This window comes from Streptomyces sp. NPDC047974, from assembly GCF_040653375.1.
GTDB lineage: Bacteria > Actinomycetota > Actinomycetes > Streptomycetales > Streptomycetaceae > Streptomyces.
Map to the genome: position 1 here is coordinate 297,228 of NZ_JBEZNU010000005.1, position 42,274 is coordinate 339,501.

The window sequence follows — 42,274 nt, forward strand, 5'->3', positions numbered from 1 at the left end:
GCGGGACGAGAGCCGGCCGGGGCGGGGGACGAGGGCGAGGGCGAGGTCGGGGCGGGGGCGGGAGGGGTGGGGGCGGGAGGGGTGGGGCAGGTCCACGGGGTTCGTCTCCGGTGTTCTGCGGGGGCGGGCGGCCCGCGCGGCGCGGAAGCGGCGGGGTGGTCGTGTCGTGTCGGTCAGCCCTTGACGCCGCCCGCGGTGAGGCCCGAGGTCACGTGGCGCTGGAGGGCGAGGAAGACGATCAGGGCGGGCAGGGCGAAGAGGGTGGAGGCGGCCATGGTCGCGCCCCAGTCGGTGCCGAAGGTGGTCTGGAAGGAGGAGAGCCAGACGGGCAGGGTGCGGCTGTCCTGCTGTTTGATGATGAGGAAGTTGGCGTAGGTGAACTCGTTCCAGGCGGTGATGAAGCCGAAGAGCGAGGTGGCCATCAGGCCCGGTGCGAGCAGCGGGAAGGCGATCCGGCGGAAGGCGCCGACGCGGGTGCAGCCGTCGACCTGGGCCGCCTCCTCCAGTTCGGGCGGGATGCCGGCGATGAAGCCGCGGAGCACGACCACGGTGAACGGCAGGGTGATCATGAAGTAGACGAGGGTGAGGGTGGGCAGCCGGTCGAGCATGTTCGTGTCGCGGGAGATGATGTAGACGGGGATGACGAGGGACTCCCACGGCGCCATCTGGGCGATGAACACGGCCAGCATGAACGGGCGGCGGCCCCGCCAGCGCAGCCGGGCGACGGCGTACGCGGCGCCGAGCGCGACGACCAGGGCGAGGAGCACGGCGCCGAGGGTCACCAGGGCGCTGTTGCGCCAGAAGAGGGCGAAGCCGTCGGCCCGCACCGCGGTGCGGAAGTGGTCGAGGGTCCATTCGGCGGGGATCAGGCGGGGTTCGTACGACTGGAGGTCGCGGGACGGCTTGAAGGCGGTCGCGACCATCCAGTAGACGGGGAAGAGGCAGGCCGTCACGGTCAGCGTGGCCGCCGCGTACAGCGGGGTCCTGCGGAGGAGGACGCGCCCGGCGGCGGTCCTGCGGGTCGTGGTCACAGGTGCTCCCCCTCCTGGCGGAACAGTCGGCGGAAGGAGAGGACGAGGACGCCGCTCATGAGCAGGAGCGTGACCATGGAGGCGGCGGAGCCGAGGTCGTAGCGCTGGTTGGCGAGCGCGGTCTGCACGGCGTAGACGGGCAGGATCGTCGTGGCGTCGCCCGGGCCGCCGCGGGTCGTCACCCAGATCTGGACGAAGGCCTTGAAGGTCCAGATCACTTCGAGGGAGACCACGAGCACGAGGATCGGCCGGACGAGGGGGAAGGTGACGGAGCGGAAGATCCGCAGGCCGCCGGCGCCGTCGAGCCGGGCCGACTCGTAGAGCTCCCCGGGGACGGTGGTGAGGGCCGAGTAGAGGGTGATGGCGGCGAACGGGACGGACTGCCAGACCACGAGGACGACGAGGATGGTGAAGGCGGCGCGGCCGTCGGCGAACCAGGTGTACCCCTCGAAGGAGCGGAGGCCGAGGTCGGTGAGGGTCTCGTTGACGATGCCGAACTCGGAGTGGAACAGCCACTGGAAGACGGTGGTGGCGGCCACGACGGGCACCGCCCACACCAGCACCAGCGAGCTGAGGACGACGGTCCTGCCGATCCGGCCGAGGCGCTCGGTCATGAGGGCGACCAGGGTCGACACGATCATGATGGCGACGACGTTGACGGCCATGAAGAGGAAGGTGCGGCGGACGACGTCCCAGAAGACCGGGTCGGCCAGCAGGGTCCGGTAGTTGCGCAGTCCGACGAACTCGGCGTCGCCGCGGATCAGTTCGCGCAGTCCGAAGTCCTGGAAGGAGATGAGCAGGGCCCGGCCGAAGGGGTAGAGCAGGAGGTAGAGCATCCCCAAGACGGCGGGGGCGATCAGGAGGTACGGGCCGGGGGCGAGGGGGCGGCGGGTGCGCCCCGCTCGCCGGATGGCGGGAGTGGTCATCCGTCAGGAGCCGCTGCTCAGGGTGGTGGTGATGGACTGGGAGGCCTGGGCGGCCGCGGCGGCGGCGTCGCGTCCGGTGAGAACGGCCGTCATGTAGTCCTTGACGGGGTTCTTGGCCTCGACGGCTGCCCACTGGGGCGTGTTGGGGGTGGCGTGTCCGTTGGCGGCGCCGACGGCCATGGCCGCCGCGCCGGGGTCGGAGGCCACGGCGGTGGCGAGCGTGGTCTTGTTGGGGACGTAGCTCATGGCGAGGGCGAGCTTGGTCTGCCAGGTGTCGCCGGTGAGCTCCTTGATGAAGGTGTACGCCTCGTCCTGGTGTCTGGCGACGGCGGGCACGACCAGGTCGGAGCCGCCGGTGAAGACCGCGCCGGGGCGGTCGGCCGTCTTTCCGGGTATGGGGAAGAACCCGAGCTTGCCCTGGAGCTCGGGGTTCTTCTGGGCGATGACGTTCGCGCCGCCGGGGGTGGCGATGACCTGGGCCGTCTGCCCCTGGGCGAAGACGTCGGCCTGGAGGGGGCGGGACTCGTCGGAGTCCTTGGGCCCCTTGCCGAGTGCCTGGAGCCGCTTGTAGAACTCCATGGCCCGGATGGCCTCGGGGCTGTCCAGGCCGCCCTTCCATCTGCCGTCCTCGTGGACGGCGAGGTCGCCGCCCTCGTCCCAGACGAAGCCGGCGAGGGCGAACCAGTTCTGGCCGGGGAGGTAGATGCCCTGGACGCCGTCCTCGTCGAGCTTCTCGGTGGCGGCGAGCCACTGGTCCCGTGTCTTGATCCGGGTGGCGTCGACGCCGGCCTTCCGGAAGAGGTCGGTGCGGTAAATGACGACGCGGTTGGCGGCGTAGTAGGGGATGCCGTACTGCTTGCCCTCCCAGGCGCCGGGCTCGGCGAGGCCGTCGAGCCAGAACTCGCCGCCGAGGTCGTCGACCTTGCCGGTGAAGTCGGTGAGTCCGCCGCTCTGGGCGTACCGGGCGACCTGGGTGTTGCCGACCTCGATGACGTCCGGGGCGTCGTTGCCGGCCAGGGCGGCGGTGACCTTCTCGCCGATGCCCTCCCACTCCTGGATCTGGACGCGGACGTCGATCTCCGGGTGCGCCTTCTCGAAGGCGGTCTCGAACTCCTTCCGGAAGGCCTCCGAGACGCTGTCGCGCATCAGCCAGACGTCGAGGACGGTGGATCCGCCGGCGTTCGCGTCGTCTCCGGACGAGGAGCAGGCGACGAGTCCGGTGCTCAGCAACAGGGCGCCGAGCAGGGCGAGGGGGCGGTGCTTCACGGTTCACCTCGGGGCGTGAGAACGGGGAGGAACAGGGCAGACCCCGAGTTGACCACTTGACCTGTCAGGGGTTTACCAGTTGACGCGAGATGAAGGTGGCATGGACCAATGTCGCCGTCAACCCCCGTAACACAGCCCGCATTTCGCCCGGCTTCCGGGAAAGAGCGAGCAGAGCGCCGGACCCGTGGGCATCGTTGAAAGCTGACCAGTAGACCAGTTATGGTTGACCAGCGAACACAACGTCCCGACGACGAACGAGAGCCCCATGGAGATCGACGCGGCAGCCTCCGGCGCGATGCTCAAGCGCGAGCGGGTCCGCGACGCGATCCGCGAGCTCATCGAGGCGAGGCGCCCCGGCGACGCCATCCCGTCCGAGCGCGCCCTCTGCGCCGAGCTGGGCGTGTCACGCCCCACCCTGCGCGCGGCCGTGGACGAACTGGTCGTCGCGGGTCTGCTGGTCCGCGAGCACGGCCGGGGCATGTTCGTCGCGGCGGAGAAGATCACCCAGGAGCTGGTCTCCGACCGCAACGCCTTCAGCCTCCCGCAGGCCGGCGGCGTGTGGACCAGTCGACTCCTCGAATTCCGCACCCTCCCGGCGGGCGCGCGCGTCAGCCGCAAGCTGCGGATCTCCCCCGCAGCCGAGATCCTCTACGTCGCCCGCCTCCGGCTCGTGGACGGCTCCCCCATGGCCATCGAGCACCTCCACGTCCGGGCCGACCTCGCTCCCGGCCTGACCAGCGAGGAGCTCGAACAGGGCGACCTGTACGAGCACCTCCGCGACCGCCACGGCGTCCGGGTCAGCGAGGCCGTCCAGTCCATCGAGCCCACCGTCGTCACCCGCGCCGAGGCCGACCTCCTCGACGTCCCGGAGCTCTCCCCCGCCCTGCTCTTCGAGCGCCTCACCACCGACAGCCGGGGCCGCGCGGTGGAGTACGTCCACTCCCTCTACCGGGGCGACCGCTACCGCATCGTCTCCCGCCTCACCCTCAACACCGCCGACGACCACCCCGAGGCGGAGCAGGGCCACCACCCGGGCATCCCGCCCGGCGACTTCACCACCGGCGACCCGGTCCCCTTCTCCACCCGGGGCGTCGTCCAGCACCACGCCTGAACCGCCGGCGACGGGAGACGTCAAGGACGGACTCCTGCCGGCGGGTTCCGCTCATCCAGGAGAGTGAAACCACCCGGCTGAAGTGGATCTTGGCCGGGGCGGCCCGGTAGCTGTGGTGCGAGCCCGCGCCGATGCGGGATCTTCTGTGCCGAGGATGTCCCATGCGTACACGAGCAGTTCTGATCTCCCTGGTCGCCGCGAGCGCGGTGCTCGGCCCGGCCGGCTCCGCCCAGGCCGCCACCGGCGACGTCGTCGTCTTCTCCACCGAGGTCCAGCCGCTGGACGTCTACCGGGACCCGTCCGGCTGCCAGCGGCTGCCCACGGTCGCGCACGTGCTGAACAACCAGACGGACGGCCCGGTACGGATCTACGGCAACCCGTTCTGCGTCGGCCCGTCGGTGGTCGTCCAGCCCGGTCACGGCACCCATGTGCCCGGCGGCGCCGGATCGTTCTCCGCCTGACCGCGCCCCTGCGTCAGCGAGCCCGCCCGCCGTCACTCGATCCGGTCATGAAGGCACGGAATCGGGCTTCCCGGGGGCGGGCGCCCACTACGGTGGGAACCACGGAGGGAGGGGCCGACTGGTCGTTGGACTCCCGATCCTCCGGTGCCCCACACCCTTCGGGGTGTGGGGCACAACGCTTTCCGAGGCCAGGGACGCCTTCCGAGGCCAGGGACGCCTTCCGAGGTCAGTAGGCGAAGGTCGTCACCACCGCCGCGTGGTCGGACGGCCACTCGTTCGCCGCGACGTCCGGCCAGGGAGCCGGAGTGCCCGTCACCAGCGTGCGGGAGTCGAGGACGCGCAGGCCCCGGGCGTTGTGCAGGACGTAGTCGATGCGGTCCTGCGGCTCCGGGCGGCCGGAGTGGGGGCCCTGTTCCGGGTGGACGGGGTGGATCGGCGACCAGGTGTGGCCCGGTGCGCGTACGGGATCGGGGTGGGCCGCCCGGTAGCTGTCGTGGAATCCGGCGTCCTCCGCCGCCCGCGTCACCGGCCAGGCCACGTCGGGCCGGTCCAGGTGCGAGGGCGCGTTGAAGTCGCCGACGAGCACGACCGGGCGCTCCTCCCCCGCCGCCCCGGCGATCCGGTCGAGCGCGTCCCGCATCTGGGCCACGCGGACGGACTCGTGGGCGATCAGCTCCTCGGCCGGCAGGCCGTCGAGGTCCGCCTCGTACGGGCCGTACGGGGTGGAGTGCAGGTGGGCGGTCCAGACGTCCACCTCGTGGCCGTCGGCGATCCGGAGGCGGACGCCGGACGCGCCGTAGAAGCCGACGTCCGGGTCGCCGAGGCGGGCGGTGATCGGGTGACGGCTGAGCACGCCCAGGTTCTCGCCGGCCCGGTGGTGGTGCCAGCCGAGCGCCTCGGCGAGCTCCTGGGCCGCGGTGCCCGCGGTCTCCTGGAGGCCCACGACGTCCGCGCCGGAGTCGCGGATCACCGCGAGCTGCTTCGCCCGGGCGTCCTCGACCCGGGCGCCGCCGAGCCACAGGTTCCAGGTCATGACGGCGAGGCGGCGGGCCGCCATCTCCCGCAGTCGCTCCGGGGTGACCTCCGTGAGTCCGTCCAGGACGGTACGGCCCGGTGCCGCCGCGATCGGGGTGACCGAAGGGACCGCGAGGACCGCGCAGCCCGCCGCCTCCGCCGAGGCGACGCCGGTGGGGGTGTCCTCGACGGCGACGCAGCGCGCGGGGGCGACGCCGAGGGCGGCGCAGGCGGCGAGGTACGGAGCCGGCTCGGGCTTGGTGCGGGGGGTGTCGTCCGCGGTGACCGAGACCGTGAACCCCGGTGCGCCGAGCGCCCCGAGGGCGTCGACCACGAGGTCGGCGACCGCCCGTGGCGAGGCCGTGACGAGGGCGGTCGGCACCCCGTCGCGGGCGAGCGCGGCGAGCAGGGCGAGCGCGCCGGGGCGTGGCACGACCTCGGCCCGGACCCGGTCGGCGAACTCGCGGTGCAGCGCCGCCGCGAGCGCGTCGGCGGAGGCCGCCCGGTCCGCCGCCGTGGCCAGCCAGGCCGCCGTGTGCTCGACCGGACGGCCGAGGACGTGGGGACGGTCGGCCTCGGTCAGCGGGCGGCCCGCCACCTGTTCCACCGCCTCCCACCACAGGCCCTCGGTGTCGACGAGCGTGCCGTCCATGTCGAAGAGGACGGCTTGCAGGGGGAGTTCGGTGGTCACGCTGTTCGCTTTCTGTGGCTGGTGGTACGGGTCGGGCGGGCCGCGGTGGTCAGGGTCAGGCGCCGGCGCGGGCCGCGACGAGGACCGGGCGTTCGCGCGGGGTCACCGTCACGGCGTCGCCGGCCGAGAGCGCGGCGGCCTCGTGCGTGGGCAGGTCCGCCTTGACCTCGGTGGCGTCGGCGAGCCGCACGGTGAGCCGGGTGGTGGCCCCGAGGAAGGCCGTCGCGACGACCCGCGCCGAGCACGCGCCGTCCGTGGTGACCCGCAGGTCCTCGGGGCGGACGAGCACGTCGACCTCGCGGGCCGCGGGGGCCTCGCCGTCGACGGGCAGCCGGCTGCCGAGCACCTCGACGGTGCTGCCGTCGAGGTGCCCGGGGATCCGGCTCATGGTGCCGACGAACTCGGCGACGAAGGCGGTCGCCGGGCGGCCGTACAGCTCGGCGGGCGGGGCGCACTGTTCGAGGCGGCCGGCGCGCATCACCGCGACCCGGTCGGCCATGGACAGCGCCTCCTCCTGATCGTGTGTCACGAAGATTGTGGTGATGCCGAGTTCGCGCTGGATGCGGCGGATCTCGTCGCGCAGGGTGAGGCGGACCTTGGCGTCGAGCGCCGACAGCGGTTCGTCGAGGAGGAGGACGCGGGGGCGGAGCGCGAGGGCGCGGGCGAGGGCGACGCGCTGCTGCTGGCCGCCGGACAGCTGGTGGGGGTAGCTGCCGCCCTTGTCGCCGAGGCCGACGAGTTCGAGGAGTTCCCGCGCCTGCCTGCGGCGGTCCGCCTTGCCGGTCTTGCGCATGCGGGGGCCGAAGGCGACGTTGTCGACGCAGTCGAGGTGGGGGAAGAGGCTGTACGACTGGAAGACCATGCCCGCGTCGCGGCGGTGGGCCGGTACGCGGGTGATGTCGCGGCCGTCGACGAGCACCGCGCCGGAGTCGGGGGTCTCGAAGCCGGCGAGCATGCGCAGGGCGGTCGTCTTGCCGCAGCCTGAGGGGCCGAGGAGCGCCAGGAGTTCGCCGGGGGCGACGGTCAGGTCGAGCCCGTCGAGGGCGGTGGTGCTCCCGAACCGCCTGCGCAGGGAGCGGAATTCGACGGTCGCGGCCTCGGTGGCGGCGGCGCGGTCGGTGGCGGCGGTGAGGGTCGCGGTCATGGTGTTCCCTTGGCGGTGCGGGTCCGGGTGCGGCGGGTGCCGGGTGGACGGCCGCCCGCCCCGGCGAGGGCGAGGAGCAGCACCCAGGTGACGAGGAGGCTGAGGACGGAGACGGCCACGGACATCTGGGCCTGGGAGCCGGAGATGTTGACGATCCAGACGGCGAAGGGCCGGAAGCCGAGCAGCTGGGCGACGGTGTACTCGCCGAGGACCAGGGCCAGGGTGAGGAAGGCCGCGTTCATCAGCGCGCCGCGCAGGTTCGGCAGCACGGCCGTGACCAGGGCGCGCGCGGGTCCGGCGCCGCAGCTGCGGGCGGCCTCGACGAGGGTGCGGACGTCGACGGCCCGCAGGCCCGCGTCGAGGGCCCGGTAGGTGAAGGGCAGTGCCATCACGACGTACGCGAGGACCAGGACGAGGGGGAAGTCCGGGTTCTGCAGGGCCACGAAGGTCTGGAACAGGGGGGTGCGGGACAGGTGCTCGGGGCCCCACTTCAGGACGGTCCCGATGCCGGCGACGAAGGCGATGGGCGGGACGACCAGGGGCAGGGAGCAGACCGCCTCGACGAGCGGGCGCAGCCGGGGCGCGCCGAGCCGCAGGGCCACCATGGCGGGGACGACGAGCAGGAGGACGACGGCGATGGTGACGGCGGCGAGCCCGAGCGAGAGGAGCAGGCTGGTGAGGAAGCCCTCGGTGCCGATGATCTTCGTGTAGGCGTCGAGGGTGAGGCCGTGTTCCGGCACGTCGACGGTGAAGATCACGGAGGCGGCGAGCGGCACCAGGAAGTAGAGCCCGGCGAGGCCGAGGACCAGGGGGCGCCAGGCGGCGGTGGGGCGGTTCAGGTGAGCCATCGCGAGCTCCGGCGTTGCAGGGGCAGGTAGACGGCCATGACGAGTCCGGCGACGACGACCATGTCGAGGCTGAGGGCGAGGGCGACGTTCTCCTGGCCGACGAGGACGTTTCCGGAGAGGGCGTCGGAGATCTGGAGGGTGACGAGCGGGACGGCGCTGCCGACCATCGCGGCGGCGGTGGCGTACGCGGCGAAGGCGCTGCCGAAGAGCAGCACGAACCCGCCGAGGAGGCTCGGGGTCAGGACGGGCAGGGCGACGTGCCGCCAGTACTGGAGGGTGGTGGCGCCGTTGTTGCGGGCCGCCTCGCGCCACTGGGTGCGCAGGCCGTCGAGGGCCGGGGTGATGGTGAGGACCATGAGCGGGACGAGGAAGTACAGGTAGACGAGGACCAGGCCCCAGAAGCTGTACAGGCTCCAGCCCTTCTCGGTGAGCCCCCACTGCCGGGTGAGGACGCCGGAGTTGCCGAGGGTGGCGACGAAGGCGAAGGCGAGCGGGACGCCGCCGAAGTTGGCGAGGACGCCGGAGGCGGTCAGCACGGCCTCGCGCAGCGCGCGGGACCGGGAGGTGACGACGGCCTGCGCGAGCGGCAGTCCGAGGACGGCGGCGAGGACGGCGGCGGTCGCGGAGAGCTCGACGCTGCCGAGGAGGGCGGTGAGGTAGGCGCCCTGGAGGGAGGCGGTCAGGTTCCCGGTGCCGTACGCGCTCGCGCCGGTGGCCGGGTCGTCGACGGTGAGGGCACCGCCGAGCATGGCGACGGCGGGGACGCCGAAGGCGATCGCGGTGAAGGCGAGCAGGGGGACGGCGGCGAGCCAGGCGGGGGCGCGGCGGCCGCGCCGCCGGGCAGGGGTCTGCCCGGCGGCGACGGCGACGGTGGCGGTGGCCGTCATCCGGCGACGGCCTTGCCCCAGCCCTCGGCGAGGACCGTCTTGGCCTTGGCCTGCTGGGCCTCGGCCGGGAAGGCCGGGACGCCGGAGACGGCGGGCAGCTTCAGGGCGGCGGCCTGGTCGAGGGTGCCGGCCTTGTCCATGGCGGGCATCAGGACGGGGCGGGCGAAGCCCTTGAGCCAGAGGTTCTGGGCCTCGGCGCTGTAGAGGTACTCCTGCCACAGGCGGGCGGCCGCGGGGTGCGGGGCGTCCTTGTTGATCGCCTGCGAGTAGTACTGGGCGTAGCGGCCGTCGGTGGGGACGGCGACCTTCCAGTCGAGGCCCTTGGAGGTGAACTCCTGGGCGTAGCCGGCGTTCAGGTAGTCCCAGTCGATGCTGATGGGCGTCTCGCCCTTCTCGACGGTGGCCGGGGTGGACTCGACGGGCGTGAAGTTGCCGTTCTTCTTCAGCTGGGCGAAGAAGTCGATGCCCGGCTGGATGTCGTCGAAGGAGCCGCCCTGGGCGAGGGAGGCGGCGAAGACGCCGGCGAAGGCGGAGCCGGACTTGGTGGGGTTGCCGTTGAGGGCGACCTGGCCCTTGTACTCGGGCTTGAGGAGGTCCTTGAAGGTGGTGGGGCAGTTCTTGACGCGCTTGGCGTCGCAGCCGATGGAGACGTAGCCGCCGTAGTCGTTGTACCAGCGGCCCTCCGGGTCCTTCTGGCCCTCGGGGATGTCGCTCCAGGCGGTCACCTTGTACGGGGCGAGCAGGCCCTGCTGGGCGGCGCTGAGGGCGAAGGAGCTGCCCAGGTCGAGGACGTCGGGGGCGCGGTCCTGGCCCTTGCGGGAGGTGACGGCGTTGATCTCGTCCTGGCTGGAGGCGTCCGGGTTCTCCACCTCGACCTTGATGCCGTACTTCTGCTGGAAGCCGTCGATGAGGGCGCCGTAGTTGGCCCAGTCGCGGGGCAGCGCGATGGCGTGGAGCGTGCCTTCCTTCTTGGCCGCGGCGACGAGCGCGTCCATGCCGCCGAAGTCGGCGGCGGAGGTGGCGGAGGCGGCGTTCTTGCCGTCGGCGGTGGTGCCGGCGGGCTCGGGGGCGGCGCCGCAGGCGGTGAGCGCGAGGGCGGCGACGAGGGCGAGGGAACCGCCGAGGACGGCGTTTCTCGGAAGGTGCGCGGGGACGGGCACGGCATCTCCATGGAGGGTCGAGGGTTCAACTTGTCTGAACAAGTCGGCCTCAGTACGCCCGGTGTCGGTGACGCGAAGGTGAACGACACGGGAATGGATTCCCGCGATTCCCTGCACATTGGCGTCGCTTTCCAGCCACTGACACGTTCAACTAGGCTGATGCTCCTGTGCACACGGGCTTCCCTGCCCACACGGCACACGGCACACGGAGAAGGGGGAGCAGCGATGAGCGCGCGCCACGAGCAGATCGCCGCGGAGCTGCGGCAGGCGATCCGGCGCGAGGAGTACCCGGTCGGGTCCCGGCTCCCCGCCGAGACCGACCTCGCCGCCCAGTACGGCGTCTCGCGCGGAACCGTCCGCCAGGCCGTCGCCGCGCTGACCTCCGAGGGGCTGATCGGCTCCCGGCAGGGCGCCCGGCGGGTGGTCCTGGCCGGCCGCCGCAGCCAGAGCTTCGCCGAGCTGCGCAGCTTCGCCCAGTGGGCGCAGTCGATGGGCCGCGAGGCCACCGGACGGGTCGTCGCGCAGGAGTACCGCCCGGCCACCCCGGAGGACGCCGCCCGGCTCCACCTCGCCGAGGGCGTCCCGCTGCTCAACGTGCTGCGCCTGCGCGGCCTCGACGGCGAGCCGGTCCTCGTGGAACGCACCGTCTACGCCGACTGGATCTCCCCCGCGGTCGAACTCCTCGACCCCGACTGCGCGTCGGTCACCCAGCGCCTCTACGACGAGACGGGCCTGGTCTTCGCCCACGGCGAGCACGTCATCGACGCGGTCTCCGCCGGCGCCCGGGACGCCGCGCTCCTCACCGTCCGCCGCACCAGCCCGCTGCTGCGCGTCCGCCGCGTCACGACCACCCACGACGGCCGGCCGGTGGAGTGGTCCGACGACCGCTACCGCCCGGACGCCGTCAGCTTCTCCGTCCACAACGCGATCGGCCACAACCCGCTGGTCCGCACGACGGCCGGGTGACGGCCCCGCGGGCGCACCCCACCCGGGCGATGTCCGCGGACGCGTCGGGGCACTGCGCGAAGGGGCAGCGGTTCGTGCCCCCGGCGGCCGGGGACCGGCCTGGACGGGGCACGGGAGGGTGGGGAGGCTGGGGGTCCGGGGCCGGGCCGCGGCCCCGGGAGGGACGTCTTCGGGGACCGTTCGGGGAGCTGCCGATGAGTGCGTACGAGCACGAGCACGACCAGGAGCACGGACACGACCACCGCCAGGAGCACGGCCCCGGGCACGCCGGGGACGAGCGGCTCCGGGACGACCGGGCGCAGGACGGCGGCCCCGGTGCGGCGCGGCTCTTCGAGGCCGCCGCGGCGGGGCGCACCGACGTCGTGGGGGCGTCCGGGCTCGGCGCGCTCCAGCGGGCCGTGGGCAACGGGGCCGTCGGGGCGATGGTCCAGCGCCGCCGGGGCGCGGAGCCGGAGGGCGGGGCCGCGGCGGAGGAGGGCGCGCGCTCGCCCGTGCACGACGTGCTGGCCTCGGGCGGCGGGCAGCCGCTCGACGCCGCGACCCGCGGCGACATGGAGGCCCGGATGGGCGCCGACTTCTCCGACGTACGCATCCACACCGACGCCGCCGCGGACGCCTCCGCGAAGGGCATCGGCGCGCACGCGTACACGGTCGGGAACGACGTCGTGTTCCAGCGCGAGGCGTACGACCCGGCCTCGCCGCAGGGGCGGACGACACTGGCGCACGAGCTGACCCATGTGATCCAGCAGCGCAGCGGGCCGGTGGAGGGCACCGAGGCGCCGGGCGGGATCCGGGTGAGCGACCCCTCCGACCGCTTCGAGCGGGAGGCCGTGGCGAACGCGGAGCGGGTGCTGGCGGAACCGGCCGCCGCCCCCGCCCCCGCGGCTCCCGCCGCAGCCGCCCCCGTCTCCGCCGCGCCCGCCGTGCAGCGGGCCGCGACGGAGGACGAGGACGAGCAACCGGCCGACGTGCAGGGCTCGTTCGTGCAGCGGGCGGCGGAGGCGGGCGCCGAGGAGGAAGAGGCCCCGCCGGCGGCGTGAGCGGGGTCAGGGCGTGGCCTACTGCAGGGTGCCGCCGAGGAAGAGGGACTCGGCGCACCGGCTGGGCGCGGGGGCGTTGACCGGTCGGCCGACCTTGCGGCAGTCGACGGTCATCGTCACCTCGCCGCCGGCGGGCACCATGATCGGGGTGACGAAGTGGTAGTCGGAGTCGCGGAAGTTCTCCAGGGCCAGGGTCAGGACGCGGGCCCCCCGGTCGACCGTGACGACGACGGTGCCGGCGTCGCCCTGCGGGTTCTGGACCACGATGTCGGTGAGCCGGAAGGTCTTCCCGGTCGGCACGGTCAGCGCCGTACCGCTCCTGGATCCGCCGCCCACACCGTCTCTGACCTGTACCTGGGCGCTGGTCGGCACGGGCGCGGGCAGCGGCTTGGCGGTGGCCTTCGCGCTCGGCTTGGCGCTCGGCTTGGCGCTCGCCGTCGGGGTGGGGGTGGGTGTCGGGGTCGGGGCGAGGGGCGGCGCGGTCGTGGCGCCGCCTCCGGAGCCGCCGCCCGTCTGGCCGTCCGTCTGCCCGCCGCCCTGGTCGGGTCCGGAGGTCGCGGAGGCGATGACCTCGGGCGTGATCGCCTCGCGGGCCGCCGACTTCACGGCGGGCCGGAGCATCCCGTACCAGAATCCGGTGAGGATCAGGGCGAGGACGCAGGCGAGGACGAGGGCGCGCGGCAGCCAGCGCGGCAGGATCGCTTCCTGCTGGTAGGAGCCGTCGAGCACGACCGGAGCGGCCGGTTCCTCGCCGTCGGGCGCGGGCGGCGCGACGACGGCCTGGAAGGTGTGGACGACCGGGGTGCCGCGCCACAGGCGCTTGGCGGGCTTGACGCGCAGTTCGGCGAAGGCGGCGCGGCCCGGTTCGACGGTCAGCTCGGGCCGGGTGAAGGTGATCCCGGCGCGTTCGGTGCCGGAGCGGGCGGAGAGCGCGACGGCGAGCGGGGCGTTGCCCCGGTTGTCGACCGCGATCTTGTGGCGGCCGCGCAGCACGCCGTGCGAGCCCCTGGGCACCAGTTCGGCGGTGACCTCGGTGAACGGCGCAACCGCCACCCGGCCTTCCGGGACGACGGGTTCGGTGTGGTCGCTGGTGGGGACCACGCGGATCCCGAAGGGCGTCTCGCCCGCCGGGACGGAGGGGTCCCGGGGCGGCCGGAAGGTGACGGAGACGGTCTCCGTGCTGCCGGGATAGAGCGAGAGGGTCGCCGGTTCCACCGTCGTCCAGGCGGCACAGGCTCCGGCCACCTCGAAGCGGTACTCCTCCACGGTGGTCCCGGAGTTGCGCACCTGAAGAGGGAGGCTCGTCTCTTCGCCCGGTACGGCGGTGACGTGCGATGCGTCGAGGCTTGCCGTAAGACTCATGGGCGCACCGTAGGTTCCGGTCTTCTCCACAGCATCGTCAGAGGAGGAACACTTTCGGGCAGATTCCGTGCCCGAATCAACGATTCAGTTTTCTTGACGGACTGTCAGGGCATCTCCCGTGCGCCGAACTACCAGTGGGACAAGGGTTGTTGATGTCTCATGACGGTATCCAGGGGGCCCGTGCGACACCGCGTGGGCCGCCGCTCGCCCGGGGGGAGCTTGACCATGGAACGGACGGCTGTGGCACTGCGCGCACAGGACCCGATCTCGCAGGCCGGGGTGACGAGTCAGTTACGCGCACGGCCCGAGATCAGCGTGACGGAATGGAGCGAGACCGCCGACCCGGCACCCGAGGTCGTGGTCCTGGTGGTGGACACGGTCGACGAGGACGTGCTGCGGCTGCTGCGGCACATCCGGCGCACCAGTACCTCGCGCCCGGTCCTGGTGACGACCGACATCGACGAACAGAAGCTGGTGAGCGCGGCGGAGTGCGGGGTCGCCGGGGTGATCCGCCGGGCGGAGGCGACCCCGGAGCACCTGGTGCACGTCATCGGCACGGTCGCGAAGGGCGCGGGCCATCTGCCGTCCGACCTGGTGGGACGGCTCCTGGAGGAGGTGGGCCGGCTCCAGGGCCAGGTCCTCGGCCCGCGCGGCCTGCACTTCACGGGCCTCGCGGCGCGCGAGGTGGACGTGCTGCGGCTGGTGGCGGAGGGGTACGACACCGCGGACATCGCGGCGAAGCTCTCGTACTCGGAGCGGACCATCAAGAACGTGCTGCACGCGGTCATCACCCGGCTGCAGCTGCGCAACCGCTCGCACGCGGTGGCGTACGCGATGCGGCAGGGGCTGATCTGAGGGGTTCTTCGGTGGGCGTCTGCCCCTAGGGGCAGAACTCCCTTCCCCTGGACGTGACTTACGGAGCCAGGACAGCGGCGGACCGGTGCGGCATCCTCGGGCCGTCGAGCGACGCGAGGCCGAGGGGGTTGTGCCGTGCGCTGGTTCCAGTCGTCCGGGCGTACGGAGCCGTCGGCGCCGCGCGGGCCCGCCCGCCGCCGGCCCGCCCGGGCCGCGCTCGCCCTGCTCCTGCTCGCGGCCGGAGCCGTACCCGCGTCGACCACGGCCTCCGCGGTGCCCGTCCCGGAGGAGCCGGTCACGCCGGCGAGCGTGACGCAGGCGCTGGACCCGGGTGCTTCGCTCCAGGTCGACAAGCGGGTCCGGACGCCCGCGGTGCCGCCGAGGCCGGAGGTGGTACTCCTCGTGGACGGGACGTACAGCATGTACGACGTCATCGGCGACGTCCGCGCGGGCCTCTCCAGCATCATCGACAAGGTGCGCTCCGGCCAGCCCGACGCCCGCTTCGCGGTGGCGACCTTCGGCGACCAGCAGGTCGACCCGGGCGCGGGCTTCAACGTCACCGCCGGACTCACCCAGGACGACGCCGCGCTGGAAAGGGGTGTCGGCGAGCTCGGCACCGACCTGGGCCGAGGCAGCATGGGACCGTCCGAGGACTGGATCAACGGCCTGTGGCAGATCGCGGACGGGGCCGGCGGCCGGACCGTCTTCCGGGAGAACTCCAGCCCCGTCATCGTCCTCGTCAGTGACGCCTCCAGCCACAACCCGAGCAACGGCCACACCATCGAGGAGACGATCTACGCCCTCCAGGACAAGAACGCCCGGGTCCTCGGCATCGACGTCGCCACGAATGTGGGCGACGGCCTGGACGGCACCGGCGACGCCGGGCAGCCGGGCCAGGTCGAGAACCCGCGCACCACCCCCGGCCAGGCCACCCGCATCATCGAGGCCACCGGCGGCCGGAAGCTCAGCGGCATCGACCCGGACCGGGTCGCCGAGGCGATCGTCGAGGGCCTCACCAATCTGCCCACCCGCGTCGGCCACCGCCTGAACGCCTGCGACCCCGGCCTCACCGTCGCCCTCGACCCGCCGACACGCGACGTCGTCAGCGGCGAGACCGCCGCCTTCGCCGAGACGATCACCGTCTCGCCCGACGCGCCCCAGGGCACGACCCTCACCTGCACGGTCGAGTTCCTCCTCGGAACGCAGGCACCGGACACCTCGGCGATCGAGGCGGCCGCCGCCGACCCGCAGTACGAACAACGCATCGCGATCACCGTCAACGACGTGACGGCACCCGTCATCACCGTGGACGACCGGATCGCCCGCGCGGGCGGCGACGAGGGCACCACCATCGACTACACGGCGACCGCCGTCGACGCCAACGACGGTCCTCTGACACCGAGTTGCACCCCTGCCTCGGGCTCCGTCTTCCCCGTGGGCACCACGACCGTGACCTGCACGGCCACCGACACCGCCGGCAACACCGGGACGGACACGGCCGCCTTCCGCGTCCTGCCGCCGCTCGCGCCGCCGCCGGACACGGACCCGCCGCGCCCCGTCCCACCGTCGGCGGACGTGGCCGTCTCCGCGTCCCTCTCCCCCACGCGCACGTACACGGGCCGGGAGGTCGTCGCCCGCTACACGCTCACCAACGCCGGCCCCGACGCCGCGGCGGGCGTCACCGTCGACGCGGCCTGGCCGTCCGGCGCGGGCCGCACCCTCTCCCGTACCGACCGCTGCACCACCGCCGCGCCCTGCTCCATCCCGCCCGGCGGCCGGGTCGTGGTCACCCAGACGGCCACCTACCAGGAGGCGCTGACGGGCACAGTACGGGCGACGGTCCGCGCCGTCTTCCCCGACCCCGAACCCCGGGACAACACGGCGACGGCGCCGCTGCGGGTGGTCCAGCCGCGCCTGGAGGTCACTCCGCGGGTGGTCAGGCCGGGCGAGCCGGTCACCGTCCGGGGCACGGACTTCCCGCCCGGCGAGCTGATCCGGCTCGTCTGGTCGGCGGGCCTGACCGCCGACACCGCCCCGCTGGTGACGGACCGCGACGGCCGCTTCGAGACCCAGGTCCTCGTGCTGCGCAAGGACCGCATCGGCCCGCGCCTCCTGCGCGCGGAGGCCGCACGCCTGGAACGCCTGGAGGAACCGGTCCTGGTCGTTCAACACGCGCTCCAGCCGCCGGACTTCGCGGGCCGGGGGTGAGATCGCCTTGATCCACGAGGTCGACGACATCCTGCGCGCCCTGATCCGGGCGGAGGTCCTGGAGGGCGGACAGGTGGCGGTGGTCTTCGACGCGCCCACGCGCGAGTGGGCGGCGAAGGTCAACGCACCGATGGTGAACCTCTACCTGTACGACATCCGCGAGGACATGCGCCGCCGCGAGCGCGGCCTGCACAACGAGTACGACGAGCGCGGCGTGGTCGTGGCCCGCCGCCGCCCGCCGCGCCACTTCAAGCTGTCGTACCTGATCACGGCCTGGACGAAACGGCCCGAGGACGAACACCGCCTCCTCTCCTCGCTCCTGTCCTGCCTGCTGAGGTACGAGGCCCTGCCGCCGGCGCGCCTCACGGGCACGCTCGCGGAGCTCGGCGCGGCCGTGCCGATGACGATCGCGCTGCCACCCCCGGAGGACCGGTCGTTCGCCGACGTCTGGAGCGCCCTCGGGGGCGAGCTGAAGCCCTCGCTCGACCTGGTGGTGAGCGTCCCGGTGACGGCTTCGCCGAGGTACGCGGCGGGTCCGCCGGTCGGCGACGCGGCCCTCGACGTCCGCCTCGGCGAAGGACCCACGACGTGACGGCCGAACTGCTGGCACGGGCCCGGGACATGGAGCTGCGGGTCCGGCGCGCGGTGGAGGCGCGGCGGGAGCTGGACCCTGATCCGGACGACGCGTTCCGGGGCCTGTACCTGACGGAGGAGGCGGTGGAGCGCCTCCTGCACGCGCCGCGGGCGTTCCCGCCCACGCCACGTCCGCTGCCACCGGCCCCTCCTTCCTCCCGACTGGGCTCCCTGGCAAGGGACTTCGGCCTGTCCGCCCTGGACGTGGACATCCTGCTGATCGCACTGCTCCCGGACCTGGACGACCGCTTCGAGTCCTTCTACGGCTACCTCAACGACGACGTGACGCGGCGCAGGCCCTCGGTTGGCCTGGCCCTCGGCCTGTGCGGCATGCCGCACGCGGCCCGGGAGGCGAGGGCGCGCCTGGCCGAACGGGCGCCGCTGCGCGACGGCGGCCTTCTGCTGGTCGAGGACCGGGACCGCCCCTTCCTGGGCCGGTCGCTGCGCGTCCCGGACCGGGTGACGGCCTACCTCCTGGGCGACGACACCCCGGACCCGCGCCTCGCGGACGTCCGGGCACCCTGGCAGGCCGTACGGGGCGTGGGCGACCCGGCACCGCTGGCCCGCTTCCTCGGGGAGCCGGCGGCGCTGGTGTACCTCCAGGAGGACCAGGGCGGCGCGGGTACGGCCCTGGCGGCCTCGGCGCTGGAGGCGGCGGGCCGGGGAGTCCTGGGCGTCGACCTCGCCCGCCTGGCGGAGGACCCGGCGCCGGCGGAGGCCGTCCGCTGCCTGCTCCGCGAGGCCCGCCTGACGAACGCGGGCCTGGTGTGCGCGCCGGTCGACGCGGTGGCCCGCGAGCGCCCCGGTCTCCTGCGCGCCCTGACGGACCTCCCGCTCCCGGTGACCCTGGTGGGCCGCCTGCCGTGGGACGCGGCCTGGTCGGCGTCCCCGCCGCTGCTGCTGAGGGCACCGCGGCCGAGCGCGGAGGCAAGGGCCGCCCTCTGGCGCGCGAGCGCGTCCGAGGACACCCCCCTCCCGGTGGAGGACCTCCTGGCCCCCTTCCTCCTCACCCCGGAGCAGACCGTGCGCGCGGCGAGGGCGGCCTCCCAGAAGGCCCGTCTGGAGGCGACCCCGGTCACCGCCGACCACGTCCGCCAGGGTGCCCGGGCCCAGAACGCGGCCGGCCTGGACCGCCTGGCCCGCCGCATCGAACCCACGGTCACCTGGCGGGACCTGGTCCTCCCCCCGGACACGGAGACCCAGCTGCGCGAACTCACCTCCCGGGCCCGCCACCGCGACCACGTCCTCGGCACCTGGTCGATGCGCCCGGGCGGCGGCCGGGGCAGGGGCGTGGCGGCCCTGTTCGCCGGCGACTCGGGAACGGGCAAGACGATGTCGGCGGAGGTGATCGCCGCGGATCTCGGCCTGGACCTCTACACGGTCGACCTGGCGACGGTGATCGACAAGTACGTCGGCGAGACGGAGAAGAACCTCGAACGCATCTTCACGGAGGCCGCGGGTGTCAACGGCGTCCTCCTCTTCGACGAGGCGGACGCCGTCTTCGGCAAACGCTCGGACGTGAAGGACGCCCACGACCGCTACGCGAACGTGGAGTCCGCGTACCTGCTCCAGCGGATGGAGTCCTTCGACGGCCTCGCCATCCTGGCCACCAACCTCCGCGCCAACCTCGACGACGCCTTCACCCGCCGCCTCGACCTGATCGTCGACTTCCCGGTCCCCGACGCCCCCCAACGCCTGCGGCTCTGGGACCGCACCCTCGGCCCCCACCTCCCCCGCGCCACCGACCTGGACCTCCCCTTCTGCGCGGACGCCTTCGAACTCTCGGGCGGCAACATCCGCTCGATCGCGGTCACGGCGGCGTACCTGGCGGCGGAGGCGGACGGACCGCTGACGATGCCGATGCTGATCCACGCGGTACAGCGGGAGTACCAGAAACTGGGGCGCCTGACCTTGGCTTCGGAGTTCGGGCGGTACGCGGAGCTGCTCACGTAGCGACCCGGACCCTCACACTCGCCCGTAACAGCATCGCCCGGCAACGACCGGCGACCGGGTACCGAGCTGGACCGCCGAGGCCGGCGAACCGACGACACCGCTCGATCCCGCCTCCGAGGTGTTCAGCTACTCAGTCCTGTTCCATGAGCGACATCGCCATCTCGGTATGTACGGCCATTGCCCTGCGGTGACAAGCAAGAGCAGTCTCGAGCACCATCGCTTCCTCTTGTGGAAAGGTCAGCCTCCCCAGAGAAATCCTCAGGTGCCCGACGTCAAACTTGGGGCGCCTGTAGACCACGACTTCATTTTCACACGACCATCCCAGCGAGTTCAGAAAATCGGTATCGGGCGACGGCCCATTGACTGCGATCACGACCGTTTCATGGGCGTTCCAATCCCATGGAGTGCGGTGGCTCCACCACGTCTCGTCGTATCCCCAGGCCGGTACGGAACCCATCGGCTCAACAGGCACCACGCCATTCCATTCATCCACGACGAAACGCACACGCCAGGCGGGCGACATCCAGTCCCCGAAGTCCTCAGCATCGATGTCATACGAATAGAAGGGTGTATTGAACGGACGGACCGACCATTCGAAAACCCGCCCCTCGGTAACGCCTAGCCGGTCGGCGAAGTGAGTGATAATACTCCTGTCACCCTCATCCAGGAGCACATCCGTAAGGGGTGATACGTCGAACTCACAGATCAATTGCGAGCCTTTCCGATGATAGCGGGGGTACCACAATACAAACTGGGCCATTCTGTCAACACTTGCCATAGCTTCCTCCTTGCAAGTCCATCAGTCATCTGGACCCCGGAAATTCGGCCCCACACGTACCGTGTAGCTCACCCCTCCCTTATCCCCGTTACACTCCCGACATATCGGGAGAAGGTTCGACGTCTCGTTGTACCACTGCTTCCTGGAGAACTGATCACTGTCGTTGCCAGGGCGGCCGCCGTTACCGTCCCCATCATTCCAGTGCATTGAAACTGGCCTTCGATGATCGATCTCCGGAGCGAAGTCAGAATTCGACTCATCCACAACGTGGCTTCCTTCTTTGCAGAGATACAGGTCCTCAAGGTTTCTCCCTTGCCGGCGATACGCCACGACAAGTGGATCGGTTCGGTAAGGACCGACCTTGACCGCCGCCTTCAGCGCGGCCATCTGCGCAGGTTTCCAGGTTTCCTTCACATGCTGATTGAAACCTCCGTAATAGCGACTACGTAGCTTTTCACCCCGATATTTCTGCTTGAGCTCGCCGTTCGCCACATCCCTGGACTCGTGCGCGGCGATTCTATGCAAGGGATAGAGGCCTTCGTACTCACGCCCGATCTCCGCAAGCCTGGCTTCCTGATGCTTTAGAAGCGCAAAAGCACGCCTAAAGTCGGGAAGGGTCCGCAAATCCCCCGGGTCAACGTCGATCAGCGCCTTCCTCACCTCAAGAAGAGCCGCAATCGCCGGCCGCAGGCGAACATCTTTCCGCGCCTCCCCGATTGACGCATCCGTCAAAATGAGAAGCTGTTCGCGCTTGTCCTTCACGTGGTACAGCTGGATGGTCTCGCCGTCGTCCGGATCTAGCTTGAACCTCCGTGAATTTCTCTTCGGGTTGATCCTTCCTTCGACGTGGGCAATGCTGGCGCCGCCCTGCGACGTGACGACGAGTCGAAGGTCGACGAGCGGGTGCTTGCCGCGGACCGCAGGCAGATCGGACTCGATCTCCTTCTGCGTCCCAGCCTTTGCCAGGACCTCTTCGGAGTCAGCCAGAGCAGCCCGAAGTTTGGCCAACTTGTCCCCCATCGAACCTGCCGCAGGCCTGGCATCCACTCCCTTCTCGCCAGGCCTGACGTGAGGGTTTCCGTTACCCTTCACCTTCTGCCAGAGGGCTTTGCCCTTCTTGGCGATGAAGTCGACGATCTTGTCGATGGCGCGGTTGACGGGCTTGGAGACCGCCTGGAAGACGGATTTGACCTTGTTGGCGAGGCCGCCGATGCCGAGGAGGGAGGCCAGGAAGCCGATGAGGAGGGGGATGCTGGCCGCCAGGGCGGTCTCGACCATTGTGGGGACGCCGGCCGCGCCGCCGTTGGCTATCTGTATGACCGCGTCCAGGACGGCGTTGACGAAGTCGGCTATCTGGGCGCCCTGGTTCACGATGAACGTGACGATGTCGATGATGCCCTTGACCGCGCGGACGAAGGCGGAGGCGGGGTTGAGGAGGGAGACGATCCAGGTGATGCCCGCGATGACGACCGTGGGGATCAGGTATTCCGTGAGTTTCGACAGGATCGTGGACTTCAGGTCGCCGGCTTCCGCCTGGATCTGCTCGACCGCGCCCGCCGGGCCTTCCTTGGCCAGGGACCGGGCGACCGGGACCGATGCCTCGACCGCCGTCATCGCTTCGTCGGGGACGCCCTTGCGGGTGATGCGGGTGCGGATGTTGTCCCAGGTGAGGCCCAGGAGGGAGGCGATGAGCTGGACGATGCCCTTGAGGTCGAACTTCTGGGGGAGGTCCAGGCCCGCTTTGACGGCCGTGCCCAGGAGCCAGGAGACCAGGCCCTTCTTCAGGTGCTCGCCGATGTTGGCGACGAAGAGGTTCAGGCCCGCGCCCACCGCCTTCACCAGGTTGCCCAGGAAACCGATCGGGTCCTTGATGATCTTCATGATCGCGGAGGCGGCCTTGGCCAGGATGCCCAGGAGCAGGTTCTTCAGCTCGTTGATGGTCTTGATGACGCCGACGATCGCGTCCTTCGCCTTGTCGATCAGGCCCTTGTTCGCCTCCTGGAGCTTCTTGATCTCCTCGTCCACCGCGTTCAGGGCGGCCGTGTACTTGTTGGCCAGGTCCTGGACCAGCTGCTCCGACTTCTCGTCGACCGTGGTCTCCAGGTCCTCGAACTTGCCCTCGAAGTCCTGCCGGGCCTCCTCGCCGAACGCCTTCAGGTCCGCGGGCAGTCGGTCGACCTCCGCCTTCAGCTCCGCTCTGCCCTGGGCGATCCGCGCCTTCGCGCGGCCCAGTTCCCCGCCGATCAGGTCCGCGACCCGGGAGATGACCGTGCGCATGCGGGCCACGTACAGCTTGCGCGACTCCTGGTAGAGGTCGTTCGCCTCCTTCGGCAGGCCGGCGAACTTGTCCTTCAGCCAACGGCCCTTGCCCATCAAGCCCGAGTAGCGCTTGTCCTTGTACTTCTTCATGCGGGCCTTGTGGTCGGCCGTGAAGGCGTCCCTCGCCGCCTTCTCCCCGGTCGTGAAGGCGGCGTCGACCTTCTGGTCCAGGCCCGTCAGGGTCGATTCGACGTCCTTCTTCGTCGCGTCGAAGACCTTCTGCAGCTTCCCGGTGACCTCCGCCCGCTTCTGCTCGTCCTTCGACTTCGTCTCGCCCTTGCCGCCGTCGACCGCCTTGCCCGCACCGTCCCGGGTGGCGGTCAGGGTGTTCATCGCCTGCGCGCCGGCCGCCGCCGCGCCCGCCTTCGCCGTCGCGAGCTCCCGGTCCTCGGCCGTGTGGGCCTTGCCCGGGGCCTTCGCCGAGTCCGTCTCGGCCGTCTTCTTCGCCGTCAGGGCCTCGTCGAACGCGGGCTCGTTGCCCTTCGCGAGCTGTTCCTCGGTGACCTCGGCGTCGGCCATCGCCTTGTCGTTCTCCGCCGGCCCCGGGGAGAAGTCCGTCACCGCCGGCGGCTGCTTCTCCGGGATCGCGTCGGACGAGGACGGGGCACCCGGATTGGCCGGCGGACGGTCGGGGGCGAGCGGGGTGACGGGCTTGTCCTTGGCCGCCGACGTGTCCGGCGGGGCCTTCGTCGCCGTCTCGATGTCCTTGGCCGAGGCGTCCTTGCCGTCGGTGACCTTGCCGTCGACCTCTTCCTTCACCTTGTCGGCCTTGCCGGACTTCGAGAACTTGTCCGCCTCGTCGAGGTTCTTCGGCGCCTGCGACTCGATCGCCTTGTCGACGGCGGCGATGAACGCCGCCTTGTCGAACTCCCCCGGCTTCGCCGCGTCCATCTTCTCCGCGTTGGCGGCCTTCCCCTGCGCCTCCTTGTCGTCGGGGGGCGCGACGGCCGCGTCCTGCGCCGACTTCGATTCGGCGGCCGCCGGGGCGTGGGCGGACATCGTCCGCTTCTTCGCCGCCACGTCCGCGCCGACCCTGCGGAAACCCGGGGCCGCGCCGGGCGGCGTCTTCACCGGAGCCGTGAACCGCTGCGCCACCAGCCGCGCCACCGCCGCGTTGCCGACCACACCCTGGAGACGCTGCACGCTGTGGGGGGAGAGAGCCGGGGACGGCGCCGGTACCGGGGCCGGGTCGACGGCCTGCGGGCGGGCGGGGGGCTTCTTCTCCGGGACCTCCCTCATCCGTCCCCTCCCGGTCGCCGTCGCCGTGCCCGCACGGCCAGGCTGCCCGCGGGCCCGGGGTCGTACCGAGGACAAAGAGGGACCCGTACGGCCCCGACCGCCTTGCACCTTCGGGCAGTTCACGGTGCCCAGGCGGGCGGCCGATCATCCGTTCCGGGTGATCGGCGCGGTGGTGAGAATGGCCCGGTTCAGCGGGAGCGGTTCCCCGGTCGAGGAGTGACGTAGAGGAGAGCGAGCGCCGTATGCCGTCGTATCTGTCACCGGGCGTCTACGTCGAAGAGGTCCAGTCCGGCTCCCGCCCGATCGAGGGAGTGGGCACCTCCGTCGCCGCCTTCGTCGGCTTCGCCCGCAAGGGGCCCTTCGACGAGCCGACGCTGATCACGAACTGGAGCCAGTTCGTGAGCCGCTTCGGCGACTTCGTCGAGGGTACGTACCTCGCCGCCTCGGTGTACGGCTTCTTCGCCAACGGCGGCGGCACCTGCTACGTCGTCCGCGTCGACGACGGCACCTCCGCCGCGCCCGGGACCACCGACGCGACCGGAGCCACGGGCCCCACGGGTCCCACCGCCCTCGGCGCGTACTCCGTCGTCGCACGGCCCGGCGTCACCGGCACGGTCACCGTCGAGGTCGCGGACGTCGAGGGCGACGATCCGCCGTCCGATGCGTTCCGGCTGATCGTCACGCGGAACGGCGAGACGGTCGAGACGTACCCCTCCGTCACCACCAAGCGCAGCAAGGAGAACGTCGCCACCCGCGTCAACGCCGCCTCCGCGCTCATCGAGATCACCGAGCCCGGCACCGGCGCCGCGCCCGTCCGCCCGGAGCCGCAGACCGTCACGCTCTCGCCGGCGCTGCCCGCGCCGGCCGGGAGCGGCGCGCCGTTCACCCCCGAGGTGTACGTCGGCGACGCCGACCGCCGCTCGGGCATCGGGGGCCTGGAGGCCGTCGAGGACGTCACCACCGTCGCCGTGCCGGACCTGATGAGCGCGTACCAGCGCCGGCTCATCGACCTCGACGGGGTCCTCGCCGTCCAGCAGGCGCTCATCACCCACTGCGAGCTGATGGGCGACCGGGTCGCCGTCCTCGACCCGCCGCCCGGCCTCAGCCCGCAGGAGGTCGCCGGCTGGCGCTCGGAGCGCGCCGGGTACGACTCCCGGTACGCGGCGCTGTACTACCCCTGGATCGACGTCGCCGACCCGTCGACCGGCCGGGTCTCCGCGATCCCGCCGAGCGGGCACGTCGCCGGCGTCTGGGCGCGCAACGACGACCAGCGCGGGGTGCACAAGGCGCCCGCCAACGAGGTCGTCCGCGGCGCCGTCGCCCTCCGGACCCAGCTCACCAAGGGCGAGCACGACCGGCTCAACCCGATCGGCGTCAACTGCATCCGCGCCTTCCCCGGCCGGGGCATCCGCATCTGGGGCGCGCGCACCCTCTCCTCCGACCCGGCCTGGCGCTACCTCAACGTGCGCCGCCTCTTCAACTACCTGGAGGAGTCGATCCTCGCGGGCACCCAGTGGGTGGTGTTCGAGCCGAACGACGACGCCCTGTGGGCCCGGATCCGCCGCACCGTCAGCGCGTTCCTGGTGAACGAGTGGCGCAAGGGGGCGCTGTTCGGGCTGACGCCCGAGGAGGCGTTCTACGTGAAGTGCGACCGCGAGACCAATCCTCCGGAGAGCGTCGACTCGGGCCACGTGGTCTGCGAGATCGGCGTCGCACCGGTCCGGCCGGCCGAGTTCGTGGTCTTCCGCCTGTCCCAGCTGACCAGCGGCACCGGTGCCGTCGACGAGTGAGGAGTCCCTCGTGCCCCTTCCCGATCTCGACAGTTCCGTCGGACACTCCTTCGGCCTGGAGTTCGACAGCGTCATCATCAGGCAGATCACCGAGGTCAGCGGCCTGAAGATGGAGCAGGACGTCATCGAGCTGAAGCAGAACACCGCGGACGGAAAGTACGCCATCAAGAAGCTGCCCGGCCGGCCCAAGGCGGGCGAGGTCACGGTCTCCCGCGGCCTCACCGAGGACGCGAGCTTCGAGCGGTGGATCAAGGACTCGCGGTTCGGCCGCATGAGCGACGCGCGCCGCAACGGCGCGATCATCGTCTACGACTACGAGGGCCTCCCCATCAAACGCTACAAGCTGATCAACGCCTGGCCGAAGTCCCTGGAGATCGGCGCGCTCAAGGCCGGCGACACCTCCGTCCTGACGGAGAAGCTCGTGATCACGTACGAGAGCATGGAAGTCGACTGATGCGGCGCACGACGGCGGCCGCGCCGGCCGCGTCCCCGGCGACCTCCCCGTCCACGTCCCCGTCCCCGTCCCCCGCCGGGCAGGACAGCGGGACGGGGCTGCGGACCGAGTTTCCGTTCCGGCTGCCCCGCGGGTACGTGGACGAGCACGGGACCGTCCACCGCGACGGCGTCATGCGGCTGGCGACCGCCCGCGACGAGCTGGTGCCGCTGCGGGACGACCGGGTCCGGGAGAACTCCGCGTACCTGTCCGTCGTCCTCATCTCCCGCGTCGTCACCCGGATCGGCACCGTCGACGACATCCACCCGGGGGTCGTCGAGGACCTCTTCGCCTCCGACCTCGCCTTCCTCCAGGACTTCTACCGGCGCGTCAACGCCGAGGGGCACACGCGGGCCGCCGTCACCTGCCCGTCGTGCCGGGAGGAGTTCGCGGTGGACCTCGCGGGTGGTGGCCGCCTGGGGGAATAGCGACGTACGCGGCCGACCGGCTGTACGAGGAGGTCGCGTACCTCGCCTACCACTTCCACTGGCCACTGGATCAGCTCCTCGACCTGGAGCACGCGGAACGTCAGAGGTTCGTCGCCCAGGCGGCCCGCCTCGGCGGGGGATGACGGAGATCACGGGGAGGGGGCACGACGATGGGACTGCTGTCCTGGCTGCGCGGGGGTGGCGGCGGGCGGAAGGCGGAAAGCCCGGCGGAGCCGGCACCCACGGAGCGCGCCGAGCACACCGACCGCGCCGACCGCTACGATCTTGCCGAACTCCCGCCGATGCAGCGTACGTTGGCGCCGCCGCGTCTCGTCTCCGACCACTCCGCCTTCGAGCGCGGGCTGTCCACCCGGCAGCCGACCGCCCTCTCCTCGCCCCTCGGCCACCTGGTCAGCGCCGACGCGCCGAGCGGGCTCGTCGAGGGCGTGACGACGCCGGTCCAGCGTTCGGTGGTGAACTTCCCCGCTCCACCCGGGCCCGCGTCCGTGGGGTCCGTCCCGCGAGAGCCCGTCCCCCAGGAGACTTCCCCGTCGGGGCCCGTCACCCCGGGGCCCGCCGTCCGGCCGGGGTCCCTCCCGCAGGGTCCCGTTCAGCGGGCGGCGGCCGCTCCTGATCCCGGTCCTCACCCGGAACCTCCGCCGGCGGCGCTCGAAGCGGCGGTCCCGGAGACCTCCGAGAGCCCCGGGGAGGTGGAACTCCCGGCTCCGGCGGGCGACGCGCCCGACGCCGTCCCGTCCGGCGTCGAACTTCCCGTGCGCCCCCTGGTCGGCGAGGAGCCGCTCGTCGAGACCCCGGCGCCGCATCCCGAGCCGGCCTCCTCACCCACGTCCGCCTCCGGTTCCGCTTCCGGCTCCGCTTCCGCCTCCGAGGCGGGTCACGGGCCCGTCCCGCCCCTACAGCGCTCCCTGCCGTCCGCCTCGGCAGCGGCGCCGAACCCGGCCCTCCGCCGCTCCCCCGGCCTCGGCGCCCCGCTTCCCGGGCTGCCTCCGACGGCCCAGCGCACGGCACAGGCCACCGGCCTGCCGCCGACCGGTCCCGAGCCCGCTCGCCTCGACGCGTCCCGGCCCTTGCTCCCCCTCACGGCCCAGCGCGAGGCGTCGGCGAGCGCGCTGCCGGCCACACCCGCACCGCTACCCGCACCGGTACCCGTACCTGCGGAGTCCGTGCCGCTCGGCCCCGTCCCGGCACCCGTCACCGCGCCGGACCCCGCTCCGGTGGCGCCGCTGCTCGCCGACCGGCCCCTGGTCCTGCGGACGGTGACACCGGAGACCGCGCCGAGTGCCACCGCGCCGACTCCCGCTCCCCCGGCCGCCGTCCCCGTGCGATGGGAGGCGCCGACCGCGTCCGTCCAACGGGCGACCGGCCGTCCCGCCCCCACCGCCCCTTCCCGGTCCCCCGCTACGGCCCCGGCCCCAGTCCCGGCCGTCCCTCTCCCGGCACCCCCGCTCCCGCCCCGCGACGCCGGTGACGTGGCCGTCGCCGCCGGGATCGCGCAGCGCATGGCCGACGGCAGCGTCGTCTTCGCGCCCCGGCCGCCGGCCCCGGCCCCGCCACCGCCCCGGACCCCTTTCATCCAGCGCGAGGTGGCGAACGAGGAACCCCCGCCGCCCCCGGACGACCCACCGACACCCGCATCCGCATCCGCATCCGAGCCCGAGCCCGAGCCCGGCCCCGGTCCCGACCAGGCCCCGGAGCCGTCACCCGGAACGCCCCCGGGCGCCGCCGGTCCCGGTTCCACTCCCCCCGTCACCGACGAGTTCGTCCGTGCCCTCTATCCCTCGCTCGCCCGGCTCCTCAAGGCGGAGCTGCGGCTGGAGCGTGAGCGGGCCGGGCGGCTCATCGACACCCGGTTCTGACCGAAGGAGCGAACTCCATGGCCACCGCCGCCCAGGGCGACGAGCCCGCCGTCAGCGTCTGCTTCGTCGTCACCATCGACGACATCGAGCTGGGGTCCTTCAACACCTGCGAGGGCCTCGGCTGCGAGGTCGTCCTGGAGACCCGCGAGGAGGGCGGCAACAACGGGCACGTCTGGCAGCTGCCGACCCGGCTCAAGTACTCCAACGTGAAGCTGTCGCGGCCGCTCACCCGGGAGACGGAGAAGGTGGCGCGCTGGTTCGCGAGCATGACGACCGGGTTCACGCGCAAGACCGCGCACATCGAGGCGCGGACGGGGGACGGGCGCAAGGTGGCGCAGTGGGGGCTGCTCGAAGTCGTTCCCGTGCGGTGGACCGGGCCGTCCTTCACGCCCGAGTCGCCGAAGGTGGCGATCGAGACGATCGAGATCGCCCATCACGGCTACGTCATGGAGGGCTGACCGGCATGAGCTCCCCCATCGCCTTCAGCGCGGCCGGTGCCTCCGGCGTCGCCTCGGCCGGCAAGGGCCGCTCCGCGCGCCCGAAACTGGAGCACGCCTACCTGGAGCTGCGGACGCCGCCGTCGGGCGGCGGGCTGACCCCCGGGGCGCCGTGCGGGCGGATCGACTTCCAGTTCAACCCGAAGGAGTTGAGCCTGACGAAGGCGGCCGCGTGGAAGCGGACGCCCGCCAAGGGCGCGAAGAGCGCGGGACCTCCGGAGTACCAGGGATCGCAGCCGTCGAAGTTGACGGTGGAGATGTTCTTCGACGCGGGCGACACCCAGGACACCCGGGTGGTGACCGCGGTGGAGCAGTTGTTCGCGTGCTGTGTGCCGACGAGCGAGACGCGGCAGCAGCAGCGGGCGTCGCCACCGTGGGTGGTGTTCCACTGGGGCGGGCTGACCGGATTCCCCGGGTACGTGAGCCAAGTACAGGCGAAGTACACGCTGTTCACCACCTCCGGGGTTCCGATCCGGGCGGTCTGCCTGGTGACGATGGAGGAGATCAGCGGCGACACGCCGGGGCAGAACCCGACGTCGGGGGCGCTCACCGCGCGCCGTACGCACCGGGTGGCGGCCGGGGACTCGCTGCCGTCGCTCGCGCAGCGCGAGTACGGCGATCCGGCGGCGTGGCGGGTGATCGCCGAGGCCAACGGCATCGACGATCCGCTCCGACTCGCCCCCGGGACCCGCTTGTTGCTGCCCGCGCCGGACGAACTCGGGCGGCTGCGCGGAGAGTCGGCTCCGGCGATCCGGCGGGGGTTGTGATGGGGGCGCCCGGGGTCGCGTCCGCGCTCGTCGTCGAGGTCGGGGGGCGGCCGCTGCCGCCCCGGCTGATGAACACCCTCGTGGAGGGGTACGTCGACGACAGCCGTACGCTGCCGGACCTGTTCCTGCTGCGGTTCCGCGACCCGGACCGGACGCTGCTCGCGCAGGGCGGGCTCGCCGTCGGCGCGGAGATCGCGCTGCTCGCCCGAGGCGGTGGCGGGACGGAACCCCGGCCGCTGCTCACCGGGGTGGTGACGGCGCTCGAACTGGAGCTGGACGAGTCGGGGACGTACACGGTGGTGCGCGGGCTCGACGAGACGTACAAGCTGCTGCGCGGGACGCGGGTGGCGGCGTACCGGGACATGACGCTCGCCGACGTCGTCGCCCGGGTCGCCCAGCGGGCCGGGCTGAAGCCGGGGACGGTGGACGTGGCCGGGCCGGTGCTCGACCACGTGGCCCAGGCCAACGTCAGCGACTGGGAGTTCGTGCGCGGGCTCGCCGAGGAGGCGGGCGCCCAGGCGTACGTACGGGACGGGATGCTGCACGTGGTGAGGCCGGCGGAGGCGGGCGGGGCGCCGGACGCGTCGGCGCGCGCGGACCGGGATCCGCTGGTCCTGGAGCGGGGGGCGAACCTGCTGCGCTGCCGGGCGTCGGTGTCGGCGGCGGAACAGGTCTCCGAGGTGGAGGTGCGGGGCTGGGACGTGCGGGGCAAGCGGGCGCTGGTGGGCAGGGCGCCGGCCGGTGCGTCGTCGACGCTGGCGCTCGGGGTGACGGCGGCGGACGTGACGGCGCCGCTGGGCGAGGCCCGGCACGTCGTGACGGACGGCGGGTACGGCACGCAGGAGCGGGTCGACCGGGCGGCGAAGGCGCTGGCCGAGCGGCTCGCGGGCTCGTTCGCGGAGCTGGAGGCGGTCGTCCGGGGGAACCCTGAGGTGCGGGCGGGCACGGCGGTGGCGCTGAACGCGGTCGGCGCCCCCTTCGAGGGCCGGTACACGGTGACGTCGTCGCGGCACGTCTTCGACGCGCTGCGCGGGTACGAGACCTGGATCACCGTGTCGGGACAGCAGGAGCGCTCGCTGTACGGGCTCACCGGGGGCGGCCCGGGGTCCGCGCGGGGTGCGGCCGGTCTGGTCAACGCGACGGTGACGGACACCCAGGACCCGGAGGGTTCGGGGCGGGTGAAGGTGACGTTCCCGTGGCTGTCGGACGAGTACGCGAGCGACTGGGCGCGGACCGCGCAGGCGGCCGGCACCGGCGGCGGGGAGCCGTACATCCCGGAGGTCGGGGACGAGGTCGTGGTCGGCTTCGAACTGGGGCGCCTCGACCGGCCGTACGTGCTCGGCGGGCTCTACAACGGCCAGGACCGGCCGTCCGGGGGCGGCGCCGTGGACCCGACGTCCGGGGCGGTGGACCGGCGGGCCTTCGCCTCCAAGGGCGGGCACAGGCTGGAGCTGCTCGACGCCGCGGGCGGGGCGCAGGGGGTGCGGCTGCGGACCGGCGACGGGAAGCTGACGATCGACCTCGACCAGTCGGGGACGGCCGTCACCATCGGCTCCGACGGATCGGTGCGGATCACCGCGAAGGAGAAGGTGTCGATCACGGCCTCGGGCGGGGTGAGCGTCGCCGCCGAGCGCGGTGCGCTCGAACTCAGCGGCGACAGCGTGTCCGTGACGGCACGTCAGGGCGTGAAGGTGGACGGCGGCCAGGGCGCGGTCCGGCTCGCCACCGGCGGCGCGCTCGACGTGCGGGGGTCGACGGTCACGGTGGACGGGACGCAGCGCACGGAGCTGAAGGGCGGCACGACGCTCTCCGTCAGCGCGCCCCTGGTGAAGATCAACTGATCGGGACGGAGGGAGAGCCATGGCACAGGCAGCGGCCGCCGCACGGGTCGGGGACCCGACCGCGCACCCGGGGGTGATCGGCCCTCCGGGGGTGCCGTCCGTCCTGATCGGGGGACAGCCCGCCGCCACGGTCGGCACCGCGCACCAGTGCTCCTCCCCGGCGGCGCATCCGCCGTCGGCGCTCGCGCCTCCCGGCTCCACCACGGTGCTGATCGGGGGCCGTCCGGCGGCCCGGGTCGGCGACCTGTCCGCGTGCGGCTCGGCGGTCGTGTCGGGCTGCCCGTCCGTGCTGATCGGAGGCTGAGGGGAACCATGGGCCAGGAATTCATCGGCGCGGGCTGGGCCTTCCCGCCGCGCACGGACGCGACCGGGTCGATCGCGCTCGTCCGGGGCGAGCGCGAGCTGGAGGAGTCGATCCGGCTGATCCTCGCGACCTCGCCGGGTGAGCGGCCGATGCGGCCCGAGTTCGGCTGCGCGATCAACGACTACGTCTTCGCGCCCGCCGACGCGGGGACGGCCGGGCAGCTCGCGTACGAGGTGCGGCTCGCGCTGGAGCGGTGGGAGCCGCGGATCGAGGTGACGGAGGTCGCGGTCCGCTTCGACGAGGTCGACAGCGGCGTGCTGTACATCGACATCGGCTACACGGTGCGTGGCGCCAACGACCCCCGGAACCTGGTGTTCCCGTTCTATGTGATCCCGGAGGAGGACCGCGCATGACGCTGCCGAGCCCGCATCTGGACGACCGGCACTTCCAGAGCCTGGTGGACGAGGCCAAACGGCTGGTGCAGCGGCGCTGCCCGGAGTGGACCGACCACAACGTGTCCGACCCGGGCGTCACCCTCATCGAGGCCTTCGCCACCATGGTCGACCAGCTCGTGTACCGGGTGAACCGGGTACCGGAGAAGAACTACCTCACCTTCCTGGACCTGATCGGGGTGCGGCTCCACCCGCCGACCGCCGCCGCCACCGACGTCACGTTCCGGCTGTCGGCGCCGCAGCCCGAGCCGGTGTTCGTGCGCGCCGGGACGGAGGTGGCGACGGTCCGCACCGAGACCGAGCCGGCCGTCGTCTTCGGCACCACCCGGGACCTGACGATCGTGCCCTGCGCCTACGCGGCGCTCGCGACGCTCCCGGCCGCCGGGACCGGACCCGGCACGGGTGCGCGGGCGGCGGGAGGCGGGGCGGACGCGGCCGCCGTCGACCGCACCGAGGAGCTGGCGCTCCGCCGGGACGTGCCCTGCTTCTCCGCCACGCCCACCCCCGGCGACGCCCTCTACGTCGGCCTGTCGGCTGCCGTGCCCGCCGGGGTCGTGGTGCTGCGCCTGGACTGCGACGTCCAGGGCGTGGGCGTCGACCCGCTGCGGCCGCCGCTGCTGTGGGAGGCGTGGGACGGACGCCGCTGGACGGCCTGCGAGGTGGAGAAGGACGACACCGGCGGCTTCAACCGCTCCGGCGAGCTGATCCTGCACCTGCCGGCCGCCCACACCCCGCTGAGCATCGTGCGGCGCACCGGGGGCTGGCTGCGGTGCCGCCTCGTGGCGGCGGCCCCGGACCAGCCGACGTACGTGGCGCCTCCGGTGGTGCGCGGGATCACGGCCTTCACGATCGGGGCGACCGTGGCCGCCGAGCACGCGGAGCGGATCACCGGCGAGGTGCTGGGGACGGCGGAGGGGGTGGCGGGCCAGACCTTCGCGGTCGCCCGACCGCCGGTCGTCCCCGGGGAGTTCGCCCTGGAGGTCACCGCCCCGGCCCCGGACGGGTCCGCCGACCCGTCCGAGGTCCCGTGGACGCGGGTCGACGACTTCGCCCACTCCGGCCCCGCCGACCGGCACTTCACCCTCGACGAGGGCACCGGGCGCGTCGAGTTCGGTCCCGCCGTCCGCGAACAGGACGGCACCATAAGGAACTTCGGTGCCGTGCCGGACAAGGGCGCGACCGTCCGGGTCCGCGCCTACCGCACCGGCGGCGGCGCGCGCGGCAACGTCGCCCGCGCCACCCTCCGGGTGCTGCGCGGCACCGTGCCGTACGTCGCGCGCGTGGAGAACCGCCGGCGGGCGCTCGGCGGCGTCGACGGCGAGACCGTCGACAGCGCCCGGGTCCGCGGCCCGCTCACCCTGCGGACGCTCCGCCGGGCCGTCGTCCCGCGCGACTACGAACTCCTCGCCCGCGAGCAGGCGCCGGACGCGGCCCGCGTGCACTGCGTCCCCGAGGACGCCGAGGGCGGGGTACGGCTCCTGATCGTGCCGGCCGGGCGCGGCGACGACCGCGGCCGGATCGCCTTCGACGAGCTGATCCCCCCGCCGCGGACCCTCGCGCGGATCGCCGCGTACCTGGACGAGCGCCGTCCCGTCGGCGCGCGGGTCGTCGTCGAGCCGCCGTTCTACCAGGGCGTCACCTTCGTCGCGACCGTGCAGGCGAGCCGCGGCGCCGCCGCCGAGCGGGTGCGGGAGGACGCCCTCGCCGCCCTCGACGGCTACTTCAACGCGCTCACCGGCGGCCCTGACGGCACGGGCTGGCCGTTCGGCCGCCCGGTGCAGACCGGCGAGGCGTACGCGGTCCTCCAGCGCGTCCCGGGCGTCGACCTCGTCGACGACGTGCGGCTCTACCGCGCCGACCCGGTCACCGGGCAGCGGACCGAGGCGCCCGACGGGCGGATCCCCCTCGACCGGCACGCCCTCGTCTTCTCGTACGAGCACCAGCTGCGGGTCAGGGAGGGCTGACCGACGTGCGCACCGACGTCCCCGGGCTCCCGAGCCCGCACCCGCTGATCGAACTGCTGCCCGCCGTCTATCTGGAGCACGACTTCCTCGCCCGCTTCCTCGCCGCCCTCGACGAGGTCCTGGCGCCCGTGCTGCTCAGCCTCGACAACCTGCCCGCGCACTTCGACCCGCGCACGGCGCCCGAGGACTTCCTCGACATGCTGGCCGGCTGGGTGGCCGTGGAGCAGCGGGACGACACCCCGCGGGACCGTCGGCGCGCCGCCGTCCTCGGCGCGGTCGAACGGCACCGGACGCGCGGCACCCTCGACGGGCTCGCGGAGGCGCTGCGCCTGGAGACGGGCGGGGCGCCGGCCGAGATCACCGAGAGCGGCGGGACGGTCTGGTCGGCCACCCCCGGCACCCCGCTGCCCGGCACCCGCCGTCCCTGGGTGACGATCCGGCTCGCGCCGTCCGACCCCGGGCGGGTCGACCGGGCGCGCCTGGAGGAGCTCATCGCGGCCGAGATCCCGGCCCACGTGGGCTTCACCCTCGACATCCTCCCGGGGGGTGCGCGGTGACCTGCCCGACCTGCGGACAGCGCAACACGCCGGGCACCCCGTTCTGCGCGTCGTGCGGGGCGTTCCTGGACTGGGACGGGGCCGACGACGGCGACACAGGGGAAGGCACGCGGCGGGGCACGGGCTCGGGGGCGGCCCCTGACGCGGCGCGGGCACCGACGCCCGCCGCACCGACGCCCGCCGCGCCCCCGCCGGCCGCGCCCACCCCCGTACCCGCGCCCACGCCCGTACCGGTACCCGTGCCCGCCCCCGTACCCCCTCCCGTACGGGTCCCCGCTCCGCCGCCACCGGCTCCGCCGGCCGATCCGCCGCCCGTCCCCGGGCTGCGGCGGCCGGGGGCGGAGACCGGGCCGGCGGTGCCCGGACCGCCGGCCGACGGACCGCCGGCCGGGACCGCCGGGCCGCCTCCCCCGCCGCCGGCGGTGGTCCGCTGCCGGGGGTGCGGCAGCGAGAACAGCGCCGACCGCACCCTCTGCCTCCGGTGCGCGCTGCCGCTCGCCCCGGGGCCCGTGCCCGAGGCGCCGCCGCCCTGGTGGCGCCGGCTGACGCGCCGTGGCGGGCGGCCCGCGCCGCTCGCCGGGACGCGGCCGCGCCGGGCCTGGCGCAGGCCTCGGATCGTGCTGCCGCTCGTCCTGGTGCTGCTGGCCTGCGGTGTCTGGTTCGGTCTGCCGTACGCGGGGCGGCTGCTGGGGCTCGCCCGGGAGGAGACGAGTCCGCCGGAGTCGCTGCCGCCGTCCGCCGTACGGGCTTCCGCCGCGCTGAAGGACCATCCCGCGGCGGCCGCCTTCGACGGGTTCACCAACCGCTACTGGGGTGTCGCCGCCCCCGGTGCCACGGTGGAGGCGGAGTTCGGGGCGCCGGGGGTGCGGGTGACGAAGCTGGTGGTGTTCGCGGGGGTGTCGGCGAAGAAGGACGAGTTCCTGACGCAGGCGCGCCCGGCGCGGATCGTGGTGGAGGTGGTGTCGGCGGACGGGGACGTCTCGACCCGCCGGATCACCCTCAAGGACCAGCCGGGCCAGCAGACCTTCGACCTGCGGGGCTCCGACGTGACCCGGATCCGGGTGACGCCCGAGACGGCGTACGGCGCCGGGCGCGGCCGCCATCTGGCGGTGGCCGAGGTCGAGTTCTTCGGCCACCGGGGCTGACGGGCCCCGGCCGTCAGCCCCGCGCGCCCCGCCGGTCGGGCGTGCTGTCGCGGACGATCCGCTCCGCCGGGAGCAGCAGCCCCTCGGGCGGGGTGGCCTCGCGGTCCTCGACGACGGTGACCAGGCGGTCGACGAGGGCGTGGGCGATGGCGGGCAGCGGCAGCCGGACGCTGGTGAGGGTGGGCTGGAGGAAGGTGCACAGGGGGAGGTCGTTGAAGCCGGTGACGGCGACGTCGGTGCCGACGGCGAGGCCCGCGGCGCGGACGGCCTGGTAGGCGGTGAGGGCGAGCCAGTCGCTGGCGCAGACCAGGGCGGTCGGTCGGTCGGGTCCGGCGAGCAGCCGCTGGAGCGCACGGGAGAGGGCGGCGGGGTCGTCGTCGGGGACGCCGACCTCGAAGGCGCCGTCGGGCGCGGCGGCGCCGGCCGCCAGGAGGCCGGCGCGGCGGTCGGCCATCCAGGGCAGGGCGGCGGCGGAGTTGACGTAGCAGACGCGGCGGTGGCCCTGGGCGAGCAGGTGGCCGACGAGGTCGGCGGTGGCGGCGGCGGAGTCGATGTCGACCCAGTTCTGCGGGCGGCCGGGGGCGGTGCGGCCGAAGGCGGCGAAGGGGAAGCCGGCCTCGGCGAGGACGTCGACCCGGGGGTCGTCGTGCACGACGTCGGAGAGGACGAAGCCGTCGACCTGGCGGGCCGCGATGAGGCCGTGGAAGGACTTGGCGACGGCTCCGGCGCCCTGCTGGGGGTCGCAGCGGAAGAGCAGGACGCGGTGGCCGACGGTGTCGGCGGCGCTCACCAGGGCCTGGAGGAAGCCGCCCATGAGGGGGTTGGGGTCGGCGGGGTTGTCGGCGGGGGCGGGGTAGCCGATGACCTTGCGGGTGCCGGTGCGCAGGCTGCGGGCGGACTGGTCGGGCTGGTAGCCGAGGGCCTCGATGGCGGCGGTGACCCGGTCGAGGGTGGCGGCGCGCAGCCGGTGGGGGGCGTTGAGCGCGTTCGAGACGGTCTGGCGGGAGACTCCCGCCGTGCGGGCGACGTCTTCGATGGTCACCTGTCGAGGGGTCATCGTTCCTCTGGGGTCGGCGGGCCGCGGGCAGTGGCCGTCCGCCCGCGGCGCGCTCGCTGAGTGCTCGGTCAGCCCTCGCGGGTGAGGGTGAGCAGGCCGCCGGTCGGTACGGTCACCGGGTTCGTTCCGGGGACGAGGTCGAGTTCGGTCTCGGACAGGATCTCACCCCGGCAGTCCTGGACGAGGGCGAGGGCCCGTTCCGGGCGGACGGCGGTGAGGAGGACGGTGGGGTCGGGGTCCGCGTTGGCGACGAGCAGGGTGCGCGGCCCGGGTGCCGCGCTCGTGGCGTCGTCCCGGTCGGGGAGGGCGACGGGCAGCGGCGCGTAGCGGGCGACGACGGTGGTGTGCGGGCCTGCGGCGCGGACGAGGGGGTAGCCGAGGTCGGGGCGGGCGGGCTCCAGTGCGCCGTGCTGGAGGACGTCGGCGTGGCGGCGGAAGATGTCGAGCCAGAAGCGGAGGGCGGCGAGCTGGCCCGGGGTCTGGGCGGCGAGGTCGACGGAGATCTGGGGCACCGAGAAGAGCGCGTTGACGAGGTGGACGGCGACGGCCTCGGGGGTCTCGGCGGGGTGCCACATGATCATGTCGGAGTGGACGGCGAGCGGTCCCGCGGTGAGCCGGCAGTCGACGACCCGCTGGCGGTTCTCGGCCGGGCTGAGCGGGCAGTCGACGGCGCGGACCATGGTGGCGTACGGCCAGAGGCCGGGGCCGACGTACGGCTGGCGGTGTTCGACGATGACGTCGGGCCGGGTGCGGCGCAGCCGGGCGTCGAGGTCGGCGAGGAGCCGGCGCACGGCTCCGTGGACGGTGGTGTGGTCGGCGCCGGCGGGTGCGGGCGGCGGGTCGGCGACGGCGAAGCGGTCGAGGAAGTCGAGCTTCACGCCGTCCATGCCCCACTCCTCGACGGCGCGGGCGACCGTGTCGACGAGGTGGGCGCGGACCTCGGGGTGGCGGGGGTCGAGGACGGCGGCGTCGAGGTGGGGTTCCTCGCGCAGGATCATGCCCTGGAAGCGGTCCCGGGCGGGATTGTGCCGGCCGATGAACGGCACCGCGTACCAGAGGAGGTAGGCGAGGCCGAGTCGGTGGACCTCGGCGACGTGGGCGGCGAGGTCGGGGAAGGCGGCGGTGTTGGGTTCCCAGTCGCCGCAGTGGCCGTAGCCGCGGGCGCGGTCGGTGGTCTGCCAGCCGTCGTCGACGATGACGCTCTCGCAGCCGAGGTCGGCGGCGAGGGCGGCCTGGCGTTCGACGGCGGCGGTGTCGACGTTCTGGTGCAGGCTGTACCAGGTGGAGTAGGCGGGCATCCGGGCGGCGGGCGCGACGCCGGGGTGGTGGAGGCCTTCGGCCCACCAGTCGGTGACGTCGCGGAGGGTGGCGGCGAAGTGCCGGCCGCTGAGGTCGACGCGCAGGCGCAGCGGCGGGCCGTCGGGGGTGAGGTCCTGCTCGAAGGTGAAGGCGAACTCGCCGCTCTCCTCGACGACACCGGCCCCGATGCGCACGGGCGCGGTGGTCTCTCCGGCTGCGGCGGTGCACAGGGCCCGGTCGTGGGTGCCGACGAGGCTGGTGACGGGGGCGCCGTGGGCGAGGGAGACGGTGCGGGGCGCGATCCAGGACGGGGGGAGCCAGCGGGAGGCGCTGGTGTCGGGGGTCCAGTGGGCGGTGGCGCCGGCGCAGGCGACGCGCCATTCGGCGCGGACGGTGACGGTGTCGTCGGCGGTGACCTCGATCAGGGCGACGCCCTCGTCGAGGGGGGTGACGGCGGTGTGCCAGCGGTCGCCGCCGAGTGCGGTGAGGTGGAGGGTGAGGGGGTGTCCGGTGGCCGGGTGGGTGAGGCCGGTGGCGAGCTGCCGGTGGACGGCGGTGCCGGAGGTGTCGTCGGCGGGCGAGTTGGGGCGCCAGGCCGGTACGGGCTGCTGCGTGGTGGCGTCCGGTGCGGTGGTCACGGTGGTCACTCCTTGGTGGCCCCGGCGAGCAGGCCGGAGATGAACTGGCGTTGCAGGACGAGGAAGAGGGCCATCACGGGGATGGCGGAGATGGCGCCGGCGAGCAGCACCTGCGGGTAGTTGGTGGTCGAGAGGCCCTGGAGGGTGGCGGTGGCCACGGGCAGCGTGTACATCTCGGGGCTGCGCAGCGCGATCAGCGGCCAGACGAACTGGTTCCAGCCGCCGAGGAAGACGAAGAGCGCGAGGGCGGCGATGACGGGCCGGTTGACGGGGATGACGATCCGCCACAGCACGCGGAGTTCGCCGGCGCCGTCGACGCGGGCGGCGTCGAGGAGTTCGTCGGGCATGGAGCGCAGCGCCTGCCGCATGAGGAAGATGCCGAAGGGGGTGACGAGGCCGGGCAGGACGACCGACGGGTAGGTGTCGATCAGGCCCATGTCCGTCATCATCCGGAAGATCGGGATCAGCATCACCGTGTCGGGGATGACCAGGGTGCTGAGCAGCACGATGAAGAAGAGGTTCCGGCCGCGGAAGTCGAACTTCGCGAAGGCGTATCCGGCGAGGACGGAGACGACGACCGCGCCGGCGGTCTGGAGGCCCGCGACCACCAGGGAGTTGACCAGGACGCGGTCGAGTCCGATGGACTCCTGGAGGCCCTGGAGGTTCTCCATGAGGTGGCCTCCGGGCAGCAGCTTCGGCGGCCAGGAGAAGACGTCCCTGTCGTGCTGGGTGGCGGCCATGGCGAGCCACCAGAACGGGCCGACGCAGAGGCCGAACGCTCCCGCGAGGAGCAGGGTGAGCAGGGTGCCGCGGGCCTTCACCGGCGTTCTCCCATCAGGCGGACCTGGAGGACGCCGAGGACGGACACGAGCAGCGCGAGGGCGTAGGCGAGGGCCGAGGCGTAGCCGAAGTCGAAGTACTTGAAGCCGTTTTCGTAGAGGTACATGGTGACCGTCAGGGTGGCGTTGTCGGGGCCGCCGCCGGTGAGGACGTACGGCTCGTCGAAGAGCTGGAGGGTGCCGATGGTGGAGAGGACGACGGTGAGGAGGAGGATCGGCCGCAGCTGGGGGAGGGTGATGGAGAAGAAGCGGCGGACGGGTCCCGCGCCGTCGACCATCGCCGCCTCGTACAGCTCCTTGGGGATCCCCTGGAGTCCGGCGAGGTACATCACGGCGTTGTAGCCGGTGTAGTGCCAGGTGAGGACGAGGACGATGCCGACGCGGGCCCAGGAGGGGCTGCCGAGCCAGTTCACCGGGTCGACGCCGACGAGGGAGAGGATCCAGTTGAGCAGTCCGGCGTCGCGGTTGAGGATGACGGAGAACATCACGCCGGCGGCGACCAGGCCCGTGAGGGACGGGATGAAGACGCCGAGCCGCCACAGCGGACGCAGCCGCACCCGGGTGGAGTCGAGGCCGAGGGCGACGAGCAGGGCGAGGCCGAGCATCAGCGGGACCTGCACGACGAGGATCAGGGCGGTGTTCTCCAGCGCGGTCCAGAACAGCGGATCACCCACCAGGCGGCGGTAGTTGGCGAGTCCGGCGAAGCGCTCGGAGTCGCCGTTCCCGGTGGTCAGGCTGATCCAGAACGAGGCGGCGATGGGGTACGCCTTGAAGACGGCGAAGCCCAGGACTGCGGGCATGATCAGCAGGTACGGGACGGAGCCGCGGGTCAGCACCCGGCGGCGGCCCGAGGGCCCTGGCCGCCGGCGGCGGCCCGTGCGGGCGGACACCGCGGGGCGGCGGGCGCCGGTGGTGTCGGACGGGGCGAGGGACATGGTCAGGCCGCCTGCTGCCGGCCGGTCTGCTGGGCGAGCCGCCCGGCCGCGGCCTGGAGCACGGCGGCCGGGTCGGCGCCCTTGAGCAGGACCTGGGTCTGGGCGTCGGCGGCGAGCTTGAGGGCCCGGCTGTAGTCGCCGGTGAAGTTGGTGGCGGCCGCGCCGGCGCCGAGCGAGTCCACGAAGGACCGCAGGACACGCTGCCCGCCGTAGAAGGGGTGCGGGGCGTTGAACTTCGGGTCGTCGTACGCCGCCTTGAGCGCGGGGAAGACACCGCCGGAGGCGAACATGCGGTTGATCTCCGCGGGCTTGGTGAGCGCGTACTCGACGAACCTCCAGGCGGCCTTGCGCCGCGGGCTGGTGGCGGAGACGGTCAGGTAGGTGGAGTTGACGACGGCGCTGCGGCCGCCGCCGGGGACGGCCGCGGGCGACGGCATGACCCGCCACCGCCCCTTCTGGGCGGGGAACTTGGTGGCCAGGTACTCGACGGCCCACGCCGGGTACGGGGCGGTGGCGAGCTTCCCCTGGCCGACCAGGCGCTTCCACGTGCCCTCGCCGGCGGTGTCGGCGACCAGGCCGGCGTCGTTGAGCCGCTTGATGACGGTGAGGGCCTGGACGGCCGCCGGGGAGGCGAGGGTGATCCTGCCTTCGGCATCGAAGTAGAAGGCGCCCTGGAGCAGCATCAGGCTCTGGAAGAAGTCCAGGTCCTGGGCGGTGCCGGGCTTGTCGAGCCCGAGCAGCTGGGCGCCGCCGGCGGCCCGGATACTCGGCCCCGCCGCGATCAGGTCGTCCCAGCTGGTGAGCGCTTCGGGGTCGACGCCGGCCTTCTCGAAGTAGTCGTGGCGGTAGAAGAGGCCGAGCGGGTTCACCTCCCAGGGCAGCGCGCGGACGGCTCCGCCCTCTCCCAGGACGGTCGGCCACAAGCCCTGCACGAAGGCGTTCTTGTGGCGGTCGGCGCCGAGTCTGGACAGGTCGGCGAGGCCCTGGGGGAACTTCTGGAGGTAGCCGGGGAGGTAGTCGACCCCGATGTGCAGGACGTCGGCGAGGCCCTTGCCGCCGGAGGCCAGTCCGACGGTGATCTTGTCCCAGATGGCCGGGTTGCCGAGGTCCTGGACGTCGACCGTGATGCCCGGGTTGTCCCGCTCGAAGGAGGGGACGACCCCGCGCAGCGCCTCGGCGGCGGTGGTCCAGCTCCAGACCGTGATCCGTCCGCTGTCGCCGTCGGCCCCCTTCTGGTCCCCGCCGGACCCGCCGCTGCCGCAGGCGGCGAGCCCGAGCCCGGCGGCGGAGGCGGTGGCGAGGTGGAGGATCTGGCGACGGCTCAGGTGGTGGGACATGTCGGCTCCTGGGTGAGGGTGGTGAAGGAGGGAGGGTTGGTGGAGGAGGGAGGGTTGGTGGAGGAGGGCAGCGTCACCGTGCCCGCCTCGCAGCGGATCACCGCCCCGCAGAAGCCCGTGGAGACCTCCTCGACCACCAGGTCCGGGTCGGCCGGCACCTCG

Annotated in this window: 37 protein-coding genes and 2 pseudogenes (1 of these 39 running past the window's edge); 21 read left to right on the forward strand and 18 right to left on the reverse strand. The window is 73.0% G+C overall.

The window, feature by feature from the left end; genetic code table 11:
• The 4 genes from AB0E19_RS10685 to AB0E19_RS10700 all read right to left on the reverse strand — a co-directional run.
• Positions 1-90 carry the 5' end (the start) of a beta-N-acetylhexosaminidase gene (locus AB0E19_RS10685; protein ID WP_362176608.1) on the reverse strand. Its footprint begins 1,497 nt before the window's first position, so 90 of the gene's 1,587 nt are visible here — the first part of the coding sequence; the start codon lies at positions 88-90; the stop codon falls past the left edge of the window.
• 83 nt (positions 91-173) lie between these two features.
• On the reverse strand, positions 174-1,031 hold the full coding sequence (locus AB0E19_RS10690; RefSeq protein ID WP_362176476.1) for a carbohydrate ABC transporter permease: 858 nt from the start codon (positions 1,029-1,031) through the stop codon (positions 174-176).
• The gene (locus AB0E19_RS10695; RefSeq protein WP_362176479.1) at positions 1,028-1,957 is read right to left on the reverse strand and encodes a sugar ABC transporter permease; all 930 of its coding nucleotides are present in this window, start codon (positions 1,955-1,957) and stop codon (positions 1,028-1,030) included. Before AB0E19_RS10695 ends, AB0E19_RS10690 begins: the two co-directional genes overlap by 4 nt.
• Positions 1,958-1,960: 3 nt before the next feature.
• Complete coding sequence (locus tag AB0E19_RS10700) at positions 1,961-3,223, reverse strand: extracellular solute-binding protein (protein ID WP_362176482.1); 1,263 nt, start codon at positions 3,221-3,223, stop codon at positions 1,961-1,963.
• Between the two features lie 265 nt (positions 3,224-3,488).
• Here AB0E19_RS10700 and AB0E19_RS10705 point away from each other — a divergent pair, with 265 nt between their 5' ends.
• Positions 3,489-4,334 carry a GntR family transcriptional regulator gene (locus AB0E19_RS10705; RefSeq protein WP_362176611.1) on the forward strand — a complete coding sequence of 282 codons (846 nt, stop codon included), beginning with the start codon at positions 3,489-3,491 and terminating at the stop codon, positions 4,332-4,334.
• A 161-nt stretch (positions 4,335-4,495) separates the two neighbouring features.
• Complete coding sequence (locus AB0E19_RS10710; protein WP_362176485.1) at positions 4,496-4,795, forward strand: hypothetical protein; 300 nt, start codon at positions 4,496-4,498, stop codon at positions 4,793-4,795.
• Positions 4,796-5,021: 226 nt separating this feature from the next.
• Here the strand turns inward: AB0E19_RS10710 and AB0E19_RS10715 are convergent, their stop codons facing one another.
• Genes AB0E19_RS10715 through AB0E19_RS10735 form a run of 5 tightly spaced genes read right to left on the reverse strand, consistent with a single transcriptional unit; the run spans position 5,022 to position 10,539 of the window.
• Positions 5,022-6,500 (reverse strand): HAD-IA family hydrolase, encoded by a 1,479-nt coding sequence (locus tag AB0E19_RS10715; RefSeq protein WP_362176488.1) that lies wholly within the window; start codon positions 6,498-6,500, stop codon positions 5,022-5,024.
• A gap of 55 nt (positions 6,501-6,555) precedes the next feature.
• Positions 6,556-7,644: an ABC transporter ATP-binding protein gene (locus tag AB0E19_RS10720; protein WP_362176491.1), complete on the reverse strand. Its 1,089-nt coding sequence runs from the start codon at positions 7,642-7,644 to the stop codon at positions 6,556-6,558.
• Complete coding sequence (locus AB0E19_RS10725) at positions 7,641-8,492, reverse strand: ABC transporter permease subunit (protein ID WP_362176494.1); 852 nt, start codon at positions 8,490-8,492, stop codon at positions 7,641-7,643. Before AB0E19_RS10725 ends, AB0E19_RS10720 begins: the two co-directional genes overlap by 4 nt.
• Positions 8,480-9,379, reverse strand: coding sequence for an ABC transporter permease subunit (locus tag AB0E19_RS10730; RefSeq protein ID WP_362176497.1), 900 nt, complete (start codon positions 9,377-9,379; stop codon positions 8,480-8,482). Before AB0E19_RS10730 ends, AB0E19_RS10725 begins: the two co-directional genes overlap by 13 nt.
• Positions 9,376-10,539: an extracellular solute-binding protein gene (locus tag AB0E19_RS10735; protein WP_362176500.1), complete on the reverse strand. Its 1,164-nt coding sequence runs from the start codon at positions 10,537-10,539 to the stop codon at positions 9,376-9,378. Before AB0E19_RS10735 ends, AB0E19_RS10730 begins: the two co-directional genes overlap by 4 nt.
• A 225-nt stretch (positions 10,540-10,764) precedes the next feature.
• Here AB0E19_RS10735 and AB0E19_RS10740 point away from each other — a divergent pair, with 225 nt between their 5' ends.
• Positions 10,765-11,505 carry a GntR family transcriptional regulator gene (locus AB0E19_RS10740; protein WP_362176503.1) on the forward strand — a complete coding sequence of 247 codons (741 nt, stop codon included), beginning with the start codon at positions 10,765-10,767 and terminating at the stop codon, positions 11,503-11,505.
• Positions 11,506-11,699: 194 nt separating this feature from the next.
• On the forward strand, positions 11,700-12,545 hold the full coding sequence (locus tag AB0E19_RS10745) for a DUF4157 domain-containing protein (protein WP_362176506.1): 846 nt from the start codon (positions 11,700-11,702) through the stop codon (positions 12,543-12,545).
• Positions 12,546-12,563: 18 nt separating this feature from the next.
• Here the strand turns inward: AB0E19_RS10745 and AB0E19_RS10750 are convergent, their stop codons facing one another.
• The gene (locus AB0E19_RS10750) at positions 12,564-13,907 is read right to left on the reverse strand and encodes a hypothetical protein (protein WP_362176508.1); all 1,344 of its coding nucleotides are present in this window, start codon (positions 13,905-13,907) and stop codon (positions 12,564-12,566) included.
• A gap of 225 nt (positions 13,908-14,132) precedes the next feature.
• Between AB0E19_RS10750 and AB0E19_RS10755 the strand changes: the two genes are divergently transcribed.
• The 4 genes and pseudogenes from AB0E19_RS10755 to AB0E19_RS10770 all read left to right on the forward strand — a co-directional run bounded on the left by AB0E19_RS10755 (position 14,133) and on the right by AB0E19_RS10770 (position 19,556).
• The gene (locus tag AB0E19_RS10755) at positions 14,133-14,762 is read left to right on the forward strand and encodes a response regulator transcription factor (RefSeq protein WP_362176511.1); all 630 of its coding nucleotides are present in this window, start codon (positions 14,133-14,135) and stop codon (positions 14,760-14,762) included.
• A gap of 135 nt (positions 14,763-14,897) precedes the next feature.
• Positions 14,898-16,970: an HYR domain-containing protein gene (locus AB0E19_RS10760; protein WP_362176514.1), complete on the forward strand. Its 2,073-nt coding sequence runs from the start codon at positions 14,898-14,900 to the stop codon at positions 16,968-16,970.
• 7 nt (positions 16,971-16,977) lie between these two features.
• Positions 16,978-17,520 (forward strand): annotated as a pseudogene (locus AB0E19_RS10765) (DUF4255 domain-containing protein); the annotation flags it as partial.
• A 71-nt stretch (positions 17,521-17,591) separates the two neighbouring features.
• Complete coding sequence (locus AB0E19_RS10770; protein ID WP_362176614.1) at positions 17,592-19,556, forward strand: ATP-binding protein; 1,965 nt, start codon at positions 17,592-17,594, stop codon at positions 19,554-19,556.
• A gap of 130 nt (positions 19,557-19,686) precedes the next feature.
• Here AB0E19_RS10770 and AB0E19_RS10775 read toward each other — a convergent pair whose 3' ends face one another.
• Positions 19,687-20,334, reverse strand: a complete 648-nt coding sequence (locus AB0E19_RS10775; RefSeq protein ID WP_362176517.1) for a hypothetical protein — start codon at positions 20,332-20,334, stop codon at positions 19,687-19,689.
• 21 nt (positions 20,335-20,355) lie between these two features.
• Positions 20,356-23,892 carry a hypothetical protein gene (locus AB0E19_RS10780; protein ID WP_362176520.1) on the reverse strand — a complete coding sequence of 1,179 codons (3,537 nt, stop codon included), beginning with the start codon at positions 23,890-23,892 and terminating at the stop codon, positions 20,356-20,358.
• Positions 23,893-24,134: 242 nt separating this feature from the next.
• Between AB0E19_RS10780 and AB0E19_RS10785 the strand changes: the two genes are divergently transcribed.
• From AB0E19_RS10785 to AB0E19_RS10845, 13 genes are all read left to right on the forward strand, one after another.
• Entirely contained in the window at positions 24,135-25,682 is a 1,548-nt protein-coding gene (locus tag AB0E19_RS10785) for a phage tail sheath subtilisin-like domain-containing protein (RefSeq protein ID WP_362176523.1), read from the forward strand.
• 10 nt (positions 25,683-25,692) lie between these two features.
• Entirely contained in the window at positions 25,693-26,136 is a 444-nt protein-coding gene (locus AB0E19_RS10790) for a phage tail protein (protein ID WP_360599502.1), read from the forward strand.
• Entirely contained in the window at positions 26,136-26,603 is a 468-nt protein-coding gene (locus AB0E19_RS10795) for a hypothetical protein (RefSeq protein ID WP_362176527.1), read from the forward strand. The genes AB0E19_RS10790 and AB0E19_RS10795 overlap by 1 nt, the downstream gene beginning before the upstream one ends.
• Entirely contained in the window at positions 26,600-26,746 is a 147-nt protein-coding gene (locus AB0E19_RS10800) for a DUF6760 family protein (RefSeq protein ID WP_362176618.1), read from the forward strand. The genes AB0E19_RS10795 and AB0E19_RS10800 overlap by 4 nt, the downstream gene beginning before the upstream one ends.
• Positions 26,747-26,773: 27 nt before the next feature.
• Positions 26,774-28,480, forward strand: coding sequence for a hypothetical protein (locus AB0E19_RS10805; protein WP_362176530.1), 1,707 nt, complete (start codon positions 26,774-26,776; stop codon positions 28,478-28,480).
• 17 nt (positions 28,481-28,497) lie between these two features.
• On the forward strand, positions 28,498-28,938 hold the full coding sequence (locus AB0E19_RS10810) for a phage tail protein (RefSeq protein ID WP_362176533.1): 441 nt from the start codon (positions 28,498-28,500) through the stop codon (positions 28,936-28,938).
• A gap of 5 nt (positions 28,939-28,943) precedes the next feature.
• Entirely contained in the window at positions 28,944-29,744 is an 801-nt protein-coding gene (locus AB0E19_RS10815; RefSeq protein ID WP_362176536.1) for a LysM peptidoglycan-binding domain-containing protein, read from the forward strand.
• On the forward strand, positions 29,744-31,585 hold the full coding sequence (locus AB0E19_RS10820) for a VgrG-related protein (RefSeq protein WP_362176539.1): 1,842 nt from the start codon (positions 29,744-29,746) through the stop codon (positions 31,583-31,585). Before AB0E19_RS10815 ends, AB0E19_RS10820 begins: the two co-directional genes overlap by 1 nt.
• A gap of 19 nt (positions 31,586-31,604) precedes the next feature.
• On the forward strand, positions 31,605-31,889 hold the full coding sequence (locus AB0E19_RS10825) for a PAAR domain-containing protein (protein ID WP_362176542.1): 285 nt from the start codon (positions 31,605-31,607) through the stop codon (positions 31,887-31,889).
• A gap of 8 nt (positions 31,890-31,897) precedes the next feature.
• Positions 31,898-32,302 (forward strand): GPW/gp25 family protein, encoded by a 405-nt coding sequence (locus tag AB0E19_RS10830; protein ID WP_360599488.1) that lies wholly within the window; start codon positions 31,898-31,900, stop codon positions 32,300-32,302.
• Positions 32,299-34,305 carry a putative baseplate assembly protein gene (locus AB0E19_RS10835; RefSeq protein WP_362176546.1) on the forward strand — a complete coding sequence of 669 codons (2,007 nt, stop codon included), beginning with the start codon at positions 32,299-32,301 and terminating at the stop codon, positions 34,303-34,305. The genes AB0E19_RS10830 and AB0E19_RS10835 overlap by 4 nt, the downstream gene beginning before the upstream one ends.
• A gap of 5 nt (positions 34,306-34,310) precedes the next feature.
• Entirely contained in the window at positions 34,311-34,862 is a 552-nt protein-coding gene (locus AB0E19_RS10840; protein WP_362176549.1) for a phage tail protein, read from the forward strand.
• Between the two features lie 356 nt (positions 34,863-35,218).
• Entirely contained in the window at positions 35,219-36,007 is a 789-nt protein-coding gene (locus AB0E19_RS10845) for a hypothetical protein (RefSeq protein ID WP_362176552.1), read from the forward strand.
• 13 nt (positions 36,008-36,020) lie between these two features.
• Here the strand turns inward: AB0E19_RS10845 and AB0E19_RS10850 are convergent, their stop codons facing one another.
• The 6 genes and pseudogenes from AB0E19_RS10850 to AB0E19_RS10875 form a co-directional block, all read right to left on the reverse strand.
• Positions 36,021-37,064 (reverse strand): LacI family DNA-binding transcriptional regulator, encoded by a 1,044-nt coding sequence (locus tag AB0E19_RS10850; RefSeq protein WP_362176554.1) that lies wholly within the window; start codon positions 37,062-37,064, stop codon positions 36,021-36,023.
• 68 nt (positions 37,065-37,132) lie between these two features.
• Entirely contained in the window at positions 37,133-39,001 is a 1,869-nt protein-coding gene (locus tag AB0E19_RS10855) for a glycoside hydrolase family 36 protein (protein WP_362176557.1), read from the reverse strand.
• 5 nt (positions 39,002-39,006) lie between these two features.
• Positions 39,007-39,822: a carbohydrate ABC transporter permease gene (locus tag AB0E19_RS10860; protein WP_362176560.1), complete on the reverse strand. Its 816-nt coding sequence runs from the start codon at positions 39,820-39,822 to the stop codon at positions 39,007-39,009.
• Complete coding sequence (locus AB0E19_RS10865; protein ID WP_362176563.1) at positions 39,819-40,775, reverse strand: sugar ABC transporter permease; 957 nt, start codon at positions 40,773-40,775, stop codon at positions 39,819-39,821. Before AB0E19_RS10865 ends, AB0E19_RS10860 begins: the two co-directional genes overlap by 4 nt.
• 2 nt (positions 40,776-40,777) lie before the next feature.
• The gene (locus AB0E19_RS10870) at positions 40,778-42,112 is read right to left on the reverse strand and encodes an extracellular solute-binding protein (RefSeq protein ID WP_362176566.1); all 1,335 of its coding nucleotides are present in this window, start codon (positions 42,110-42,112) and stop codon (positions 40,778-40,780) included.
• 68 nt (positions 42,113-42,180) lie between these two features.
• Positions 42,181-42,274: pseudogene (locus tag AB0E19_RS10875) on the reverse strand (DUF3097 family protein); the annotation flags it as partial.

Bases quoted from the DNA above. Each gene is read 5' to 3' on its own strand.
- AB0E19_RS10755 (WP_362176511.1), top strand. From the start codon at position 14,133: ATGGAACGGACGGCTGTGGCACTGCGCGCACAGGACCCGATCTCGCAG.
- AB0E19_RS10825 (WP_362176542.1), top strand. From the start codon at position 31,605: ATGGCACAGGCAGCGGCCGCCGCACGGGTCGGGGACCCGACCGCGCAC.
- AB0E19_RS10810 (WP_362176533.1), top strand. From the start codon at position 28,498: ATGGCCACCGCCGCCCAGGGCGACGAGCCCGCCGTCAGCGTCTGCTTC.
- AB0E19_RS10795 (WP_362176527.1), top strand. From the start codon at position 26,136: ATGCGGCGCACGACGGCGGCCGCGCCGGCCGCGTCCCCGGCGACCTCC.
- AB0E19_RS10870 (WP_362176566.1), bottom strand. From the start codon at position 42,112: ATGTCCCACCACCTGAGCCGTCGCCAGATCCTCCACCTCGCCACCGCC.
- AB0E19_RS10725 (WP_362176494.1), bottom strand. From the start codon at position 8,492: ATGGCTCACCTGAACCGCCCCACCGCCGCCTGGCGCCCCCTGGTCCTC.
- AB0E19_RS10695 (WP_362176479.1), bottom strand. From the start codon at position 1,957: ATGACCACTCCCGCCATCCGGCGAGCGGGGCGCACCCGCCGCCCCCTC.
- AB0E19_RS10820 (WP_362176539.1), top strand. From the start codon at position 29,744: ATGGGGGCGCCCGGGGTCGCGTCCGCGCTCGTCGTCGAGGTCGGGGGG.
- AB0E19_RS10785 (WP_362176523.1), top strand. From the start codon at position 24,135: ATGCCGTCGTATCTGTCACCGGGCGTCTACGTCGAAGAGGTCCAGTCC.
- AB0E19_RS10780 (WP_362176520.1), bottom strand. From the start codon at position 23,892: ATGAGGGAGGTCCCGGAGAAGAAGCCCCCCGCCCGCCCGCAGGCCGTC.
- AB0E19_RS10730 (WP_362176497.1), bottom strand. From the start codon at position 9,379: ATGACGGCCACCGCCACCGTCGCCGTCGCCGCCGGGCAGACCCCTGCC.
- AB0E19_RS10805 (WP_362176530.1), top strand. From the start codon at position 26,774: ATGGGACTGCTGTCCTGGCTGCGCGGGGGTGGCGGCGGGCGGAAGGCG.
- AB0E19_RS10740 (WP_362176503.1), top strand. From the start codon at position 10,765: ATGAGCGCGCGCCACGAGCAGATCGCCGCGGAGCTGCGGCAGGCGATC.
- AB0E19_RS10865 (WP_362176563.1), bottom strand. From the start codon at position 40,775: ATGTCCCTCGCCCCGTCCGACACCACCGGCGCCCGCCGCCCCGCGGTG.
- AB0E19_RS10745 (WP_362176506.1), top strand. From the start codon at position 11,700: ATGAGTGCGTACGAGCACGAGCACGACCAGGAGCACGGACACGACCAC.
- AB0E19_RS10830 (WP_360599488.1), top strand. From the start codon at position 31,898: ATGGGCCAGGAATTCATCGGCGCGGGCTGGGCCTTCCCGCCGCGCACG.
- AB0E19_RS10720 (WP_362176491.1), bottom strand. From the start codon at position 7,644: ATGACCGCGACCCTCACCGCCGCCACCGACCGCGCCGCCGCCACCGAG.
- AB0E19_RS10750 (WP_362176508.1), bottom strand. From the start codon at position 13,907: ATGAGTCTTACGGCAAGCCTCGACGCATCGCACGTCACCGCCGTACCG.
- AB0E19_RS10815 (WP_362176536.1), top strand. From the start codon at position 28,944: ATGAGCTCCCCCATCGCCTTCAGCGCGGCCGGTGCCTCCGGCGTCGCC.
- AB0E19_RS10705 (WP_362176611.1), top strand. From the start codon at position 3,489: ATGGAGATCGACGCGGCAGCCTCCGGCGCGATGCTCAAGCGCGAGCGG.
- AB0E19_RS10835 (WP_362176546.1), top strand. From the start codon at position 32,299: ATGACGCTGCCGAGCCCGCATCTGGACGACCGGCACTTCCAGAGCCTG.
- AB0E19_RS10775 (WP_362176517.1), bottom strand. From the start codon at position 20,334: ATGGCAAGTGTTGACAGAATGGCCCAGTTTGTATTGTGGTACCCCCGC.
- AB0E19_RS10850 (WP_362176554.1), bottom strand. From the start codon at position 37,064: ATGACCCCTCGACAGGTGACCATCGAAGACGTCGCCCGCACGGCGGGA.
- AB0E19_RS10710 (WP_362176485.1), top strand. From the start codon at position 4,496: ATGCGTACACGAGCAGTTCTGATCTCCCTGGTCGCCGCGAGCGCGGTG.
- AB0E19_RS10770 (WP_362176614.1), top strand. From the start codon at position 17,592: ATGGAGCTGCGGGTCCGGCGCGCGGTGGAGGCGCGGCGGGAGCTGGAC.